The sequence below is a fragment of the Oceanicola sp. S124 genome, assembly GCF_000220565.1.
Taxonomy (GTDB): Bacteria; Pseudomonadota; Alphaproteobacteria; order Rhodobacterales; family Rhodobacteraceae; genus Pseudooceanicola.
In genome coordinates this window covers 1-45,453 of sequence record NZ_AFPM01000208.1, presented here as the reverse complement: position 1 = coordinate 45,453, position 45,453 = coordinate 1, and the positions used below count along the sequence as shown (strand labels likewise).

The 45,453-nt window shown below is 68.0% G+C and carries 42 protein-coding genes and 2 pseudogenes; 31 read left to right on the top strand and 13 right to left on the bottom strand.

Annotation, left to right across the window (positions count from 1 at the left end; translation table 11 throughout):
- Positions 1 to 1,110 (bottom strand): annotated as a pseudogene (locus tag OS124_RS0114595) (sensor histidine kinase); the annotation flags it as partial.
- 68 nt (positions 1,111 to 1,178) lie between these two features.
- On the opposite strand from OS124_RS0114595, the gene OS124_RS0114590 reads away from it, so the two are divergent.
- The gene (locus OS124_RS0114590) at positions 1,179 to 2,363 is read left to right on the top strand and encodes a cytochrome P450 (RefSeq protein ID WP_010140482.1); all 1,185 of its coding nucleotides are present in this window, start codon (positions 1,179 to 1,181) and stop codon (positions 2,361 to 2,363) included.
- Between the two features lie 143 nt (positions 2,364 to 2,506).
- Here OS124_RS0114590 and OS124_RS0114585 read toward each other — a convergent pair whose 3' ends face one another.
- Complete coding sequence (locus OS124_RS0114585; protein ID WP_010140481.1) at positions 2,507 to 2,968, bottom strand: Lrp/AsnC family transcriptional regulator; 462 nt, start codon at positions 2,966 to 2,968, stop codon at positions 2,507 to 2,509.
- Positions 2,969 to 3,161: 193 nt separating this feature from the next.
- On the opposite strand from OS124_RS0114585, the gene OS124_RS0114580 reads away from it, so the two are divergent.
- The 7 genes from OS124_RS0114580 (at position 3,162) to infC (ending at position 8,915) form a co-directional block, all read left to right on the top strand.
- Entirely contained in the window at positions 3,162 to 4,157 is a 996-nt protein-coding gene (locus OS124_RS0114580; RefSeq protein ID WP_010140480.1) for a siroheme synthase, read from the top strand.
- Positions 4,157 to 4,456 carry a DUF2849 domain-containing protein gene (locus OS124_RS0114575; protein WP_010140479.1) on the top strand — a complete coding sequence of 100 codons (300 nt, stop codon included), beginning with the start codon at positions 4,157 to 4,159 and terminating at the stop codon, positions 4,454 to 4,456. The genes OS124_RS0114580 and OS124_RS0114575 overlap by 1 nt, the downstream gene beginning before the upstream one ends.
- Before the next feature lies 1 nt (position 4,457).
- Complete coding sequence (locus tag OS124_RS0114570) at positions 4,458 to 6,125, top strand: nitrite/sulfite reductase (protein WP_010140478.1); 1,668 nt, start codon at positions 4,458 to 4,460, stop codon at positions 6,123 to 6,125.
- Entirely contained in the window at positions 6,115 to 6,879 is a 765-nt protein-coding gene (locus OS124_RS0114565) for a phosphoadenylyl-sulfate reductase (protein ID WP_010140477.1), read from the top strand. The genes OS124_RS0114570 and OS124_RS0114565 overlap by 11 nt, the downstream gene beginning before the upstream one ends.
- Positions 6,876 to 7,259, top strand: a complete 384-nt coding sequence (locus OS124_RS0114560) for a DUF934 domain-containing protein (protein WP_010140476.1) — start codon at positions 6,876 to 6,878, stop codon at positions 7,257 to 7,259. Before OS124_RS0114565 ends, OS124_RS0114560 begins: the two co-directional genes overlap by 4 nt.
- A gap of 71 nt (positions 7,260 to 7,330) precedes the next feature.
- A complete protein-coding gene (locus OS124_RS0114555; protein ID WP_010140475.1) occupies positions 7,331 to 8,182 on the top strand; it encodes a ferredoxin--NADP reductase in 852 nt (283 codons plus the stop codon).
- Between the two features lie 238 nt (positions 8,183 to 8,420).
- Complete coding sequence (gene infC / locus OS124_RS0114550) at positions 8,421 to 8,915, top strand: translation initiation factor IF-3 (protein ID WP_237708120.1); 495 nt, start codon at positions 8,421 to 8,423, stop codon at positions 8,913 to 8,915.
- A gap of 496 nt (positions 8,916 to 9,411) precedes the next feature.
- On the opposite strand, the gene OS124_RS0114545 is transcribed toward infC, so the two are convergent.
- The 6 genes from OS124_RS0114545 to OS124_RS0114520 form a co-directional block, all read right to left on the bottom strand.
- A complete protein-coding gene (locus OS124_RS0114545; protein WP_010140473.1) occupies positions 9,412 to 9,873 on the bottom strand; it encodes a (2Fe-2S)-binding protein in 462 nt (153 codons plus the stop codon).
- Positions 9,874 to 9,960: 87 nt separating this feature from the next.
- Positions 9,961 to 10,959 carry a molybdopterin-binding protein gene (locus tag OS124_RS0114540; protein WP_010140472.1) on the bottom strand — a complete coding sequence of 333 codons (999 nt, stop codon included), beginning with the start codon at positions 10,957 to 10,959 and terminating at the stop codon, positions 9,961 to 9,963.
- Complete coding sequence (locus tag OS124_RS0114535) at positions 10,956 to 11,921, bottom strand: XdhC family protein (protein ID WP_010140471.1); 966 nt, start codon at positions 11,919 to 11,921, stop codon at positions 10,956 to 10,958. Before OS124_RS0114535 ends, OS124_RS0114540 begins: the two co-directional genes overlap by 4 nt.
- A 137-nt stretch (positions 11,922 to 12,058) precedes the next feature.
- Positions 12,059 to 13,945, bottom strand: a complete 1,887-nt coding sequence (locus tag OS124_RS0114530) for an OmpA family protein (RefSeq protein WP_010140470.1) — start codon at positions 13,943 to 13,945, stop codon at positions 12,059 to 12,061.
- A 112-nt stretch (positions 13,946 to 14,057) separates the two neighbouring features.
- A complete protein-coding gene (locus tag OS124_RS0114525; RefSeq protein ID WP_010140469.1) occupies positions 14,058 to 15,296 on the bottom strand; it encodes a vWA domain-containing protein in 1,239 nt (412 codons plus the stop codon).
- Between the two features lie 3 nt (positions 15,297 to 15,299).
- Positions 15,300 to 16,223 (bottom strand): AAA family ATPase, encoded by a 924-nt coding sequence (locus tag OS124_RS0114520; protein WP_010140468.1) that lies wholly within the window; start codon positions 16,221 to 16,223, stop codon positions 15,300 to 15,302.
- Positions 16,224 to 16,474: 251 nt separating this feature from the next.
- On the opposite strand from OS124_RS0114520, the gene OS124_RS0114515 reads away from it, so the two are divergent.
- The 10 genes from OS124_RS0114515 (at position 16,475) to pepT (ending at position 29,014) form a co-directional block, all read left to right on the top strand.
- Positions 16,475 to 17,506 carry a glycosyltransferase family 2 protein gene (locus OS124_RS0114515; protein WP_010140467.1) on the top strand — a complete coding sequence of 344 codons (1,032 nt, stop codon included), beginning with the start codon at positions 16,475 to 16,477 and terminating at the stop codon, positions 17,504 to 17,506.
- A 10-nt stretch (positions 17,507 to 17,516) separates the two neighbouring features.
- A complete protein-coding gene (locus OS124_RS0114510; RefSeq protein ID WP_010140466.1) occupies positions 17,517 to 18,143 on the top strand; it encodes a sulfotransferase in 627 nt (208 codons plus the stop codon).
- The gene (locus OS124_RS0114505; RefSeq protein WP_010140465.1) at positions 18,140 to 20,527 is read left to right on the top strand and encodes a glycosyltransferase family 2 protein; all 2,388 of its coding nucleotides are present in this window, start codon (positions 18,140 to 18,142) and stop codon (positions 20,525 to 20,527) included. Before OS124_RS0114510 ends, OS124_RS0114505 begins: the two co-directional genes overlap by 4 nt.
- Positions 20,527 to 21,585: a glycosyltransferase family 2 protein gene (locus OS124_RS0114500; RefSeq protein WP_010140463.1), complete on the top strand. Its 1,059-nt coding sequence runs from the start codon at positions 20,527 to 20,529 to the stop codon at positions 21,583 to 21,585. Before OS124_RS0114505 ends, OS124_RS0114500 begins: the two co-directional genes overlap by 1 nt.
- A 103-nt stretch (positions 21,586 to 21,688) precedes the next feature.
- On the top strand, positions 21,689 to 22,660 hold the full coding sequence (locus OS124_RS0114495; protein ID WP_010140461.1) for a hypothetical protein: 972 nt from the start codon (positions 21,689 to 21,691) through the stop codon (positions 22,658 to 22,660).
- Between the two features lie 52 nt (positions 22,661 to 22,712).
- Positions 22,713 to 23,765, top strand: coding sequence for a dihydroorotase (gene pyrC, locus OS124_RS0114490; RefSeq protein WP_010140459.1), 1,053 nt, complete (start codon positions 22,713 to 22,715; stop codon positions 23,763 to 23,765).
- Positions 23,766 to 23,879: 114 nt separating this feature from the next.
- The gene (locus OS124_RS0114485) at positions 23,880 to 24,557 is read left to right on the top strand and encodes an orotate phosphoribosyltransferase (protein ID WP_010140457.1); all 678 of its coding nucleotides are present in this window, start codon (positions 23,880 to 23,882) and stop codon (positions 24,555 to 24,557) included.
- A 382-nt stretch (positions 24,558 to 24,939) separates the two neighbouring features.
- Complete coding sequence (locus OS124_RS0114480) at positions 24,940 to 26,448, top strand: replicative DNA helicase (RefSeq protein WP_010140456.1); 1,509 nt, start codon at positions 24,940 to 24,942, stop codon at positions 26,446 to 26,448.
- A gap of 359 nt (positions 26,449 to 26,807) precedes the next feature.
- Complete coding sequence (locus OS124_RS0114475; protein ID WP_010140455.1) at positions 26,808 to 27,659, top strand: DUF1194 domain-containing protein; 852 nt, start codon at positions 26,808 to 26,810, stop codon at positions 27,657 to 27,659.
- Between the two features lie 104 nt (positions 27,660 to 27,763).
- Complete coding sequence (gene pepT / locus OS124_RS0114470; RefSeq protein ID WP_010140454.1) at positions 27,764 to 29,014, top strand: peptidase T; 1,251 nt, start codon at positions 27,764 to 27,766, stop codon at positions 29,012 to 29,014.
- A 26-nt stretch (positions 29,015 to 29,040) separates the two neighbouring features.
- On the opposite strand, the gene OS124_RS0114465 is transcribed toward pepT, so the two are convergent.
- Positions 29,041 to 29,670, bottom strand: a complete 630-nt coding sequence (locus OS124_RS0114465) for a redoxin domain-containing protein (protein WP_010140453.1) — start codon at positions 29,668 to 29,670, stop codon at positions 29,041 to 29,043.
- A 240-nt stretch (positions 29,671 to 29,910) separates the two neighbouring features.
- Between OS124_RS0114465 and alr the strand changes: the two genes are divergently transcribed.
- The 6 genes from alr (at position 29,911) to purF (ending at position 36,361) form a co-directional block, all read left to right on the top strand.
- Positions 29,911 to 30,951 carry an alanine racemase gene (alr, locus tag OS124_RS0114460; protein ID WP_010140452.1) on the top strand — a complete coding sequence of 347 codons (1,041 nt, stop codon included), beginning with the start codon at positions 29,911 to 29,913 and terminating at the stop codon, positions 30,949 to 30,951.
- 1 nt (position 30,952) lies between these two features.
- A complete protein-coding gene (locus OS124_RS0114455; protein ID WP_010140451.1) occupies positions 30,953 to 31,744 on the top strand; it encodes an MlaE family ABC transporter permease in 792 nt (263 codons plus the stop codon).
- A complete protein-coding gene (locus tag OS124_RS0114450) occupies positions 31,741 to 32,487 on the top strand; it encodes an ABC transporter ATP-binding protein (RefSeq protein WP_010140450.1) in 747 nt (248 codons plus the stop codon). Before OS124_RS0114455 ends, OS124_RS0114450 begins: the two co-directional genes overlap by 4 nt.
- A 147-nt stretch (positions 32,488 to 32,634) precedes the next feature.
- Positions 32,635 to 34,002: a DNA repair protein RadA gene (radA, locus tag OS124_RS0114445; protein WP_010140449.1), complete on the top strand. Its 1,368-nt coding sequence runs from the start codon at positions 32,635 to 32,637 to the stop codon at positions 34,000 to 34,002.
- Positions 34,003 to 34,053: 51 nt separating this feature from the next.
- Positions 34,054 to 34,614: a CvpA family protein gene (locus OS124_RS0114440; RefSeq protein ID WP_010140448.1), complete on the top strand. Its 561-nt coding sequence runs from the start codon at positions 34,054 to 34,056 to the stop codon at positions 34,612 to 34,614.
- Between the two features lie 238 nt (positions 34,615 to 34,852).
- The gene (purF, locus tag OS124_RS0114435) at positions 34,853 to 36,361 is read left to right on the top strand and encodes an amidophosphoribosyltransferase (protein ID WP_010140447.1); all 1,509 of its coding nucleotides are present in this window, start codon (positions 34,853 to 34,855) and stop codon (positions 36,359 to 36,361) included.
- Positions 36,362 to 36,555: 194 nt separating this feature from the next.
- Here purF and OS124_RS24770 read toward each other — a convergent pair whose 3' ends face one another.
- Positions 36,556 to 36,822 carry a hypothetical protein gene (locus tag OS124_RS24770; RefSeq protein WP_010140445.1) on the bottom strand — a complete coding sequence of 89 codons (267 nt, stop codon included), beginning with the start codon at positions 36,820 to 36,822 and terminating at the stop codon, positions 36,556 to 36,558.
- A 117-nt stretch (positions 36,823 to 36,939) separates the two neighbouring features.
- Here OS124_RS24770 and OS124_RS0114425 point away from each other — a divergent pair, with 117 nt between their 5' ends.
- From OS124_RS0114425 to dgt, 7 genes are all read left to right on the top strand, one after another.
- On the top strand, positions 36,940 to 37,473 hold the full coding sequence (locus OS124_RS0114425; RefSeq protein ID WP_010140444.1) for a DUF2199 domain-containing protein: 534 nt from the start codon (positions 36,940 to 36,942) through the stop codon (positions 37,471 to 37,473).
- Positions 37,474 to 37,583: 110 nt separating this feature from the next.
- On the top strand, positions 37,584 to 37,829 hold the full coding sequence (locus OS124_RS0114420; RefSeq protein WP_010140443.1) for a hypothetical protein: 246 nt from the start codon (positions 37,584 to 37,586) through the stop codon (positions 37,827 to 37,829).
- 49 nt (positions 37,830 to 37,878) lie between these two features.
- On the top strand, positions 37,879 to 38,532 hold the full coding sequence (locus OS124_RS0114415) for an SDR family NAD(P)-dependent oxidoreductase (protein WP_010140442.1): 654 nt from the start codon (positions 37,879 to 37,881) through the stop codon (positions 38,530 to 38,532).
- Between the two features lie 565 nt (positions 38,533 to 39,097).
- Positions 39,098 to 39,877, top strand: a complete 780-nt coding sequence (surE, locus tag OS124_RS0114410) for a 5'/3'-nucleotidase SurE (protein WP_010140441.1) — start codon at positions 39,098 to 39,100, stop codon at positions 39,875 to 39,877.
- Positions 39,878 to 39,968: 91 nt separating this feature from the next.
- Positions 39,969 to 40,625, top strand: a complete 657-nt coding sequence (locus tag OS124_RS0114405; protein ID WP_029375453.1) for a protein-L-isoaspartate(D-aspartate) O-methyltransferase — start codon at positions 39,969 to 39,971, stop codon at positions 40,623 to 40,625.
- A gap of 99 nt (positions 40,626 to 40,724) precedes the next feature.
- On the top strand, positions 40,725 to 41,933 hold the full coding sequence (locus OS124_RS0114400; protein WP_029375452.1) for a peptidoglycan DD-metalloendopeptidase family protein: 1,209 nt from the start codon (positions 40,725 to 40,727) through the stop codon (positions 41,931 to 41,933).
- A 22-nt stretch (positions 41,934 to 41,955) separates the two neighbouring features.
- Positions 41,956 to 43,302, top strand: coding sequence for a dGTP triphosphohydrolase (dgt, locus tag OS124_RS0114395; RefSeq protein ID WP_010140437.1), 1,347 nt, complete (start codon positions 41,956 to 41,958; stop codon positions 43,300 to 43,302).
- Positions 43,303 to 43,310: 8 nt separating this feature from the next.
- Here dgt and OS124_RS0114390 read toward each other — a convergent pair whose 3' ends face one another.
- From OS124_RS0114390 to OS124_RS27520, 3 genes and pseudogenes are all read right to left on the bottom strand, one after another.
- Positions 43,311 to 44,150, bottom strand: coding sequence for an ATP-binding protein (locus OS124_RS0114390; protein WP_010140436.1), 840 nt, complete (start codon positions 44,148 to 44,150; stop codon positions 43,311 to 43,313).
- Positions 44,151 to 44,168: 18 nt separating this feature from the next.
- Positions 44,169 to 45,098 (bottom strand): twin-arginine translocase subunit TatC, encoded by a 930-nt coding sequence (gene tatC / locus OS124_RS0114385; RefSeq protein WP_010140435.1) that lies wholly within the window; start codon positions 45,096 to 45,098, stop codon positions 44,169 to 44,171.
- Between the two features lie 40 nt (positions 45,099 to 45,138).
- Positions 45,139 to 45,453 (bottom strand): annotated as a pseudogene (locus OS124_RS27520) (hypothetical protein); the annotation flags it as partial.

The window sequence follows — 45,453 nt, the reverse complement described above, 5'->3', positions numbered from 1 at the left end:
CTTGTCCTTCTCGAGAAACAGCGCCCCGTTCTCGGCGAACTGGCGGATCGCCATCAGCGGCTGGTTCAGCTCGTGGCTGAGCCCCGCCGACATCTGCCCGAGCGCCGAGAGCTTGCCCGCCTGCACCAGCTCGTCCTGGGCCCGCTTCAGCTCGGCGGTGCGCTCCTCGACGCGTTGTTCCAGCCGCGCATTGACCTCGGCCAGCGCCTGCCGCCGCGCCCAGAGGAAGACCAGCACCGAGCCCAGCGTCAGCAGCACCAGCCCGACCACCGCGGCCTGCAGCAGCGCGATGCGCCGTCCCGGCGCCAGGTCGATCAGCGCCTCGGCGGTCAGCCCGACCTGCGGCAGGTCGCGGGACAGGTGCAAAGCCCGGCGCGGCAGGTAGGGCCCCCAGTCGATGCGCCAGAGGTCGAAGCCCGCCAGCTGGCGCCGCGACAGCGCCGCCTCGCCCTCGGCCGGGCGCAGACGATTAGCCTGCCAGCGCCATCCGAGCAGCTCGGAGCGGTTCGATATATAGACCTCGCCGGCGCGGTCGGTGAAGAAGACCGCAGGACGGTCGCCGCGCCACTCCTGCTCAAGCCGGTCGACATTGACGCTGACCAGCAGGATGCCCTCGACATCGCCACTCTCGCGAAAGCGCGGGGCGGCGAAGACATAGGCGCGTTGCGGTGCCGCGCCCTCGGCGCCGATCAGCCCGTGGCCGGTGCCGAGCGCCCCGTGCCGCGCCCGCTCGATGGCCTCCAGCGCGAAGGCCGGCAAGTCTCCCTCGATGGGCCGGGCACTGGCCAGAAGCCGTCCCCCCGGCGCCAGGTAGGCCATGTTCAGCACTCCCGTCCGGTCGATGGCCCAGAGCAGAAGCGCCTCGGCCTCGCCCCGCCCCGAAGCGTCGTAGCGTGCCGCGCCCAGCGAGGGATGTTCGATCAGCAGGACGGCCAGGTCCTGGTAGCGCTGCAGCTGCCCGGTCAGCCGGTCGGCGGCCAGCGACAGGTCCGACTCGCCGCGCTGCGCCAGGGCGTTCAGCGACTGCCGGTAGCCTGCCTGGAAGACCGCCACCGAAAGCGCCCCCACCAGGGTCGCCAGTATCGCCAGGATCGCCACCAGACGTGACATCGCGTTCCCTCTCCGGGCCCGCTCACGCAGGCTCTTGTCTTGCGCCCCTCCCCAAGCCAATAGAGGGCATGGCCAAGCTGACGCAATCCCCCACCGATCCCGCCTTCGTCCAGAACCCCTACCCCTTCTACGCGGCAGCCCGCGCAGAGGGCGCCCTGCACGACTGGCTCGACTACGACATGCCCTGTGCCTTCACCTACGAACTGGTGAATGCCCTTCTGCGCGACCGCCGCTTCGGTCGCCAGTGCCCGCCCGAGCTGGCGCCCGAGATCCCGGCCCACCAACGCCCCTTCTACGACATCGAGGACCACTCGATGCTGGAACTGGACGGCGATGTGCACCGCCGGCTGCGCGGCCTCGTGCTGCGCGCCTTCACCTCGCGCCGCATCAAGGCCCTCGGCCCCGAGATCGAGGCCGTCTGCCACCAGTTGATCGACGCCTTCCCCGCCGAGGGCGACTTCGACCTGCTGCCCGCCTATGCGACGCAGATCCCGGTGATCGTGATTTGCCGCCTGCTTGGCGTGCCCGAGGAGATGGGCCCGCAGCTGCTGATCTGGTCCAACGCCATGGTCGGCATGTACCAGGCCCGCCGCGACCGCGCGATGGAAGAGGCCGCTGCTCAGGCCGCCGCCGATTTCGCCGCCTACATCCGTTCCTACGCCGAGGAACGCCGCAAGAGCCCCGCCGACGACCTGATCTCGGAGCTGCTGGCCGCCGAGGAAGAGGGCACCAGGCTGTCGACCGAAGAGCTGGTGACCACCTGCATCCTGCTGCTGAACGCTGGCCACGAGGCAACGGTGCACACCATGGGTAACGGTGTCGTCGCGCTTCTTGAGCACGGCGAGGCCCCGGCCTGGGTCACGCCCGACCGCATCGACGGCACGGTCGAGGAGATCCTGCGGTATGACCCGCCGCTGCACATGTTCACCCGCTACGCCCATGAGCCCTGCGAGGTCGCGGGCCGCCCCTTCGCGCGCGGAGACAGGATCGCCCTGCTGCTCGGTGCGGCCAACCGCGATCCCGAGGTCTGGGAGGACCCAGAGACTTTCGATCCGGCGCGCCCGATCCGCACCAACGCGGCCTTCGGCGCAGGTGCCCACTTCTGCATCGGCGCGCCGTTGGCGCGGCTGGAGCTGCAGGTTGCCCTGCCGATCCTGTTCACGCGCTGCCCTGAGCTGGCCCTGGCCGAGACGCCCAAGTATGCGGATCTCTTCCATTTCCACGGGTTGGAAAAGCTGATGGTGACCCGCTGAGGGGGCTCTGCCCCCCTCTCCTTCGGAGAGTCCCCCGCAGTATTTTCAGCCGTCGGATGGAGCAAGCGATCCTTGTGTCTATCCGACGGCTCCAAATACTGCCGCCGGAGGCTTCGCCCCTGTGAGGGGGCGAAATCACCCTCTCAGAGCGGCAGGGCGGTGGTCGACTTGATCTCTTCCATCGACAGCAGCGCGGTGACGTTGTGCACCTTCACCTCGGAAATCAGCGCCTGGTAGAAGGCGTCATAGGCGCGGGCGTTCTTGACGCGCACCTTCAGGATGTAGTCGATGTCGCCGGCAAGGCGGTGCGCCTCCTGCACCTCGGGACGGTCCTTCAGCGCCTTCAGGAAGGCCTGCTGCCAGTCGGCCTCGTGCTCGCTGGTGCGGATCAGCACGAAGAAGCAGGCGTCGAAGCCGAGGGCCTCGGCATCCAGCAGCGCGACCTGCGCGCCGATCACCCCGGCCTCGCGCATCTTGCGGATGCGGTTCCAGACCGGGGTCTTCGAAGACCCCACCTTTCGGGCGATATCATCCAGCGATTGCGCGGCGTCCTGCTGCAATTGCAAAAGGATTTTCCGGTCGGTCTGGTCGAGGCGGACAGCCATTCGCCTGATCCCTTCTTCTGTGGAACGCGGACCACCGGCGGGCGGCAAACCGGAACCGTTTTTCTTATTTCCCCGCCCCCATGGCGTCGGCACAGGAATATTTCCTATTTTAAGGGCAAGTCAACGTCATGACGGCAGCCCGGCGGCGAAAGTCGCCCGGCGCCGGCCACGCCAGCCCACGGGGATACAGCAGATGCGCCACTTTCCGATCTTCCTCGACATGGACCGCGCCCGCGTCGTCCTTTCGGGCGGCGGTGAGGCAGCGCTGGCGAAGCTGCGGCTGCTGCTGAAGACCAAGGCACGCATCACCCTGCATGCGGCGAGCGTCCTGCCGGAAATCCGCGCCTTTGCCGAGGCAGGCCGGATCACCTGGACCACCGAAGCGCTGAGCCCCGCCGCCCTGGCCGGGGCCGCGCTGGTCTATGCCGCCGACGAGGACGAACTGGCCGATGCCGCGACGGTCGAGGTAGCCAAGGCGGCGAGCGTGCTGTGGAACGTGGTCGACGACCTTGCAGCCTCGGCCTTCATCACGCCGGCCATGGTCGACCGCGCACCGCTGACCGTCGCCATCGGCACCGAGGGCGCCGCCCCCATGCTGGCCCGCGCCGTGAAGCGCCACCTCGAAGAGCACCTGCCCCAGAGCACCGCCGATCTGGCCCGCGCCGCCCGCGACTTCCGCGACCAGGCCGAGGCGCTGCCCCATGGCCTGCCGCGCCGCAACTTCTGGGCCGAGTGGTTCGAGACCGCAGGCCCCGCGGCCCTCTCCGCGGGCCAGCCGCTCGGGGCCGCGCTGCAGGGGCTGCTGGACCGTCACCTCGCTCGGCACGACGCGCCGGGCCGCATCACGCTGACCTTCACCGGCTCGGACGACCCCGACCTGATGACGATGAAGGCCCGGCGGGCGCTGGACCGGGCCGACGTGGTGGTGCATGACGCCGCCATCGCCCCAGCCGTGCTGGAACTGGCCCGCCGCGAGGCGCGCCTTGTCGCGCTGCGCCACCCGACCGAAGTTCCGCCACTTCACCAGTTGCTCATTCTGGAGGCTGACGCCGGCGCCCATGTGGTCTATCTGGGCGCCGAACAGCTGCCGCGCGGTCTGGCCCAGCAGTGTCGCCAGGCCGGTCTGACCGTCGACACCATTCCCGGCCTGCCCGCCTCGCATGCGGCCCAACTGAAGGAAACCGCCTGATGCCCCGTCCCTTCACCCCGAAAGTCATCACCGCAAACGCCCTGCTGGAAGGCGACGTGGTCTATTACACCGCCGACGACCAGTGGACCCGGCACCTGTCCGAAGCCGAGCTGCTGACCGACGAGGCCCATGCCGAGCTGCGCCTGATCGAGGCCTCGGCCCAGCAACACCTCGCTGTCGGCGTCTATCTCGCCGACATGGCCGCGGGCGAGAACGGCCCGGTCCCCACCCACTTCCGCGAGGACTTCCGCCGCACCGGCCCCTCGAACTACGCCCACGGAAAGCAAGCAGAGCTCTGAGATGTACAGCTACAACGATTTCGACGCAGCCTTTCTCGCCGAACGCAACAGCCAGTTCCGCCAACAGGTCGCCCGCCGCATCGACGGTTCGCTGACCGAGGACGAGTTCAAGCCGTTGCGCCTGATGAACGGGCTGTACCTGCAGCTGCACGCCTACATGCTGCGCGTGGCGATCCCCTATGGCACCCTCGGCAGCGCCCAGATGCGCCAGCTGGCCCATGTGGCCGACACTTGGGACAAGGGTTATGGCCATTTCACCACCCGTCAGAACATCCAGTACAACTGGCCCAAGTTGCCGGATGTGCCGGATATTCTCGACAGCCTGGCCGAGGTGCAGCTGCACGCCATCCAGACCTCGGGCAACACGATCCGCAACGTGACTGCCGACCATTTCGCCGGCGCTGCCGCCGACGAGGTCGCCGATCCGCGTCCCGTGGCCGAGCTGCTGCGCCAGTGGTCCACCGACCACCCGGAATTCCAGTTCCTGCCGCGCAAGTTCAAGTTCGCCGTCACCGGCTCGGAAACCGACCGGGCGGTGATCCGTGCCCATGACATCGGCATCCAGCTGGTCGAGAAGGACGGCAAGCGCGGCTATCGCGTGCTGGTCGGCGGCGGCCTGGGCCGCACCCCGGTCATCGGCAAGGTGATCCGCGACTTCCTGCCCAAGGAAGACCTGCTGCCCTACTCCGAGGCCATCGTCAGCACCTACAACGTGCTTGGCCGCCGCGACAACAAGTACAAGGCGCGCATCAAGATCACCGTCAACGAGAACGGCCTGGACACCTACCGCGCGCTGACCGAGAAGCGCTTTGCCGAGCTGAAGCCGCTGTTCAGCGGCGTCGACCAGGAGATGCTGGACGGCATCCGCGCGCATTTCGCCCCGCCCGCCTTCCGCAATGCCCCGACCGACGCCTATGACGCCGCGCGCGAAACCGATCCGGTGTTCCGCGCCTGGGCCGATACCAACCTCAGCGCGCACAAGGCGCCGGGCTATGCCATCGTCTCGATCTCGCTGAAGAAGCACGGACAGACGCCGGGCGACGCGACCTCGGCCCAGATGCGCGCAATCGCCGACCTGGCCGAGCAATACGGCCACGACGATATCCGCATCAGCCACGAGCAGAACGTGATCCTGCCGCATGTCCATGTGTCGGACCTGCCGGCGCTGCACGCCGAGCTGAAAAAGCACGACCTGGCGACCGCCAATATCGGGCTGGTCAGCGACATCATCGCCTGCCCCGGCATGGATTACTGCGCGCTGGCCACGGCCCGCTCGATCCCCGTCGCCCAGGAGATCGCCAAGCGCTTCGACGAACTGAAGCTCGAGCATGAGATCGGCCCGCTGAAGATCAAGATCTCGGGCTGCATCAACGCCTGCGGGCACCACCATGTCGGCCATATCGGCATCCTCGGCCTCGACCGCGCAGGCGTCGAGAACTACCAGATCACCCTCGGTGGGGACGGCAGCGAAGATGCCGCCATCGGCCAGCGCACCGGCCCCGGTTTCGCCTACGACGAGATCACCGGTGCCATCGAGACCATCCTGAAGACCTACCTGGGCCTTCGCGAATCCGAGGAAGAGACCTTCCTCGAAGCTTACCGGCGTGTCGGCCCCGATCCGTTCAAGGCGGCGCTCTACCCGGAGAAAGAGAAAGCGAATGCCGCCTGAAGCAGCCATGGATTTCGGCGCCGCCGAAACCTCGCCCGAACTGGATGCGCGGCTTGCCCGCCTGAACGATCGCTACCGTCACCACGGGGCAACCTCGGTGCTGGAAGCGGCATTGAAGGATCACGACGTGGGCGACCTCGCCATGGTCTCGTCCTTCGGGGCCGAGAGCGTGGCGCTGCTGCACCTCGTCTCGGTGATCGACAACACGGTGCCGGTGCTCTTCATCGACACCCAGATGCTGTTCGCCGAGACGCTGGACTACCAGCAGGAGGTTGCAGAGCGTCTGCACCTGAAGGACGTGCGCATCATCCGCGCCTCGGCATTCGACCTGTCGCGCCAGGACCCGGACGGGACCCTGCACCAGTTCGACACCGATGCCTGCTGCACCCTGCGCAAGACCGTGCCCCTGGAACGCGCCCTGACGGGCTTTGACGGCTGGATCACCGGGCGCAAGCGCTTCCAGTCCAGCACCCGCGCCGCGCTGGAGTTCTTCGAGGCCGACGGCGCCGACCGGATCAAGGTCAACCCGCTGGCCCACTGGCACCCCGAGGACGTGGTGGCCTACATGGACGAGAACCGCCTGCCCCGGCATCCGCTGGTGGCCAAGGGCTATCCCTCCATCGGTTGCGCGCCCTGCACCTCGCCGGTGAAACCCGGCGAAGACCCCCGCGCCGGACGCTGGCGCGGACAGGACAAGGTTGAATGCGGCATCCACATCGTGGATGGCAAGATCGTCAGAGGACCCCAAGCATGACCGTCATCGTCACCGACCAGGGCTTCGCGGCCGAGGACAGCGCCGCATCCCTTCCCGAGGCAGAGGTTCTGACCCTGCCCTCGGACACCAACCCGCATGAGGTCGACTTCGCCGGCGCTTCCATGGTACGGGTCGAATTCCCCTCCTTCGCCGACGGGCGCGGCTTTACCATCGGCCTCGTCCTGCGCCAGCGCGGGTTCACCGGACGGCTGCGCGCCTGCGGCCACGTGATTTCCGACCAATACGCCATGGCCCGCCGCCAGGGCTTCGACGAGGTCGAGATCCCGGATGAGCTTGCCGCCCGCCAGCCAGAGGAACAGTGGAAATTCCGGGCAGACTGGAAGGCCCACGACTATCAGTCGCGCCTGCGCGCCGGCTGACGCCCAGAAACCCCTTTGCAAGCGGCCCCGCCCGCGCTAGAGGATGGATTGAGAAATCCATTAGCACACAAATGACCGAGACCGCCACCGTGACCGAGCAAGCAGCCGCCCCGAAAGCGCCGACCCTGCCTGACGCGCAGAAAGTGACCTTCGTCAAGCACTGGACGGACCGCCTCTTTTCCTTCCGCGTGACCCGTCCCGCCTCGCTGCGCTTCCGCTCGGGCGAATTCGTGATGATCGGCCTGATGGGCGACCCGGACGAGAAGACCGGCCGCCAGAAACCGATCCTGCGCGCCTATTCCATCGCCTCCCCCTCCTGGGACGAAGAGCTGGAGTTCTACTCGATCAAGGTGCCCGATGGCCCGCTGACCTCGAAGCTGCAGAACATCCAGGAAGGCGACGAGATCATCCTGCGCCCCAAACCCGTCGGCACCCTGGTGCATGACGCGCTGCTGCCCGGCAAGCGGCTGTGGTTCTTCGCCACCGGCACCGGCTTTGCCCCCTTCGCCTCGCTGCTGCGCGAACCGCAGACCTACGAGGATTACGACGAGGTGGTGATCACCCACACCTGCCGCACCGTGGGCGAGCTGACCTACGGCGCCGAGCTGATCGAAAGCCTGAAGACCGACGAACTGCTCAACGAGCTGATCGGCGAGGGCTTCTGGAAGAAGATCCGCTACTACCCGACCACCACCCGCGAGGAGAGCCCGAAGATGGGCCGCATCACCGACCTGATGCGCTCGGGCGAGGTCTTTGCCGATCTGGGCATCGAACCGATCAACCCCGAGACCGACCGCGCCATGGTCTGCGGCAACCTGGCCTTCAACATCGACATCAAGGAACTGCTCGAGGGCTACGGCCTCGAAGAGGGCGCCAATTCCGATCCCAAGCAGTATGTCGTCGAAAAGGCCTTCGTGGACTGATCGGCGCCGCCTGCTTGCAGCAGCGCCACGCTTGGGCTAAGCCCTTGGGGAAATTGACGCGGACGGCAGGGAACCTTTGCCGTCCGCTAGCCGTTTTGCCCGGACACCGACCAATTGCCGCTTGAAAAGCGCCCGGACGGCGCTTATTTTGCCGCCTCAATTCGATCAACGATCAAAGGCGAAAACCATAGCTCGCAGACCCCACAACGCGCCGCCGACCCGTGACACCGGCCCCCGCGTGAACGACCGAATCCGTGCCCCCGAGATCCGCCTGATCGGCGCCGAGGGTGAAAACGTTGGCGTGGTCACGCCCTCCCGGGCCCTCGCCATGGCCGAGGAAGCCGGTCTCGACCTCGTCGAGATCTCTCCGAACGCCACGCCCCCGGTCTGCAAGATCATGGACTTCGGCAAGTTCAAGTACGAACAGCAGAAGCGCGAATCCGAAGCCCGGAAGAAGCAGAAGATCATCGAGGTGAAGGAGGTGAAGTTCCGCCCCGGCACCGATGTGCATGACTACGACGTCAAGATGCGCAACGTCATCAAGTTCCTCGAGCACGGCGACAAGGTGAAGGTCACCCTGCGCTTCCGGGGCCGCGAGATGGCGCACCAGAACCTTGGCCGCGAACTGCTCGAACGCGTCGCCGAGGATGTGAAGGAAATCGGCAAGGTCGAGAACATGCCGAAGATGGAAGGCCGCCAGATGGTCATGATGATCGGCCCCGTGTCTCGCTGATCCGCTCCGGCTTCCAGGATTTCAGACGCCCTCCCCTCCGGAGGGCGTTTTCTTTTGGCCCGACCCTCTGCCGGGGCGCTCCTCTCCCCACCTCCACCGCGCAATGGACCAGCTCGCCGGAGATCGCCTTGCGGCGACACTTGGAGGGGGCGGGGCGCTGCCCCTGTCTCCGTTCCGGAGACTCCCCCCGGAGTATTTCTTGCCATCGAATGGATACACTGCAGCGCGACCCCCGAAAGGGCGCGCCCCTGTTTCCATTCGATGGCTGAAAATACTCTCGCCGAAGGCCATCAGCCGCAGGCTGATCCCGGTGAGCACCGGCGCATCCGACCGGCGCGCGGCGCGTTAACCGGGGTTCCCCTGCCGACGGAACACCGACGCGATACCGACAGCCCGTCCCGCCCGGATCTGCTTGGTCAGCCGATGGCCTGAGCCCGGCTCACCGGCCCGGGGCGCAGAAGGTCAACGTCCAGGCGGAACGGTCTCCCGATCCGCTTCAGAGCTGGCCCGAGGCCGCAAGCGCGGCGCGGACGATGTTGTGATAGCCGGTGCAGCGGCAGATGTTGCCCTCGAGGTGGTCGCGGATCTCCTGCTCCGTCGGCTCGGGGTTCACCTCGAGCAGCGCGGTCAGCGACATCACCATGCCCGGCGTGCAGAAGCCGCATTGCAGCCCGTGCTGGTCCTGGAAAGCCTGTTGCAACCGCGTCAGGGCACCCTCCTGCGCCAGCCCCTCGATGGTGGTGACCGAGGCGCCCTCGGCCTCGACCGCGAAGATCGTGCAAGCCTTCACCTGCCGGCCGTCCAGATGCACCATGCAGGCGCCGCACTGGCTGGTGTCACAGCCCACATGGGTGCCGGTCAGGCCAAGCCCCTGGCGCAGGAAGTCGACCAGAAGCATGCGCGGCTCGACCTCGGCCGAGACGGTTTTCCCGTTCACCTCCAGGCTGATACTGTTCATCTGCTGCCTCGCCATGCTGGTTGCTGAAGCACTGAACCATGGCCAGGGCAAGGGAGCAAGCCCGGCGCAGGGGTTAGCTCGCAGGGGCTATTTCGGATCGCGGGGCTGCGGTCGCGAGGGGATTTCCTTCAACAGGCCCCCGACGCCCATGCCGGCGATATCCTCCGAGGTCACCTCCACTCCGCAGAGCAGCCGTTCCAGCACCCAGTCGGCGCCGTTCAGCGCCGGGCTGCGGGCACAGCCGGGCAGTCCGATCACCGGCACCCCCGCCAGCGCGCCGAGGAAAAGCAGGTTCCCGGGATCGACCGGCATGCCGAAGCGGGTCACCTGCCCGCCCGCCAGCCGCAGCGCCGCCGGCCCCACGTCATCGGGATCCGAGGTGGCAGAGCCGGTCAGCAGCAGGATCAGGTCGCTCTGCGCCACGTCCCGCACCGCCGCCAGATCCCGGGACAGGCTGTCCTCGGCATGGGCAACGTTGCTCTCGGCCACCAGCCGCGCACCCAGCCTGTCCAGCCGGTCCGAGATCGCCGCCACACCGCTCTCGTCCGGGGTCGCCCCGGTGAAGGTGCGGATCAACGTCACCCGGGGCCGCTGCACCCCTTGCAGACCAAGCGCGCCGCGCCCCGCCCCGCAGGCCGCCGCCAGCGCCTGTCCCGGCACCGCGTAGGAGATGATCTTGACCGTCGCCACCATGCCGCCATGGCCCATGCGCTGCCACTCGGGCACCGTCGCAACGGTGATCATCGGATGGATCCGGTTCACCGCATGAACCTGTGCCGCATCAATCCGCGCCAGCCCCGCCCCCTCGGCAAAGAGGTTGACCCGGCCCGTACCCGGCCGGCCGATCTTCAGCCCGGAGCCCTTGCGCGCCAGCGCCTGCGCCAGCTCCAGCGCGGCCGCGTCCTCATGCACATCACCGGGATCGAGACGCGCGGCGACGACCTCCGAGAGACCGAAATATCGCAATTTATCAATCGACTCCGCGTCGATCCTCATCCCCTTCCGCAACCGCCCCTCAGGCAGGTCTATGGAATGGGCGAGGATCACGCCAAGCGCCTCATCCAGCGCCAGCGGGCCGAACTTCATGTGCCGCGCCTCAGCGCCTGCACCATCTGGGCGAGGATCGAGACCGCGATCTCTGCCGGGTTCGCGGCCCCGATATCCAGCCCGACGGGGCCATGGATGCGGGCCAGGTCGGCCTCACTGACGCCCGCCTCGCGCATCCGCTCCAGCCGCTTTGCGTGGGTCCGGGTCGAGCCGAGCGCGCCGATGTAGAACGCCCGAGAGCGCAGCCCGGCCAGCAGCGCCGGGTCATCCAGCTTGGGGTCATGGGTCAGCAGGACCAGCGCGGTGCGCAGGTCCATCGGCTGGGCCGCGATGACCTCGTCGGGCCAGTCGTTGATCAGCCGGGTGTCGGGGAACCGCTCGGGCGTGGCGAAGCTGTCGCGCGGGTCGATGACGGTGGCGGCGAAGCCCGCCAGCCGCGCCATGGGCACCAGCGCCTGGGCAATATGCACCGCGCCCACCACCAGCAGCCGCAGCGGCGGAGTCTGCACGGCGATGAACCGTCCCGTCTCGTCAAAGCCCGACCGGTCGAGGCGGAAACGCTCGTCCCGCCCCTCGGTGGTCACCTCCTGCACCACCCCTTCGGGCGAAGAGATCACCGCCACCGCCTGCCGGGCCCGACGCGCCGCGACCAGCGCCTGCAGGTGGTCGGGCGGAAAGGCGCTGCCCACGGGCTGCACCAGGACGCGGATCGTGCCGCCGCAGGCGAGGCCGACGGCGAAGGCATCGCCATCGCTGACGCCGTATTCCAGCAGCCGCGGTGCGCCCTGTTCCAGCGCCTCGAGCGCTTCGGTCACCACCGCGCCCTCGACGCAGCCCCCCGAGACCGAGCCCGCCATCTCTCCGCTGCCCGAGATCACCAGCTGGCTGCCGATGCGCCGGGGCGCCGAGCCCCAGGTCTCGACCACCGTGGCCAGCGCCGCCTTGCGGCCCGACAGGTGCCAGTCCAGGGCCTGTTCGGGAATGTCGTCGAAGTGGTCCATGGCCTCTCCTCCCTCTTGGTCGGAAGTCTAGGGCCTGCCCCGGGCCGGGGGCAAGCGGCATCCCCGAAGCAACGCGCGGGCAGCAAAAAGGGCCACCCCGGGGGGCGGCCCTTCCCTTGCGTCCTGCGCGGGGCGGATCAGCTGCCCTGCAGCAGCTGGGTGATCCGGCGCACCACGGCGCGGCGGTTGGCACGTTCGGCCGAGCCGGTGGCGACCTTCAGGTCGCTTTCACCGTAGCCCTGCACCACCATGTTCTCGGGCGGCACGTCGAAGTACTCGGTCAGGGCCAGGGCCAGGCTTTCGGCACGACGGTCCGAGAGCGCGAGGTTGTAGCTGGCAGAGCCGACGGCATCGGTGTGCCCTTCGACCAGGAAGACCTCCGAGGGGTTTTCCTCGATCATCTGCGACATCAGCTGGCCGAGGGCCGCCAGGTCGCGCGCCTCTTCGGGACGAATCACGGCGCTGCCGGTCTCGAAGTTGACGTTGTCGACGGTGATCTCGGGCACCAGGTTGCGCACGGCGCGGATGTCACGCACCTGACCCAGCGAGAAGGCACGGTTGACGCCGGTCTGGTACTGGCTGAGCGCGCGCTCCAGCTCGGCCACGTCGCGATTGGACACCTCCAGCTCGCGCTGGCGCGGCGCTTCGGGCAGATCCTGGACACGCACCGCCTCGATCTGGCGGGTATCGTCGAACAGGCGCACCTCGGTGCCGTCGGCCAGGATCCGCGTGCGGCGCAGCACGGTGCCATCGGCGGCGCGGATGGTCACCACGCGGCTGCCGTCGTCACGGGTCACGGTCGAGCGCGTCGAGCCATCCGAGAAGGTCTCGGTCCGCACGTCGCTGCCGGGGCGGCGCAGCAGTTCGTCATCGTTCTTAAGCACCACGTAGCGGCCATCGCGTTCGACCACGACACGGTCGCCCGAGTTGCTGACCACGCGGTCACCGTTGTTCATGATCTTGCCGACCGCATAGGCGCCAAGACCCACCAGGGCCGCCTTGCCGAGGGCGTCGAGCAGCTGGTCTCGGTCGCTTTTCTCGGCGCGTTCCTCGGACTGCGTCTCGGCCTGGGCCCGCCGGGCTTCCTCGTTGACCTTGTTCTCGAATTCCTCGCCGGAAGAGCGGCTGGACTGTTCCGTCACCTCCTGCTCGTCGACTGCCTCGGCCTCGGCGCCTTCCTGGGCGGCGGCGGCGGATTGCAGCTGCTGCTGACGCGCGGCCTGTTCTTCGGCAGCACGTTCGTCCTCGAGGCGCTGTTGCTCGGCGCGCTCTTCCTCGGTTTGCTCAGGCGCGGGGTTGGCCTCCAGTTCGGCGGCCGGGGTGACCTCCTCGGCGGGGGCATCCTCGGCAGTGTCCTCTGCGGCCTCTCCTTCAGCGGGGGCCTCTTCGGCGGTCTCGGCTTCAAGCTGGCGGCGCAGCTCTTCCTCGGTGTCCGACGTACCTTCTTCCGCAGGCGCCTCAGGGGCGGCTTCCGCTTCGGCTTCCTGAGCAGGCGCCTGTTCCGCGTCCTCCACGGCCTCTTCTGCAGCGGGCGCCTCGTCTGCCGACTCCGCCTCAAGCTGGCGGCGCAGCTCTTCCTCAGCCTCCGAGGCAGTTTCCTCTGCCGGAGCCTCGGGCTCGGCAGCTTCGGCTTCAGACGCGGCCTCCGGCTCTGCGGCCGGCTCCTCGCTGGCTTCGGGCACGGTATCCTCTACAGGCGCCTCTGCTTCAGGGGCTGCTTCCTCGGCAGGCGCTTGCGCTTCGGGAGCCGCCTCTTCCACAGGGGCCGCCTCCTCCGCCGGGGCCTCAGCCTCGGGCGCGACCTCTTCCGCCGGGGCCTCTTCGGCAGCCGGGGCCTCTTCGCCCAGACCCTGCTCCAGCGCGCCGGCCAGGCATTCCGCCAGGGCGTCGCCGGTCAGTTCGCCACAGGCTTCGGGCGCTTGCGGCGCATCGGGGGTGGCATCTTGGGCCACGAGGCCGGCGGGCATGGCCAGCGAGAGGCTGAGCGCCAGCGCGGTGCCATTTCTGAGAAGTCGCATGGTCATTGGGTAGGTCCTTTCCTCTGGCCCGTCGCGGGCTTTGCAGGCACAACACCCAACCCCCGCCCCCGGTTCAATCGCAATTTGTGACAGCCCCGGATAACGCTGCACAATGGACCTACAAGGCTTTGATCAAGCGTGATTTTTCGCCCACCTCCGCGGGCGAGGACAGGGCCGTCGACAGCGCCTCGAGCGAGGCGAGAGAGTGGCCGCCGAGCAGGCAGTCGACATGAGGCAGCATGGCTGCCACACCGCCCGCGCGCGGCGCGAAGCCATCGTAGCGCAGCAGCGGGTTGAGCCAGATCAGACGCCGCGCCAGCAGGCGCAGGCGTTCGGTCTCGCGCCCGAGGGCGGCGGGGTCGCCGCTGCGGTCCAGACCGTCGGTGATCAGCAGCACCTGCGCGCCGCGCGCCAGCACCCGGCGGGCCCAGTCACGGTTGAAGGCGTGCAGGCTGTCGGCGATGCGGGTCCCGCCCTCCCAGTCCTGCGCACCGGCAGCGGCGGCCGCCAGCGCGGCATCCACGTCGCGCAGCCGCAGGTGGCGGGTGACATTGGTCAGCCGGGTGCCGAAGGTGAAGGCATGAACCTGCGCCCAGCCCTGCCCTTCGCGATGCGCCACCGCATGCAGGAAATGCAGCAGCATCCGGCTATAGGCGCTCATGGAGCCCGAGATATCGCAGAGCACCACCAGATCCGGCCAGCGCGTCGCCGGACGGCTGCGCTGCAGGCGCCCCGGCTCGCCGCCGCGCCGCGCCATCTCGCGCAGCAGGCGGCGGCGGTCGATGCCCGGACCATGCGGCGACAGGCGGTGGCGCCGGGTCACCAGCTTCGGTGCGGGCAGCGCCATGCGGGCCAGCATGCGCCGCGCCTCGGCGGTCTCGGCATTGCTCATCTGCTCGAAGTCGAGGTGGCGCAGGCGTTCCTCCTGCGAGGCGGTCTCGCGGGCGTCGATCTGCAATTCGACCTCTTCGCCCTCGGGCTGGGCGACGGGCTGCGGCCCCGTCAGCGCCTCGGCGGCGCGGCGTTCGGCGGGCTGCGGCGGCGGTTCCTCGGCCAGCCCCCGGACCGAGGGCAGCAGCATCGCCATCATGTGCTCCATGTAGCGCGGATCGCGCCAGAACAGCCGGAAGACCTGGGCAAAGAGGCGGCTTTCCTCGGGGCGCGAGACGAAACAGGCGTGCAGCACCCAGTAGAAATCGCGCCGCTCCGCCACACCTGCCAGCGCCATGGCCTGCACCGCCCCGGCGATCCGCCCCGGCCCTATCGGCAGCCCGGCGCGGCGCAGGGCGCGGGCGAAATGGGCGATGTTCTCGGCCAGTTTCGGCGCCTCGGGCAGCGGCAGGGGCAGGCTCTCCATCCCCTAGCCGCCCGGCAGCGCGGCGCGCGCCTCCTCCAGCAGGCGCTTCGCCTCGGAGCCTTCCAGCCGCGCGATATCGTCCTGGTACTTCAGGATCGCGCCAAGGGTGTCCGAGATCACCTCGGGGCTGAGCGAGATCACGTCAAGCGCCAGCAGGCATTTGGCCCAGTCGATGGTCTCGGCCATGCCCGGCGTCTTGAACAGATCCTCGGTACGCAGCCGCTGCACGAAGGCCACCACCTCGCGCGACAGCGCCGCGCTGGCCTCGGGGACGCGGGTGCGCAGGATCTGCAATTCGCGCTCGAAGGCCGGGTAGTCGACCCAATGGTAAAGGCAACGCCGCTTCAGCGCATCGTGGATTTCCCGCGTGCGGTTCGAGGTCAGGATGACGATGGGCGGCTCGGGCGCGCGGATCGTGCCGATCTCGGGGATGGTCACCTGAAAGTCCGAGAGCACCTCCAGCAGGAAGGCCTCGAAAGGCGCGTCGGTGCGGTCCAGCTCGTCGATGAGCAGCACCGGAGGGCCTTCGGGCGCCGGGCGCAGGGCCTGAAGCAAGGGGCGCTCGACCAGGTAGTCGGGGCCGAACAGCTCGGCTTGGAGGGCAGAGCGATCCGCGCCACCGGACGCCTCGGCGGTGCGGATGGCGATCATCTGGGCCGGAAAGTTCCAGTCGCAAAGCGCCTGGGCGCTGTCCAGCCCCTCGTAGCATTGCAGCCGGATCAGCCGCCGCCCCAACGCCCGCGACAGGGCCAGGGCGATTTCGGTCTTGCCGGTGCCGGGCGCCCCCTCAAGGAACAGCGGCCGCCCCAGCCGCAGCGCCAGGAAGGTCACGGTCGCCAGCGCCCGCCCCGGCAGGTAGCCCTGCCCGGCCAGCAGCGTTTCGACTGCGTCGATATCCTCGGGCAATGCGCCCCTGGTGTCCTGCATGGCGGACGTCTCCTCCCCTGCGCCCATGGGGCTAGGGTGCATCCGGCGCGCCGCAGGTCAAGCCCCCCGGTGCGGGCGAGGTGCGATGCGCGATTGACGCCCGATTGACCCAAGGGCGCGAAATTGCGATCTTTCCGCCGAACAAATGCCGGAAACGGCAGGCAGGTGACGGGGCAGGACCCGGACCCGCAGGGACGATTTGCAATGACCAGAGACATGACCCGCAGCGCCAGCCCGGCGACAGGTGCCTGATGCGCATCACCGCCGTGACCTGCGTCAAGAACGAGGGCCCCTTCCTGCTGGAGTGGATCGCCTACAACCGGGCGATCGGGGTCACCGACTTCCTGTTCTATTCCAACGATTGCAGCGACGGCACCGACCGGCTGCTGGACCGGCTGCGGGCCCATGGCGTTGTGCGCCACCGTCCGAACCCCGCCGAGGGGCGCAACTACCAGATGGAAGCGCTGAAGGATGCCGCCACCAAGCGCCCCGTCGTCAAGAATGCCGACTGGGTCTGGATCGCCGATGTCGACGAGTTCCTGAACATCCATGTCGGCGATCACACGATCCCGGCGCTGATCGCGGCCTGCGGTGATCCGCAGGCGATCTCGGTCAGCTTCCAGTTCTTCGGCAATGAAGGCATCGAGGCCTTCGAGGACCGCCCGGTGATCGGCCAGTTCACCCGTTGCCACAACCCCGACATCTGGTGCGGAGAGACCTCTATCGAGGTCAAGACGCTGGTCCGCAAGGACTTTCCCCTACGCTACTACGGCGCGCACCGGCCCTTCCTGCCCGGCAAGATCACCGAGGAAGAGCACCCGACCTGGACCGATGGCGGCGGCCGCCCGGTGCCGCCGAAGTTCCTCGTGGCCGACAACCCGCGCCGCATCCGCAAGTTCCCCGCCCAGGGCGCCCGCGCCTTCGCGACGCTGAACCACTACGCCCTGCGCTCACTCGACAGCTACCTGGTGAAGAACGACCGCGGCGACGTGAACCGCGAGCATCGCACCTTCGATGACACCTACTGGCGGGAACGCGCGGATGTGGCCTGGGAGGATCGCTCGATCCTGCGGATGATGCCCGCGCTGGAGGCCGAGATGGCACGCCTCAGGGCCCTGCCCGGCGTGGCCGAGCTGCATGACGAGGCCGTGCGCCTGCACTGCGCGCGCCGTGATGAGCTGCTGGAAACCGACGCGTATCGCGCCATGCGGGACCAGCTGCGCGAGGCCTCGACCCTGCCGCCGCTGGAAGAGGCGCTGCTGCAAGAGCTGGGGCTGGCCTGAGATGCACCGGATGCGCGTGATCAACCTCGGCCTGCCGAAATCGGGCACCACCAGTTTCGCCGAGGCGATGGCGAAGGCCGGCCTGAACGTCGCCGACCACCGGATCCGCAAGGGCCAGACCGCGAGGCCTGCCCTGGTGCGCAATTTCGTCGGGCAGGTGCTGTACCGGGGCTTTTACAACAGCGGCGATCCACTTGAAGAGCTTGACGAATTCGACGCCGTGGCCGAGGCCTCCTTTCTTCATGCGGGCCGTCAGGCCTGGCCGCAAATGGATCATGCGCTGCTGATGGCGATCCGGGCGCAGCATCCGCAGGTGAAGTTCACCGCCACCCGCCGCGATGCGGGCAAGCTGGCGAATTCGATGATGCGCTGGACCAACATGGCCGCCCGGCTGGAAGGCAACGCCCTGCCCGGCCTGCCTGTCGGCTTCGGCGGAACCGAGGCGCATCTGGCGCGCTGGATCGACGGCCATTACGCGCATCTCGCGAAGCTCTTCGAGGGGGATCCGAACTACCTTGAACTGGACGTGGCCGCCCCCGAGGCGCAGCAGCGCTTGCAGGCGTTCCTCGGGCTCGAGCTGCCCTGGTGGGGCCGCGCCAATGAAAACACCGCCCGCCCGGAAGAGGATGAGGCATGAAGATCATCCTGCATATCGGCACCGAGGCGACCGGCTCGGACGCGCTGCAAGAGACGCTGAACGTCAAGCGCAACCAGCTGCTGTCCAAGACCGGCATCCTATACCCGGTCACCCCCGGCAAGAAGAGCCACGCACGCCTCTACATGGCCGCCACCGACCCCGAACAGGTCGACCCTTTGCGCTTCAACCGGGGCTATATCACCCCGGACCGGCAGGCGGCGCTGCAGACCACGCTGATCACCGACCTCGAGCGTGAGATAGAGGTGGCAAAGCCCCACACCATGCTGCTGTCCGCCGGGCAACTGGCCACCGGGCTGACCCGCACCAGCGAGCTGGAGCGCCTGCGCGACCTGCTCAGCCCGCTGTCCACGGATATCTCGCTGCTGATGCATGTGGGGCCGCAGACCGACGTGATGCTGCGCGCCTACATGCTGCAATTGCACGAGGGCCGCGCCCGCACGCTGGAGGCCGAGCAGGACATCCCACAGGATGCCGACTGGCGCGACGCCTGCCTGGCGAGGATGCCCGAGGCCGATCCCCTGCGCGGCCGTTTCCCCACCACCGAGGCGCCGCTGTTCTGGCTGGATTACGAGGCCCTGCAGGCCCATTGGGAAGGCACCTTCGGCCCCGGCAGCCTCACCTTCCGTCCCTACGACCGCGACCGCTTCTATTCCGAGGCGGTCATCGACGAGATCCGCGAGATGCTGGGTGTCTCGGAGACCCTGGGCCGGGGCGAGACAAAGCTGCTGCGCAAGGTCATGTCGCAGCCGACGCTGGCCCGCACCCGGCAGATGAACGCGCTGTTGCAGGCCTATCTTGACCAGTTCACCGCCATCGTACCGCGCAAGCTTTGGTCGACCTTCCTGGGGGAGGTCGCCATCGAGGGTCCCGCCGCCGATCCCGCCAGCCTCGCCGCGATCTGCGCCCGCTTCGCCCCCGGCAACGCCCGGCTGGTTGAGCATCACCCGGCGCTGGATGCCACCTCGCTCGCCCTGCCCGAACCGCAGGGGGCGTGGGAGGAACCGGACCCTCTCTTTGGCTACCGCCCCTCGCAGTACTTCATGGCGATGCGCTGGCGCATCGACCGCGCCACCCGGGCCGAGCGCGAGGGCAAGATCGAAGAGGCTCAGGCCCTGACCGGAGAGATCGACGCGCCGACGACCTCGAAAGCGATGCATATCGACCTTGCACCAGAGACCCGCGCCGTGCTGCCGCCAGAGGCGATCAAACGTCTGGATGCGCTCTCGGGGACCGCCTTCCTGTCCACCGCCTTCCTGCCGCGCAACGACCTTGGCCGCGACGATGCGCTGGCCGAGGGCGCGCCCTATGCCCCCGCCCCGCCGCGCGTGCTGCCCGAAGGTTCCTCTGGCCGCGTCGTCGTCGGCTGCATGAAGAACGAGGCGCCCTACATCCTGGAATGGGTCGCCTATCACCGCGCCATCGGTTTCGACACTTTCCTGATCTACTCCAACGGCTGCACTGACGGCACCGATGCCATCCTCGACCGGATGGCCGAGCTGGGCCTCGTCCAGCACCGCAACAACGACAACTGGGAAGGCGGCTCTCCACAGCAATACGCGCTGGAACGCGCGCTGGAAGAGCCGGTGATGCGGGATGCCGAGTGGATCTCGCATTTCGACGTGGATGAGTTCATCAACATCCGCACCGGCAACGGCACGCTGGACGATTTCTTCGCCGCCTGCCCCGAGGCCACGAACATCGCGATGACCTGGCGGCTGTTCGGCCACAACGGCGTGACGCGGCTGGAAGACGAGATGGTCATCGGCCAGTTCGACCACGCGGCGCCGAAGTACTGCCCCAAGCCCCATACCAACTGGGGTTTCAAGACGCTCTACCGCAATATCGGCGCCTATACGAAACTGTCCTGTCACCGCCCCAACAAGGTGGTGGGCGAGAAGGCCGAGGCGGTGACATGGGTCAATGGCTCAGGGCGCAAGGTCACGCGCGACCTGCTGCGGAACGGCTGGCGCAACAACACCGACAACATCGGCTACGACCTGCTGCAGCTGAACCACTACGCCCTGCGCTCGGCCGAAAGCTACCTGATCAAGCGCCAGCGCGGCCGGGCGCTGCACGTCGATCAGTCCATCGGCCTGTCCTACTGGGTGCGCATGGACTGGAGCGACAACCCCGACCGCTCGATCCAGCGCAACATTCCCCGGGTGCGCGCCGAGATGGACCGCATCCTGCAGGACGACAAGCTGCGCGCCCTGCACGAGGCCGGTTTCGCCTGGCACAAGGCCAAGGCCGAAGAGCTGCACGGCATGGCGGAATTCGAGGACCTCTACCAGCAGGCCCTCAACCTGAAACTGACCGAGCTGGAGCGCGTGGCCCTGTCGATGGCCATCGACGACGGTCTCTGATGCGGGTGCTGGCCATCCTCTGCGTGCGCAACGAGGCCGCCTTCCTGCTGGAATGGCTGGCCCATCACCGCGCCATAGGCTTCACCGATTTCCTCGTCTTCTCGAACGATTGCCAGGATGGCACCGACGCGATGCTGGACCGGCTGGCCGGGATGGGCGAGGTCACCCACATCCGCAACGATGGCCCCTATGACACGCGCGGCATCCAGTTCACCGCGCTGAAGCAATGCGAGAAGCTGGAGATCGTGCGGCAGGCCGACTGGATCCTGCCCTTCGATATCGACGAATTCGTCAATATCCATGCGGGCGAAGGCCGGGTCGGCGATCTGCTGACCGCCCTGCCCGAGGCCACGGCGATCACCCTGACCTGGCGGCTCTTCGGCAATGGCGGGGTGGTGCACTACGAGGACAGGCCGGTCACCCAGACCTTCCTGCGGGCCGCGCCTGCGGTGCTCTACTGGCCCTGGCGGGCGGCGATGTTCAAGACGCTCTACCGCAATGACGGCACCTACCGGAAGGTCGGGGTGCATCGCCCGCGCGCGCCGGTGAAGGAGCGGCTGGAGAGCGCGCGCTGGTTCGGCTCGGACGGGCGGGAGCTGCCCAAGAAGTTCCGCACCGAGCGGATCTTCTCGACCTTCGGCCAGCCGAACTACGGGCTTGCGCAGCTGAACCACTACGCGCTCGGCGCGATGGAAAGCTATGTGCTGAAGGCCGACCGGGGGCGCGCGGTGCATGCGGACCAGATGCTGGACCTCGACTACTGGGTCGAGCGCAACTTCGCCAGCGACGAGGACGGCTCGATCCTGCGCCGGGCGCCGGGGATGCAGGCGGAACTGGCGCGGCTGAAGGGCGATGCGCAGCTTGCCACCCTGCATGAGGCGGCGGTGAACTGGCGCCACGCGCGCTTCCGCGAGCTGATGCTGCTGGAACCCTTCCGGGCCCTGATGGGCCGCCTGCTGCTGACGCCGCCGACGCGTCCCCTGCCCCCCGAGGCCGCGCGCTTCCTGCAGCGTTTCGCGCTGAAGGCGCGCAGCGAGGCCGCGACCTCGCCAGACTGATCCGTCGCCCCTTGCCGAAGTGCCCGCCCGCACCAAATTTTCGCCCGAATCCGCCACTAGTCTTTGTCCAGAACCCCGCCGCAGGCGCGGGACGGGAGTATCCATGTCCGAGCAGATCACCGCCGCCCTGCCCCATGACCTGACGGCCTCTCTCGAGGGGCTGGGCAAGAGCGAGTGGCTGGCCCGTGTCTCGGGCATCGCGCGGGCGCGCGGCGCCTTCCGCAGCCTCGACCCGGCCCATTTCGCCGCCTACATCGAAGGCAATACCACGCTGCTGGTCACCTTCGAGACCCAGGCCGGCATCCAGGGCCTGACCGAGGAAGGGCAACCGATGGGCTGGCGCATGGTGCGCGAAGAGGGCTGGTCGCATCTCTGCCTGGTCTCGGACGGCGACACATGGTTCCGCAGTGCCGGGGTCTATGACTATATCGACGAGCTGATCGACGACGGCTTCTTCGAGCAGTTCGACCGGGTGCTGTTCTTCGGCGCCGGGCCCTGTGCCTATGCCGCCTGCGCCTATTCCGTGGCCGCGCCGGGCGCTCTGGTGCTGGCGATCCAGCCGCAGGCGACGCTGAACCCGACGCTGACCGAATGGGACGAGCGGTTCCGCGAGCATCGCCGCCTCGATTTCACCTCGCGCTATGGCTATGCGCCGGACATGCTGGATGCCTGCGCCCAGGCCTGGGTGCTCTATGATCCGGTCGAGCGGCTGGATGCGATGCATGCTGCGCTCTTTGCCCGGCCCAATGTCACCCTGTTCCGCCTGCGCCACCTCGGCGCGGCGCTGCAGGGGTCACTGCTGCGCATGGGGATGCTGCACACCCTGCTGCGGCTGGCCGGCGAAGGGCGTCTGGATGCCAGGGTCTTCGCCACGCTCTACCGCCGCCGTCGCCGTTATCCGCCCTACCTGCGCAATCTGCTGAGCGCGCTGGAAGTCGATGAGCGCGAGCCGCTGATCCAGGCGCTGTGCCGCAACGTGACCGCGCGCATGAATCTGCCGCGATTCCGCCGCCGGCTGCGCGAAAGCGCGCCTGACGGGGCACATCTGCGCCGCGCGATGGACGAGCTGGACTAGCCGCCCCGCAACCCTCTGGCGTGGCGGGCGCGCATGTCGTAAAGCCTGCCTCATGACCCAGAGCCTCACCATCCGCCGCCCCGACGACTGGCATCTGCACCTGCGCGACGGCGCGATGCTGGAAGCCGTCCTGCCCGAAACCGCCCGCCATTTCGGCCGCGCCATCATCATGCCGAACCTGGTGCCCCCCGTGGTCACCGGCGAGCAGGCTGGGCAGTACCGCGACCGCATCCTGAGGGCGCTGCCCGAGGGCATGAGTTTCGAGCCGCTGATGACGCTCTACCTGACCGAGAACACCGACCCCGAGGACGTGGCCGCCGCAGCCGCCTCGGGCCTCGTCAAGGCGGTGAAGCTCTACCCGGCCGGCGCGACGACCAACTCGGCCTCGGGCGTGACGGATTTCCGCAAGGTGGTGCCGGTGCTGGAACGCATGGCCGAGATCGGCCTGCCCCTTTGCACCCATGGCGAGGTGACCACCCCCGAGGTCGATATCTTCGACCGCGAGGCGGTTTTCATTGACACCGTGCTGGACCCGCTGCGGAAGGAAATCCCCGAGCTGCGCGTGGTGATGGAGCATATCACCACCTCAGAGGCCGCCGACTACGTGCGCGGCGCCGAGGCAGGCCTGGGTGCGACGATCACCACGCATCATCTGGTGATCAACCGCAACCACATCCTCGTCGGGGGCATCAAGCCGCATTACTACTGCCTGCCCGTCGCCAAGCGCGCCACGCATCAGCAGGCGCTGCGCAAGGCGGCAACCTCGGGCGATCCGCGCTTCTTCCTCGGCACCGACAGCGCACCCCACGTGGACCCGGCCAAGGAATGCGGCTGCGGCTGTGCGGGCTGCTTCACCGCCACCAACACCATGGCGATCCTGGCCCATGTCTTCGAAGAGGAAGGCGCGCTGGACAAGCTCGAGGGCTTCACCTCGCTCAACGGCCCGGCCTTCTATCGCCTCGCCCCCAACTCCGGCACCCTGACGCTGGAGCGCGCGCCCAAGGACTACCCGACGAAGATCGAGACCGGGGCCGGTGGTCCGGTCACCGTCTTCGACCCCGGTTTCACCCCCGCCTGGCACGTGGCTTCGGTCAGCGCGGTTTGATTGCACGGGCCTGCTGATTGGCAGGCCATTTCAGGACGCCCGAGGGCGCCCCGAGCCTCCGGCGGCAGTATTTTCAGCCATCGGATATGTAGAGATGATCAAGAGGACCCGACGATGATCCCCAGCTCCTACCCTTCGAAGGAAGAAATCGCCCGGCTGACCGCGGGGATGCTTCTGGATATCAAGGCCGTCGATTTCAACACCGAGACGCCCTTCACCCTGGCCTCGGGCCTGCCCTCGCCCTCCTACGTCGATTGCCGCAAGCTGATCTCCTTCCCGCGCATCCGTTCGACGCTGATGGATTTCATGACCTGCACCGTGATGCGCAACGCAGGCCTCGAGGCCTTCGACAATATCGCCGGGGGCGAGACCGCGGGCATCCCCTTCTCGGCCCTGGTGGCCGAGCGCATGGCGCTGCCGATGACCTATGTGCGCAAGAAGCCCAAGGGTTACGGGCGCAACGCCCGCATCGAGGGCGTGATGACCGAGGGCCAGCGGGTGCTGCTGGTCGAGGACCTGACCACCGACGGCGGCTCGAAGCTGTCCTTCGTCGATGCGATCCGCGAGACCGGGGCCTCGTGCAACCACACCGCCGTGGTCTTCTTCTACGACATCTTCGAGGGCACCCGCGAAAGCCTGGCCGAGCATGGCGTCAGCCTGCATTACCTCTGCACCTGGTGGGACGTGCTGGCCGAGGCCCGTGCCCGGGGCGCCTTCGACGCCGCGACGCTGGATGAAGTGGAAAACTTCCTGAAAGCGCCGCGCGCCTGGCAGGAGGCCCGCAAGGGCTGACCCGACTCGCCGCAGGGCCGAAACGGTTCGACGGGCGCCCAGCCGGGCGCCCGTTCGCGTTTCGCCCCGCCCCGGGTGCCCGCCCTGGGCGCACCCCGCCTTCCCGGCAGGCAGAAACTTGCACGCCCGGGAAAGCGAAATCAACTTATCTGGATATAGACCGGGCGGCCGACCACAGGATATGGTATCAAGAGGCCATACACAGCTTATCCACAGGGTTATACAGTTTGCTGTTCCCCGGCATTCGCGGCTAAGACCTCTGCCCACGGGGGACGATCCGGCACCAAGACCCGGACGGCCGAGGCAGGTCCGTCCCGCGGCAACAGCGCCGGTTGCCGCGGGATCGCAGACACCCCAGGGACACAGGATATCGGAAACGGGCATGAACGAGATCACCACCTTCAACGCATCCGGCACGAACGCCGACACCTCCGGCGGCGAAGACGGCGAACTGGGCAAGGTCATGCCGCACTCGGTCGAGGCCGAGCAGCAGTTGCTGGGCGCGATCCTGACCAACAACGATGTCTACGACCGCATCGCCTCGATCATCAACTCGGCGCATTTCTATGATCCGGTCCATGCGCGCATCTACGAGGTCGCCGCGGCGCGGATCGCCAAGAACAACCTCGCCTCGCCGGTCACGCTGAAGGCCTTCCTGGCCGACGACGAGGGGCTGAAGGAACTGGGCGGCGCCTCGTACCTGGTGAAGCTGGCCGGCGCGGCGGTGTCTTCCTACGCGGTGCGCGATTACGCCCAGATGATCTATGACCTGGCGATCCGGCGCGAGCTGATCCGCCTGGGGCGCGACATCTCGGACGGGGCGGCCCGCGTCGATGTCGACAACGACCCGAAGGAACAGATCGTCCAGGCCGAACAGAAGCTCTACAAGCTGTCCGAACAGGGCTCGTCCGAGTCGGGCTTCGTGTCCTTCCTGAAGGCCGTCACCGATGCGGTGAACGTCGCCAATGCCGCCTACCAGCGCGAGGGCGGCCTGGCGGGCGTGTCCACCGGGCTGATCGACATGGACCGCAAGCTGGGCGGCCTGCACCCCTCTGACCTTCTGATCCTCGCCGGGCGCCCCTCGATGGGCAAGACCTCTCTGGCGACCAACATCGCCTTCAACGTCGCCAAGGCCTACAAGCGTGGCATGCGCCATGACGGCACCGAAGGCGCCATCGAAGGCGGCGTCGTCGGCTTCTACTCGCTCGAGATGAGCGCCGAGCAGCTGGCTGCCCGTATCCTGTCGGAGGCCGCCGAAGTGCCCTCGGAACAGATCCGCAAGGGCGACATGACCGAAGAGGAATTCCGCCGCTTCGTCGAGGCCGCCAAGTCGCTGGAGGCCTGCCCGCTTTACATCGACGACACCCCCGCCCTGCCGATCGCCCAGCTGGCGGCGCGGGCGCGGCGCCTGAAGCGGACCCATGGGCTGGACCTGCTGATCATCGACTATCTGCAGCTCTGCCGCGGCACCGCCGACAACCGGGTGCAGGAGATCGCCGAGATCTCGATGGGCATGAAGGCCATCGCCAAGGAGCTGAACATCCCCGTCATCGCCCTGTCCCAGCTGAGCCGGACCGTGGAAAGCCGGGACGACAAGCGCCCGCAGCTGTCGGACCTTCGCGAATCGGGCTCGATCGAACAGGATGCCGACGTGGTGATGTTCGTGTTCCGCGAGGAATACTACGTCGAACGGGAGAAGCCCTCGGACGACCGGCTGGACGAAATGGCCGCCTGGCAGGAGCGCATGGAGCGTCTGCACGGCAAGGCAGAGGTGATCATCGGCAAGCAGCGTCACGGTCCCATCGGCACGGTGGAACTGTCCTTCGAGGGTCGCTTCACCCGCTTCGGCAATCTCGTCAAACCCTGGCAGCAGGATCACCACGACCACTAGGCCGCGCCCCCCTCAAGCCACTGAATTCAGATCGGAAGATCTGCCACGCCCCGGGTGCCTGCCACGCCCGGGGCGTCGGCCATCCGGCAGGATGGAGCGCCTCGAACAGGCCGCATGACAGGTGGCAGCCGCGACACACCGTGCAGTCGCAGCATTCCGTAATTACTTGACAAGTCAATTCATACGCATACGATTATGTCTGCGATATATGGACAATTTGCGACAGTCCGCAGGAGGAAAGCTCGCGTTAAGGTAAATTGGCTAGTTTTCTGTGCATCTGTCGCGGTCGTGACCGCCCACGCTTTCTGCATCGCAGCAAAGCACTGGACAGATCCGCCGAAACAACCGGACAGTTTGTCATGCGCCTGTTACAAGTTCTTCCTTTCCTGGTTCTTCCCCTCGGTCTTCCGGCCGCCGTCGCGGCGCAGGGGACCGATCTCTTCGCCTATGATCCAACCCTCGTCGAAGTCGATGTCGAGCTTGCGCTGATGGTCGATGTCTCGCGCTCGATGACCCCGCATGAGCTGGACATCCAGCGGCGCGGCTATGCGGCGGCGCTGACCTCGGACGCGGTGCTGTCGGTGATCGGCGACGGCTTCCTCGGGCGCATTGCCATCACCTACGTCGAATGGGCCGGGCCCGGATCGCACCGGGTGGTGGTCGACTGGACCACCATCGGCTCGGCCGATGAGGCCGCCGTGGTCGCCTCGGCGCTGATGGAAAGCCAGCCTTTCGGGATGCAGCGCACCTCGATCTCTTCGGCGCTGGACTACGCGGCGACCACGATCGAGGGCAACCGCTACCAGGGGATGCGCCGGGTGGTCGACATTTCGGGCGACGGGCCGAACAACTCGGGCGCGCCTGTGGTGCCGGCCCGCGACCGGCTGCTGGCGCGCGGCATCACCATCAACGGGCTGCCGCTGATGACGGATGAGGGCGTCGGCTCTCAATGGACGCTGGAATCGCTGGACAGCTACTATCGCGACTGCGTGATCGGGGGTCAGGGCGCCTTCGTCATTCCCGTGCGCAGCTGGGACGAATTCGCCGATGCCGTGCGCCGCAAGATCGTGCTGGAAATTGCGGCGATCCAGCCCCGCATCATGCAGGCCTCGGACGCGGTGATCGTCCCCGTTGCCGGGGTGACGCCGCAGTCCGACTGCCTCGCCGGGGAAAAGACCTGGGAACGGTTCCGCCAGCACTGGGATCCCTGAACACTGCCCCCCCTGAACACTGGGATCCCTGAGCCCTGCCGGGGCGGCACGGGTTGACTCTTGCCCCGCCCCCCGGCCTTCTCGGCGCAAAACGAGGAGTCCCCATGTCCAGCCCCTTCATGTCCAGCCCCTTCGCCGCCGAACTCGAGGACCGCCTGGTCCGCTACGCCGCCATCGACAGCCAGAGCGACGCGCTCTCTCCCACGTCGCCCAGCACCGCGATCCAGCTGGACATGATGCGCCTGCTGGAAGCCGAGCTTCGCGACATCGGCGCCGCCGACGTCACCCTGACCGAATACGGCGCCGTGCTGGCGACGATCCCCGGCACGACCGACGGCCCGACCCTCGGTTTCCTGGCCCATGTCGACACCGCGCCGCAGTTCAATGCCACCGGCGTCAAGCCGCGCGTCATCAAGGGCTACAACGGCGGCGACATCACCTTTCCCGACGATCCCGCGCTGGTGCTCTCGCCTGCGGAATTCCCCTACCTGGCGGACAAGCAGGGCCATGACCTGATCACCGCCTCGGGGACCACGCTGCTTGGCGCCGACGACAAGGCAGGCGTGGCGATCATCATGACCGCCATGCGGCACCTGCTTGCAAACCCTGAGATCCCGCACGGTCCGATCCGCATCGCCTTCACCCCGGACGAGGAGATCGGCCGCGGCGTCGATGCCCGGCTGCCGGCGGACCTCGGCGCGGACTTCGCCTATACCTTCGACGGCGGCAAGCTGGGCGAGATCGAGTACGAGACCTTCTCGGCCGATATCGCCCATGTCACCGTCACCGGCGTCTCGATCCACCCCGGCTTCGCCAAGGACAAGCTGGTCAACGCCATTCACCTGGCCTCGAAGATCGTCGAGATGATGCCCCAGGCCACCATGACACCCGAAACCACCGGCGGCCGCGACGGATTTGTCCATGCCACCGACATGACCGGCGGGTCTTCCGAGATGAAGCTGACCTTCATCATCCGCGACTTCGAGCGCGACGGCCTTTCCGCCAAGGGCGCGATGCTGGAACAGGTCTGTGCCGCCGTCGCCGCGACCGAGCCGCGGGCGAAGATCACCTGCAAGATCACCCCGCAGTACCGCAACATGCGCTACTGGCTGGAAAACGACATGACCCCGGTCGAGCTGGCCCGCGACGCCAGCCGGGCCATCGGCCTTGATCCCGTCTCGGTCCCGATCCGTGGCGGCACCGACGGCTCGCGCCTGACCGAGATGGGGGTACCCTGCCCCAACCTCTTCACCGGCATGCAGAACATTCATGGCCCGCTGGAGTGGATCTCGGTGCAGGACATGGCCGTGGCCACCGACCTCTGCCTGCAGATCGCGCAGAAGGCGGCGAAGTAGGTCCCCAGGGGGCGCCGATCCCCGGATTATCCGTGGCGCCCCCTGAGCAGGTTCTCCTGGTAGTGATCGCGCGCCGCATCGAGAGTGCGCAGCAACTCTTCGATCGAACGCGAGATATAGAGCGGATACTCGAAGTTCATGCTGACCCGCAGGCGCGGGTCGATGATGAGCGTCTTGCGGATGGTCGAATTCTCGTCCTGCAGCGGGTGGATCATGCCGAAGGTACTGGTCAGGATGCCCTCCGGGTCCGACAGGATCGGCAGCGTGACCTGGTGGCCGCTGCGGCGCGACACCTCCTGGCGCCAGCTGTGCAGCTCGGCGACCGTGTTGCGGGCGATGCCGATGACCTTCACCCCTTCCTGGCACAGCTCCTGCTGCACCCCTGACAGCTCGGCAAGTTCGACGGTGCAGGTTTCGGAGAAGGCCGCCGCAATGCTGAAGAAGATCGTCCAGTGGCCGCTGGTATAGGGGTGGAAGGTGATCCGCCCGTCGGTTGAGTCCCCCGAGAAGTTCGGGAAGTACTCTCCGATGCGGGGCGACCACCGGGCGGCGTCGGTGTAATCCGAGGGCACTTCGACCCAGGTCGAGGGCAACTCCCTGTGCACCCGCCGCGGGCGGACGACCGGCGCGGCCGGCTTTCGGAACTTGCTCAGCATCTTTGCTCTGTCACCTCGACCACCTTCTGACACACATCCACGACCAAGGTCGTAGACAGCCGAAAGGGCCGAAATGCGGACAAATTGCGGTGCTTTGACGGTCAGGTCCGCCATCTTCCTGCCGCAACTTCCGCGCAGCGGCCAGGGCCGCAAATGGGGACACCCGCGAAGGGCGGCCTGCCGCCGCACGCGCCGCAAAAGACCCTTGCGCCTTGCCGCGACAGGGCGCAGAAACCTGCCATGACCACCTCTCGCCTCTCCATCGACCTCGACGCGCTGAAAGCCAACTGGCGGGCGCTTGATGCAAAATCCGCCGCCTCGGTGGAATCCGGCGCCGTGGTGAAGGCCAATGGCTACGGTCTCGGGGCGCCGCGCGTGGCACAGGCCCTGGCCGAGGCGGGCGCCCGGCGCTTCTTCGTCGCGGCCGCCGAGGAAGGCCTGGCCGTGCGCCAGGCGCTTGGACCCGGCGTGCAGATCTGCGTCTTTTCCGGCCATGGCAAGGGCGATGCAGCGCTGCTTGAACAGGCCGACCTGGTGCCGATGCTGAATTCGGTCGAGCAGTTCCGCCGCCACCGCCAGGCCCTGCCCGGCGCCGCCTTCGGCGTGCAGCTCGACAGCGGCATGAACCGCCTGGGCCTCGAGCCCGCCGACTGGGCCGCCCTGCGCGACGAGGCGCTGGCCGCCGGTCCCGAGCTGGTGATGTCCCATCTCGCCTGCGCGGACGAGCCCGACCACCCGATGAACCGCCAGCAGCTGGCCGCCTTCCGCGACATGGTCGCCGGCCTTTCTGTGCCCTGCTCGCTCTCGGCCACCGGCGGCATCCTGCTGGGGCCCGACTATCACTTCCAGGTCACCCGGCCGGGCTGCGGCATGTACGGCGGCCTGCCCTTCGCCGAGGCCCGCCCCGTCGCCTACCTGGACCTGCCGGTGATCCAGACCCGCCAGGTCGCGGCGGGCGAATCCGTCGGTTACGGCAATACCTGGGTGGCCGAGCGCGTCTCGGTCATCGCCACGGTTGCGGCGGGCTATGCCGACGGGCTGCACCGCCTGATGGGTCCGAAGACCATGACCTATGCCGGAGAGACCGCCTGCCCCATCGTCGGGCGCATCTCGATGGACCTGATCACCGTCGATGTCACCGGGCTGCCCGAGGTGCCCGACTACCTCGCCCTGCTGAACGAGATCCAGACCGTCGACGACCTCGCCGCCAATGCCGAGACCATCGGCTACGAGATCCTCACCTCGCTCGGCGCCCGCTACGCGCGGCACTACCGGGGCTGAGATGGCGCAGCCGCTTCCCCTGCGCGGCCTCGCCGCGCTCGGCGCCATGGCGCTGGCGGTGCTGGCCTCTGTCGGACGGGTGACGCGCTTCGCGCTCTCGACCTTCCGCCACATGGTGACGCCGCCCTTCTACGGGCGTGAGTTTCTCGTCGCCCTCGGCAATGTCGGATGGCTGTCGCTGCCCGTCGTCGGCCTGACGGCCTTCTTCACCGGCGGCGCGCTGGCGCTGCAGATCTATGCCGGCGGCGCGCGTTTCGACGCCCAGGCGGTGGTGCCGCAAATCGTGGCGCTTGGCATGGTGCGCGAACTGGGGCCGGTGCTGGTCGGGCTGATGATCGCCGCCCGCGTGACCTCCTCCATCGCCGCCGAGATCGCCACCATGAAGGTGACCGAGCAGATCGACGCCCTGGTCACCCTCTCGACCCATCCGATGAAATACCTGACCGTGCCGCGCGTGCTGGCCGGGATCGTCGCGGTGCCGCTGCTGGTCGGGCTTGGCGACATCGTCGGCATCTTCGGCGGCTTCACCGTCGGGGTGAAGTCCCTCGGCTTCAACCCTTCCGTCTACATCCGCAACACCTGGGATTTCCTCGAACCGCTCGACGTGATCTCCTCGATGGTCAAGGGACTGGTCTTCGGCTTCATCGCCACCCTGATGGGCTGCTACGCGGGCATGGGCTCGGGGCGCGGGGCGCAGGGCGTGGGCCGGGCCACCAAGTCTTCGGTCGAGCGCGCCTCGGTGCTGATCCTGGCCGCCAACTTCCTGCTGACGGGGGTCTTCTTCTCGCTATGATCTCGATTTCCGGCCTGCAGAAGAGCTTCGGTTCCAACCGCGTGCTGGCGGGCGTCGACCTCGAGGTCGGGCGCGGCCGCTCGATGGTGGTGATCGGCGGGTCGGGCACCGGCAAGTCGGTGCTGCTGAAATGCGTGCTCGGGCTGGTGACGCCCGACGCCGGTCGCATCCTGGTCGACGGGGTCGATGCCACGGCGGGAGATCGCGACGCCTTCCTGGCGCGCTTCGGGATGCTGTTCCAGGGCGCGGCGCTGTTCGACAGCCTGCCGGTCTGGCAGAACGTCTCGTTCCGCCTGCTGCGCGGCGCGCTGAAACGCCCCCGCGCCGAGGCGCGCGAGATCGCCATCGAGAAGCTGCGCCGCGTCGGCCTGTCGCCCGATGTCGCCGACCGCTTCCCGGGCGAGCTGTCGGGCGGGATGCAGAAGCGCGTCGGCCTCGCCCGCGCCATCGCCGCCGATCCGCAGATCATCTTCTTCGACGAGCCGACCACCGGCCTCGACCCGATCATGTCCGGGGTGATCAACGACCTGATCCGCGAGATCGTGACCGAGATGGGCGCCACCGCCCTGACCATCACCCATGACATGACCTCGGTGCGCGCCATCGCCGACGAGGTCGCCATGCTGCACGGTGGCACGGTCCGCTGGACCGGCCCGGTGGCGCAGATGGATGCCTCGGGCGATGCGCATGTCGACCAGTTCATCCATGGCCGCGCCGAGGGGCCGATCGCCGCGCTGCGCTGACCCGCGCGGCGCGTCCGCCCCGTGGCGACGCGAAAGTGTTGCTGAAATGTTCTCATTTCATCACACACCGGCACCTTGGGGCCCCGTCCCCGCCGACCGGCACCGCAATCGCTTGCCCCCTCAGCGCGGCTCGGGCAGAACGGCGGCATGGCCAAACCCATCACCACCTTCTCCTGCGCCGAATGCGGCGCCACCTCGTCGAAGTGGTCCGGCCGCTGCGAAGCCTGCGGCGCCTGGAATTCGATCTCCGAGGACATCCCCCTGTCCGCCGGCCCCTCGGGCAAGACCCTGGGCACGGCGCGCGGCAAGCGCGTCGCCCTCAGCGACCTTTCGGCCAAGGAGGCCCCGCCGCCGCGCACCTCGTCCGGCCTGGATGAGCTGGACCGCGTGCTGGGTGGCGGCCTCGTGCCCGCTTCGGCGATCCTGGTGGGCGGCGATCCGGGCATCGGCAAGTCGACCCTGCTGCTGCAGGCGGCCGCCGCCTTCGCCGGCAAGGGCCTGAAGACCTTCTACATTTCCGGCGAGGAAGCCTCGGCCCAGGTGCGCATGCGCGCCGCGCGCCTCGGGTTGCAGAACGCCCCCGTCCAGCTTGGCGCCGATACCTCGCTGCGCGACATCCTGACGACGCTCGACGAGGAACGCCCCGACCTCGTGATCATCGATTCGATCCAGACCATGTGGTCCGACATCGTCGACAGCGCCCCCGGCTCGGTCTCCCAGGTGCGCGCCGCCGCGCATGAGCTGACGACCTTCGCCAAGCGGCGCGGCGCCGCCGTGATCCTGGTCGGCCATGTCACCAAGGAGGGCCAGATCGCCGGCCCCCGGGTGGTCGAGCACATGGTCGATACCGTGCTCTATTTCGAGGGCGAGCGCGGCCACCAGTTCCGCATCCTGCGCGCGGTGAAGAACCGCTTCGGCCCGGCGGATGAAATCGGCGTCTTCGAAATGACCGGCGCAGGCCTCTCCGAGGTCTCGAACCCCTCGGCCCTCTTCATGGGCGAGCGGGGCCGCCCCACCCCCGGCTCTGCGGTTTTCGCCGGCATCGAGGGCACCCGCCCCGTGCTGGTCGAGATCCAGGCCCTGGTCGCCCCCTCGCCCCATTCCCAGGCCCGGCGCGCGACCGTCGGCTGGGACGGCTCGCGGCTGGCGACCATCCTTGCGGTGCTCGAGGCGCGCTGCGGCATCCCCTTCGCCGGGCTCGACGTGTACCTGAATGTCGCCGGTGGCATGAAGGTCAGCGAACCTGCCGCCGACCTCGCCGTCGCCGCCGCCCTGCTTTCCGCAAGGGAAGATTCCGCCCTGCCCCCGGATTGCGTTGTTTTCGGAGAGATTTCGCTCTCTGGCGCGCTGCGCCCGGTGGGCCAGACGGAAAACAGGTTGAAAGAGGCGGCGAAACTTGGTTTCTCATCCGCGATCGCCCCCGAAGGCGGCAAGCCCGGCGGAAACGAGGGGCTGCGGTTGATGCGCATGGCGGATCTGACCAGCTTCGTGGGCGAGGTTTTCGGCGCCGGTTGAGGCGTATAACCAGGGTCTGTCCGGCCCGGAAGGACTGCGGAGACGGCGCGCATGGAAGGTTTCACTCTGATCGACGGGATCGTCGCGGCCGTTGTGCTGCTGTCGGCCATCCTGGCCTATTCCCGGGGCTTCGTGCGCGAATGCCTGGCGATCGTCGGCTGGATCGTGGCGGCCGTGGTGGCCTTCATCTTCGCCCCCGACATCCAGCCGCTGGTCAAGGAGATCCCCGTGCTGGGCGAATACCTGGCCGACAGCTGCGAGCTTTCGGTGATCGCCTCCTTCGGGGTGCTCTTCGCCGTGGCGCTGGCCCTGGCCTCGCTGTTCACCCCGGCCTTCGCCTCTTTCGTGCAGCGCTCGGTCCTGGGCGGCATCGACCAGGCGGCAGGCTTCCTGTTCGGCGTGGCCCGCGGCGTGCTGCTGATCGCCGTGGCCTTCTTCGTCTACAAAACCATGCTGACCAGCCAGTCGGTGCCCATGGTGGACAACTCGCGCTCGGCCGCGGTCTTTGCCAAGCTGACCACCAAGATCGAGAACGAGGACCCCGAGCGCGCCCTCGGCTGGATCACCGAGAAATACGAAGAGCTGGCATCGACCTGCGCCATCGAGGCGTAAGACCGACGCAGCCCACGATTGACCGACAAGGCGCCGGCGGATCCCGCCCGGCGCCTTTTTCATGCACGCACCCGCCCCGCTCCGGGCGTCCCGGGATCACGATTGCCGCAGTGACACATATCTGTCACGCTGCGCACGTGACACTGGCGCCCAAGGGACGTAAGAGGGGCGCGACGGAATGACCGGATTCGGAGCATCCCCCTTGCAGCCCAAGCATCTTGCCCAGGACGTCCCCCAGATGACCAAGGCCTCCTCAGCCGCCACGCCCCCCGCCCCCCTCTCGCAGCAGAAGCGGTTCCTCGCGCACCCCTTCGATGACGACAAGCTGAAGGAGGAATGCGGGATCTTCGGCGTCATCGGCGTGACCGATGCCTCGAACTTCGTCGCCCTCGGCCTGCACGCGCTGCAACATCGCGGCCAGGAGGCCGGCGGCATCGTCTGCCATGATCCCGACGTCGGCTTCAACTCGGCCCGACGCTTCGGCTATGTGCGCGACAACTTCACCTCGCAGGATGTGATGCAGACCCTGCCCGGGCCGCTCGCCATCGGCCATGTGCGCTATTCCACCGCCGGCAAGAAGGCCGCGGTGATCCGCGATGTGCAGCCCTTCTTCGGCGAATTCTCCCGTGGCGGCGCGGCGATTGCCCATAATGGCAACATCACCAATGCCGACGCCCTGCGCCGCGAGCTGATCGAGCGGGGCTCGATCTTCCAGAGCTCCAGCGACAGCGAATGCATCATCCACCTGATGGCCCGATCGCTGCAAAAGGACATCCCCTCGCGAATGGAAGATGCCCTGCGCCGGGTCGAGGGCGCCTTCTCGGTCATCGCCATGACCCGCACCAAGCTGATCGGCGTCCGTGATCCGCTGGGCGTGCGCCCGCTGGTGCTGGGCAAGGTCGCCGACGGGTACTGCCTGTCCTCCGAGACCTGTGCCCTGGACATCATCGGCGCCGAGCTGGTGCGCGAGATCGAGCCGGGCGAAATGGTCATCATCACCGAAGACGGCAAGCTGGAAAGCCGCCAGCCCTTCCGGCCCCAGCCCTCGAAGTTCTGCATCTTCGAACATGTCTATTTCTCGCGCCCCGATTCGATCATCGGCGGCCGCTCGGTCTACGAGACCCGCCGCCAGATCGGTGTCGAGCTGGCCAAGGAAAGCCCTGTCGAGGCCGACCTGGTCTGCCCGGTGCCCGACAGCGGCACCCCGGCGGCCATCGGCTACAGCCAGGAAAGCGGCATCCCCTATGCCATGGGGATCATCCGCAACCAGTACATGGGCCGGACCTTCATCGAGCCGACCGAGCAGATCCGCAACATGGGCGTGCGCCTGAAGCTGAACGTCAACCGGGCGCTGATCCGTGGCAAGCGGGTGATTCTGGTCGATGACTCGGTGGTGCGCGGCACGACCTCGCGCAAGATCAAGGAGATGATCCTGGATGCCGGCGCGGCCGAGGTCCACTTCCGCATCGCCTCTCCGCCGACGGCCTGGCCCTGCTTCTACGGCGTCGACACGCCCGAGCGCGAGAAGCTGCTGGCCGCGACCATGTCCGAAGATGAAATGCGCGACCACCTCAAGGTCGACAGCCTCAAGTTCATCTCTCTGGACGGCCTCTACCGCGCAGCCGGCGAGGCCTCGGGCCGCGACAACAGCTGCCCGCAGTATTGCGACGCCTGCTTCTCGGGCGAATACCCCGTGGCCCCCTCGGACCAGATCGAGAAGGGCTTCCAGCTGAAAGCAGCGGAATAAGCTTCGGGACATCCCATCAGAAAGGCAGCCCCCGGGCTGCCTTTTTCGTTGTCCCGGAGCTGGCCAACGGTGGCCAGGAAGGTGGTCAGGAAGGTAGATTGCCATCCACCCTACTCTCACCGCTGCCGTCCGCGTAGGGTGGATGCCAATCCACCTTCCTGAACAGACAGAGAAGCACGCGCTCGCCAGCCCGGCTAGTCCAGCGCCTCGGGATGCCGCGAGGGCGTTCCGTTGAAGGTCCCCGGCTTCAGCGGGCATCCGGCGTGCCCCTTCCGATGCTCGAAATGCGCCCGCTGCCCCGTGGTGCCTGCCTTGTGGGCGCGGAATTGCCCATGGCATTGCGGACAGCGCAGCGTCGGCCTTGGGTCCATCCCCAGGATCTCGTCGATGGAGCGAAGCTCCCAGGTCGTCACGCCGTCGCGGTCAAACCGGGCTTCGCAGAAATCTCTCTCGTCTGTCATGGAGTGACCTTAGGCGGGCCACCGCCCTGATGTACAGCGCCCCGACAGCGCCCGCATCCGCCTCGCCCTCTCCGGCCATCCCTGCTAGACCAAGGCAAAACCGAAAGGACCCGGCCCATGACCCTCCTCGCCCTCGACGCCCGCTGGCGCCGCCTCCAGGACAAGTTCGGTGGCGTTTTCGACATCGGTTTCGACATGCCCTCGGCCTGGCCCCATGCCGCGCCGAGCGAAGAGGCGCCCGAGGTCCGCGCCGGCGAGGACCGCCTTGCCCCCGAGCTCTGCCGCCTCGGCGAAAGCCGCTTCCTCCACGCCATCCTGCCGCTGCCGATCCGCGGCGCCGAGGAGGTGCTCTACCTCGCCCCCTGGGTCGAGGTGCCCCCCGCCACCTTCTACGCCTATCTCGACCATATCTCCGAAGGTGCCCCCTTCGCCCCCGGCGCGGCGACGCTGGCCAATGACCTGCCCCTCTTCCCCGGCAGCCTCGGCGCGCCGGTCACCCTCGAGCCCGGCGGCGAGGGCGCCCGGCCGCTGATCCTCGCCAGCGAGGGCGCCCTGGCCGAGGCCCAGGACGAGGGGCTCTCGCTGGAACAGCTGATCGACCTCTACGAGGCGGCGGGACAGGATATCCGGCAAGCTCTTGCCAGTGACTGAAGCGCCCCGGGCGGCAAGGCGCCGAGGGACGTGACGTCCCCGGCCGCCCCCCTTCCGCCGCCCCGCGTTCCGTGACAGGGGAAGCTCCGCAACCACGACGGAGCTATCCCATGGCCAATGATCCGGCCGCCCTCGCCACCCAGGAAGAGGCCCTGCCGATGCGCGAACTGGCGCTTCTCGGCACGCTGACAGGCCCCGCCGGCCCCGAGGCCCTGCTGCGCCTGCCCGGCGGAGGCATCACCCGCGCCCGCCCCGGCGACAAGCTGGAGGGCGTGCAGATCACCGCCATCACCAATGGCGAGCTGCTGCTGCTGGCCCGCGGACGCAGCTTCAGAATGACGCTGCCGGGAAGCTGAGCACCCTCTTGACCGCCCCCGGCAAAAGCCGCACACCCGGATCATGAGCATGACAGAAATCTCCCCGCCCGTCGCCCTGGTCACTGGCGCCTCCCGTGGCCTCGGCGCCGCCCTGGCGCTGGAACTGGCGAAGACCCACCATGTCGTCGCCGTGGCCCGCACGGTGGGCGCGCTGGAGGAACTGGACGACCGCATCAAGGCCCAGGGCGGTGCCGCCACGCTGGCGCCGATGGACATCTGCCTGGCCCCGGCCATGGCCCAGCTCTGCCGCTCGATCCATGACCGCTGGGGCAGTGTCGCGCTCTGGGCCCATACGGCCGTCCATGCCGCGCCGCTGACGCCCGCGGCCCATCTCGACTCCAAGGATTGGTCCAAGTCGGTGGACACCAACGTGACCGCCATGGGCCACCTCGTCCCCTATGTCGCGCCGCTTCTCGGCAGCACCGGCCAGGCGCTGTTCTTCGAGGACGCCCCCGCACCGGGCGCCAAGTTCTTCGGCGCCTACGGGGCGACCAAGGCGGCGCAGATCGCCCTGGCCCGTTCCTTCGCCGCCGAGACCGAGAAGACCGGCCCCCGCGTCCATGTCCTCTCTCCCCGACCGATGCCGACAGCCACCCGCGCCCGTTTCCACCCGGGCGAGGATCGCATGAAACTCGCCGATCCCATGGCAGAGGCACAGCGCCTGCTTTCGGGCCTTCTCTGAGCGACGGCCCCCGACCTTCGGGACCACTTTGGCGCCTGCCTGTCCTCGCGGGCGGTATGCTGAAATCTGCCATGCCTCCGGCGGGAGTATTTTCAGCCTGGTGATGATGCGGGACAGGGCCCGGAGAGGCGCCCTCCTTCTCCACTGAGGGCTTGCCACGCTCCTGACGCAAAAGGAGGAGGCCTCTCCGGGCCCCTCTTCCTTGATCATCACCAGGCGAGAAATACCTCCGGGGGACTCCGCGCAGCGGAGGGGGGCAGAGCCCCCTGCGCCGGCCGCCATCTGGACCTCCGATGAAGAGAATTGTTCCACAGGGCCGCCGCGTCTTGCGTCGGGGCACCGCAAGTCCCGGATAGACTGCCCCCCAGCCACCACCGTCGGCTGCACCTGCTTTCGAACACACGCGCAGGATGCCTCCCCTGGCTGCCCGCTCCCCTGCCCGGCGGCTGGAAACATCGGCTGGACCAGGCCCCCAACCTCTCTTGCCCGGGCGCCAATCGCTTGCCCCCTCCGCGCCCCTCCCCTATGCAGGGCGAAATCGACATTCCGGGGCAAGGGCAGGCACATGCGCATTCTGATCACCAATGACGACGGCATCAACGCACCGGGTCTGCAGACCCTCGAGGCCATCGCCACCGAGCTTGCCGGCCCCGGGGGCGAGGTCTGGACCGTGGCGCCTGCCTTCGAGCAATCCGGCGTCGGCCACTGCATTTCCTATGCCCACCCCACGATGATCTCGCAGATGGGCGAGCGCCGCTTCGCCGCGGAAGGATCGCCTGCCGACTGCGTGCTGGCCGGTGTCCATGACGTGCTGGCGGGCCAGCAGATCGACCTGGTGCTTTCCGGCGTGAACCGGGGCAACAACTCGGGCGAGAACGCGGTCTACTCGGGCACTCTCGGTGGTGCCATGGAGGGCGCCCTGCAGGGGCTGACCGCCATCGCCCTGTCGCAGTACTTCGGCCCCGGCAACGTGGCACTCGACGATCCCTTCGAGGCCGCTGCCGCCCATGGCGCAGACGTGGTGCGCCGCCTGCTGGCCCGGCACAAGCCCGTGTCCACTGGCTATGCCACCTTCTACAACGTCAACTTCCCCGCCACCGCGGCTGCCGAGGTCAAGGGCATCCAGGTGGTGCCGCAGGGGCTGCGGCCCGATACCTCCTTCTCGGTCAGCGCCCAGACCTCGCCCTCGGGGCGGCGTTTCCTCTGGGCCCAGGGCGGCAACCAGCATGGGCAGGTGCCCGAGGGCTGCGACATCGCCGCGAACCAGGCCGGCTATGTCTCGGTGACGCCGATGCGGGCGGATCTGACCGCCCATGACCTTCTGGACACGCTTCAGGGCCTGTAATTCCTTCGGGGGCGTCACAAGCCTTTCCATGCGGCCCGGTTTGGGCAATCGTGCCGCAACGGCCCAGGGGGCCATGAAGGACTTTGCCCGCATGAACCAGGACGAACTCGACATCGCGGAACGCAAGATGCAATTCCTCTTCGCGCTGCGCTCGCGCGGGGTGACCGACAAGCGCGTCCTCGAGGCCATGGAGAAGATCGACCGCGGAGCCTTCATCCGCGGCCTCTTCGCCGACCGCGCCTACGAGGACATGCCGCTGCCGATCTCCTGCGGGCAGACCATTTCCCAACCCTCCGTCGTGGGGCTGATGACCCAGGCGCTGGACGTGCAGCCACGTGACAAGGTGCTCGAGGTCGGGACCGGCTCGGGCTACCAGGCGGCTGTGCTCTCTCAGCTCGCGCGGCGGGTCTATACCGTCGACCGCCACCCTCGCCTCGTGCGCGAGGCCAAGGCCGTGCTCGACTCCATGGGGCTGGTCAACGTGACCACCTTTGCCGCCGACGGCTCCTTCGGGCTGCCCGAGCAGGCGCCCTTTGATCGCATTCTCGTGACCGCAGCGGCGGAAGACCCGCCCGGGCCGCTCTTGGCTCAGCTCAAGACGGGGGGTATCATGGTCCTGCCCGTCGGCCAGTCGGACACGGTTCAGAGCCTGATCCGCGTGCGCAAGACCGAGACCGGGCTGGACTACGACGAATTGCGCCCGGTGCGCTTCGTGCCGCTGGTCGAGGGGATGGGCAAGGACGGCTGATCTCCGCCGACAGGCTGGTACTGGCCGCCACTTTGAGATACCCGGCACGAGACCGGAGAGGGAAAGCCCCAGAGAGGGCCGCGGATGAGGATCGAACAGATGACCGGACAGAGACGCAACCCTTCCCGCCTGCTGGCGGCCACCTGCCTTGTGGCCCTGGTGGCCGGATGCACTTTCGACAGCGACCTGCGCGGCGGGCTTGATGCCTTCTCGACGGCGGATGCGGCGCGCAGCGCCTCGGCCCCCCGGCCCCAACCCGACAATCGCGGCATCATCTCCTATCCCAACTACCAGGTCGCCGTGGCCCGGCGTGACGACCGCGTCGCCAATGTGGCGCAGCGGGTCGGCACCGACCCGGCGGCCCTTGCGCGCTACAACGGCCTCGAGGTCGACTCGCTCCTGCGCGAAGGCGAGGTGCTGGCCCTGCCCTCGCGGGTGGCGGAACCCTCGCCCGCCACGGGGGCCGCGGGCACCGGCCCGATCCTGGCGCCGGGCCAGGTCGACATCACCACCATGGCCGGCTCGGCCATCGACCGTGCCGCGGGCAACCAGGTGGCCGTGGCCACCCTGCCCCCCGCCGCGCCCGGCGAACCCAGCCGCCAGGTCGGCAATGAGCCGGTGCGCCACCAGGTGCAACGCGGCGAAACCGCCTATACCATCGCCCGGGCCTACGGCGTCTCGGTCCGCGCCCTGTCGGACTGGAACGGCCTGGACAGCCAGTTCACCATCCGCGAGGGCCAGTTCCTGCTGATCCCCCTGGTGGCCGAGAACGGCCAGGTCAGCGCCGCACCCGCCCCGACCGAGCCCCCCGGGGCGGGATCGGCCACGCCCGTGCCGCCCTCGGCCTCGCAGCCGCTGCCACAGGAGCAGCCCCTGTCCCAGGCCGAGGCCCAGGCGCAGGCCAACGAGGCCAAGCAGGAGCTGGCGCCCGATCTCTCCTCGGAACAGGCCCAGGTCTCGACCCGCTTCGACTACCCGCTGCGCGGGCGGATCATCCGCGAGTACGAGAAGGGTCGCAGCGACGGCATCGACCTGGCAGCCGATCCCGGCACCGCGGTGAAGGCCGCCGGCGCTGGCTCGGTCGCGGCGATCATCGAGGATACCGACAGCCGCGCCGTCATCGTCATCAAGCATGACGACAGCCTGCTGACGCTCTATTCCAACGTCTCGGCGATCACCGTGGCCAAGGGCGACGCCGTCAGCCGCGGCCAGAAGATCGCCCAGGTGCCCGGCGGCAACGATGCCTACCTGCACTTCGAGGTGCGCCGCGGTCTGGAGACGGTCAACCCGATGGACTTCCTGCCCTGAGCGGCACCGGAGAACGCGCCGCATGACCGACTGGACCCGCCTGCTGTCAAGCGAGCGCCTTGGCGATGCCAGCTATCGTGGCGCCGCCAGCCGTTCGGTCTTCGTGCAGGATCACGACCGCATCGTCTTCTCCGCCCCCTTCCGGCGCCTGGCCAACAAGACGCAGGTGCATCCGCTCTATGATCACGACCATATCCACCACCGGCTGATCCATTCGATCGAGGTCGGATCCGTCGGCCGCTCGCTGGCGATGCGGATCGGCCAGTGGCTGGTCGACCAGGGTGAGCTGCCCCCCGGCGACGATTATGCGCTGGCCAATGTGGTGCAGGCAGCCTGTGTCGCCCATGACATCGGCAACCCGCCCTTCGGCCATTCCGGCGAGGAATCCATCGGCGACTGGTTCGCCGGGCGCTTCGACCTCGGGCGCGGGCTGGCCGCCGACCTGGACCCAGCCCTGCAGAGCCAGTTCACCGCCTTCGAGGGCAATGCCCAGGGCTTCCGCATCCTGACCCGGCTTGAGATGTACCGCAATCGCGGCGGCATGCGGCTGTCCAAGGCCGTGCTGGGGGCCTTCACCAAGTATCCCGTCACTGCCCGCACCCGCGACAGCCTGTCCGACGCGCAGCGCGCCGGGCGGCGCGGCCTGAAGAAGTTCGGCCTGTTTTCCAGCGAGGAGAGCTACTTCGCAGAGGTCGCCGAGGCGCTTGGCCTGCGCGCCGAAGGGCTGCCCCAGGCCCGCCACTGGCACCGTCATCCGCTGGTGCTGGTGGTCGAGGCGGCCGATGACATCTGCTACAACATCGTCGACCTCGAAGACGCCTTCACCTCGGGCGACCTCGACTACGACACCGTCCGGGCGCCGCTCGAAGCGCTGATCGACAGCAGCGGCAAGGACAGTTCCCACCAGACCCGGGCCGAACATATCGCCACCCTGCGCGCCGTGGCCATCGGGCGCGCCATCAGCGCCTGCGTCGAGGCTTTCGAGCAGAACTACGATGCCATCCTGAACGGCACCTTCCCGGGGGCGCTGATCGAGGCCTCGGACCGCGCGCAGCAATTCGAGAAGATCGAGGATCTGGCCCGCAGCCGCATCTTCACCTCGCCCCGCAAGACCGAGCTGGAAGTCTCGGGACGTCGCGTGGTGCAGAACGTGCTGGACGGGGTGCTTCCGGTTTACGAGGACCTGGCGGCAAAGGGCTGGGATGCCGGGCGCCTCTCCGGCCCGACCGAGCAACTGCGCCGCGCCATCTCGCTGGACCTGCGCGATGTCACCGACGCCGAATCCGCGCTGCACGGGCTGGCCGATTTCACCTCGGGGATGACCGACCGCTATGCCCTGCGCATCGCGCGGATGCTTTCGGGCACCTGAGCCGAGGCTCAGCCCAAGGTCACGCCCTGCCGCCCGGCGAGATCGACGAAGAACTGCCATGCCACGCGCCCCGAGCGCGCGCCGCGCGTCGCCTGCCATTCGATGGCCTCGGCGCGCAGGACCTCGGGATCGACGCGCAGCCCATGGGCCGCGCAATAGCCGTCGATCATCGCCAGGTACTCGTCCTGATTGCAGGGGTGGAAGCCCAGCCACAGCCCGAAACGGTCCGACAGCGAGACCTTCTCTTCGACCGCCTCGCTGGGATTGATCGCCGAAGAGCGCTCGTTCTCGATCATGTCGCGGGGCATCAGGTGGCGGCGGTTCGAGGTGGCATAGAACAGCACGTTCTCGGGACGGCCGGCGATGCCGCCATCCAGCACCGCCTTCAGGCTCTTGTAGTGCTGATCATCATGGCTGAACGAGAGGTCGTCGCAGAACAGCAGGAAGCGGCAGTCGCTGCCCGCCAGAAGTTCCAGCAGGCGCGAGACCGAGGGCAGGTCCTCGCGTTGCAGCTCGACGATCTTCAGCGGCAGGCCCTGGCGCAGCACCTCGGCATGCACGGATTTCACCAGCGACGACTTGCCCATGCCCCGCGCGCCCCAGAGCAGGGCGTTGTTGGCCCCGTGGCCCCGGGCGAACTGCAGCGTATTGGCCAGCAGCGTATCGCGCGAGCGGTCGACCCCGACCAGCAGCGAGAGATCGACACGGGCCACCCGGGTGACCGGCACGAGCCGCTCGGGCGCGGTATGCCAGACGAAGGCCTCGGCACTGTCGAAATCGGGCGCCTCCAGAGGGGCGGGCGCCATGCGCTCCAGCGCCTCGGCGATCCGGGTCAGCTCGTCGCTCATCACGTGCCCTTCCTCGGCTTACTTGTCCTTGTCGGCGTCGGGATCTGCCTCGGGGGCGGCCACATCACTGGCGGCGCCGTCGATATCCTCGTCCCAGAGGCCCTCGGCCTTCAGCCGTGCCTCGCGGGACTTCTCGACCCGGCGGACCATGAAGATGGAGATCTCGTAGAGACCGTAGACCACCGTGAACAGCACCACCTGGGTCACCACGTCGGGCGGGGTGACCAGGGCGGCAAGGATCAGGATGCCGACGATGGCATATTTGCGGACGTTCTTCAGGCCCTCGGCGCTGACCAGCCCGGCCTTGCCCATCAGGGTCAGCAGAACCGGCAGCTGGAAGCACAGGCCGAAGGCGACGATCATCTTCAGCGTGATGTCGAGGCTTTCGTTGACCTTGCCGTTGAAGACGATGTCGATGCCGCTGCTCTCGACCGCCTCGCCGACGCTGTCGGCCCCCTGGGCCAGGGCAGCCACGAGGCTGGGCACATCAGCAAAGCCCAGGAAGAAGGCCATGGCCATCGGCACGACGACGAAATGGGCGAAGGCCGCGCCCAGCAGGAACAGCAAGGGAGAGGCGACGAGGAAGGGAAGGAAGGCCGACTTCTCGTTCTTGTAGAGGCCCGGCGCCACGAACCGCCACATCTGGTAGCCGATCACCGGGAAGGACACGACGAGGCCACCGACCATCGAGATCCGCACCAGGGTGAAGAAATACTCTTGCGGGGCGGTGTACTGCATCACCGGGTTCGGGTTGCCGAGCGCCCGCATGGTGTGTTCGATCGGGATCAGCAGAAAGTCCAGCAGCGGCCCGCCGACCGAGAAACAGGCCACCATGGCCACGGTGAAGGCGAGGACGCAGCGGATCAGCCGCGTGCGCAGCTCGGCCAGGTGCTCGATGAGGGGGGCAGAGCTGTCCTCCAGCTCGTCCGTCTCGATCTGCTCAGCCATGGGGGGTGTTCCTTGTAAGGTCTGGCGACACGTCCGGCCCTCAGCCCTTGCGCAGCGGGCGGCGCGGGTTGCTGCCGGCGCGCTGGCTGCCACGCGGCGCCGGGCGGCGGGCGGCACCGGCGGCGCGCTGGCCGGCGGTCTGTCGCAGGCCCTGCGGCTGCGGGGCCTGGGCAACCGGGGCGGCCTCGGGTGTCGCGGCAGGTTTGCTTTTCGGCAGTTCGGGAACGGGCAGCGGGCTGGCCTTGGCAGCAGCCTCGCCGTCCAGGCGCTTCTGGGCTGCCTTGGCGGTGGCTTCCTGGATCTTCTTCGAGGCCTCGGCGCGTTCCTCGGACAGCTTGGCGGTGTTGCTGCCGGC

What these genes read in the sequence shown, in the direction of transcription:
- OS124_RS0114525 (WP_010140469.1), bottom strand. Translation starts at nt 15,296, where the DNA reads ATGGAGAGCCTGCCCCTGCCGCTGCCCGAGGCGCCGAAACTGGCCGAG.
- OS124_RS0114585 (WP_010140481.1), bottom strand. Translation starts at nt 2,968, where the DNA reads ATGGCTGTCCGCCTCGACCAGACCGACCGGAAAATCCTTTTGCAATTG.
- pyrC (WP_010140459.1), top strand. Translation starts at nt 22,713, where the DNA reads ATGACCCAGAGCCTCACCATCCGCCGCCCCGACGACTGGCATCTGCAC.
- OS124_RS0114405 (WP_029375453.1), top strand. Translation starts at nt 39,969, where the DNA reads ATGAACCAGGACGAACTCGACATCGCGGAACGCAAGATGCAATTCCTC.
- OS124_RS0114415 (WP_010140442.1), top strand. Translation starts at nt 37,879, where the DNA reads ATGACAGAAATCTCCCCGCCCGTCGCCCTGGTCACTGGCGCCTCCCGT.
- purF (WP_010140447.1), top strand. Translation starts at nt 34,853, where the DNA reads ATGACCAAGGCCTCCTCAGCCGCCACGCCCCCCGCCCCCCTCTCGCAG.
- OS124_RS0114450 (WP_010140450.1), top strand. Translation starts at nt 31,741, where the DNA reads ATGATCTCGATTTCCGGCCTGCAGAAGAGCTTCGGTTCCAACCGCGTG.
- OS124_RS0114540 (WP_010140472.1), bottom strand. Translation starts at nt 10,959, where the DNA reads ATGAAGTTCGGCCCGCTGGCGCTGGATGAGGCGCTTGGCGTGATCCTC.
- OS124_RS0114505 (WP_010140465.1), top strand. Translation starts at nt 18,140, where the DNA reads ATGAAGATCATCCTGCATATCGGCACCGAGGCGACCGGCTCGGACGCG.
- OS124_RS0114515 (WP_010140467.1), top strand. Translation starts at nt 16,475, where the DNA reads ATGCGCATCACCGCCGTGACCTGCGTCAAGAACGAGGGCCCCTTCCTG.
- OS124_RS0114500 (WP_010140463.1), top strand. Translation starts at nt 20,527, where the DNA reads ATGCGGGTGCTGGCCATCCTCTGCGTGCGCAACGAGGCCGCCTTCCTG.
- OS124_RS0114455 (WP_010140451.1), top strand. Translation starts at nt 30,953, where the DNA reads ATGGCGCAGCCGCTTCCCCTGCGCGGCCTCGCCGCGCTCGGCGCCATG.
- OS124_RS0114440 (WP_010140448.1), top strand. Translation starts at nt 34,054, where the DNA reads ATGGAAGGTTTCACTCTGATCGACGGGATCGTCGCGGCCGTTGTGCTG.
- OS124_RS0114530 (WP_010140470.1), bottom strand. Translation starts at nt 13,945, where the DNA reads ATGACCATGCGACTTCTCAGAAATGGCACCGCGCTGGCGCTCAGCCTC.
- OS124_RS0114480 (WP_010140456.1), top strand. Translation starts at nt 24,940, where the DNA reads ATGAACGAGATCACCACCTTCAACGCATCCGGCACGAACGCCGACACC.
- OS124_RS0114565 (WP_010140477.1), top strand. Translation starts at nt 6,115, where the DNA reads ATGCCGCCTGAAGCAGCCATGGATTTCGGCGCCGCCGAAACCTCGCCC.
- OS124_RS0114590 (WP_010140482.1), top strand. Translation starts at nt 1,179, where the DNA reads ATGGCCAAGCTGACGCAATCCCCCACCGATCCCGCCTTCGTCCAGAAC.
- tatC (WP_010140435.1), bottom strand. Translation starts at nt 45,098, where the DNA reads ATGGCTGAGCAGATCGAGACGGACGAGCTGGAGGACAGCTCTGCCCCC.
- OS124_RS0114465 (WP_010140453.1), bottom strand. Translation starts at nt 29,670, where the DNA reads ATGCTGAGCAAGTTCCGAAAGCCGGCCGCGCCGGTCGTCCGCCCGCGG.
- OS124_RS0114545 (WP_010140473.1), bottom strand. Translation starts at nt 9,873, where the DNA reads ATGAACAGTATCAGCCTGGAGGTGAACGGGAAAACCGTCTCGGCCGAG.
- surE (WP_010140441.1), top strand. Translation starts at nt 39,098, where the DNA reads ATGCGCATTCTGATCACCAATGACGACGGCATCAACGCACCGGGTCTG.
- OS124_RS0114475 (WP_010140455.1), top strand. Translation starts at nt 26,808, where the DNA reads ATGCGCCTGTTACAAGTTCTTCCTTTCCTGGTTCTTCCCCTCGGTCTT.
- radA (WP_010140449.1), top strand. Translation starts at nt 32,635, where the DNA reads ATGGCCAAACCCATCACCACCTTCTCCTGCGCCGAATGCGGCGCCACC.
- OS124_RS0114400 (WP_029375452.1), top strand. Translation starts at nt 40,725, where the DNA reads ATGACCGGACAGAGACGCAACCCTTCCCGCCTGCTGGCGGCCACCTGC.
- OS124_RS0114485 (WP_010140457.1), top strand. Translation starts at nt 23,880, where the DNA reads ATGATCCCCAGCTCCTACCCTTCGAAGGAAGAAATCGCCCGGCTGACC.
- OS124_RS0114580 (WP_010140480.1), top strand. Translation starts at nt 3,162, where the DNA reads ATGCGCCACTTTCCGATCTTCCTCGACATGGACCGCGCCCGCGTCGTC.
- OS124_RS0114510 (WP_010140466.1), top strand. Translation starts at nt 17,517, where the DNA reads ATGCGCGTGATCAACCTCGGCCTGCCGAAATCGGGCACCACCAGTTTC.
- OS124_RS0114425 (WP_010140444.1), top strand. Translation starts at nt 36,940, where the DNA reads ATGACCCTCCTCGCCCTCGACGCCCGCTGGCGCCGCCTCCAGGACAAG.
- OS124_RS0114560 (WP_010140476.1), top strand. Translation starts at nt 6,876, where the DNA reads ATGACCGTCATCGTCACCGACCAGGGCTTCGCGGCCGAGGACAGCGCC.
- OS124_RS0114575 (WP_010140479.1), top strand. Translation starts at nt 4,157, where the DNA reads ATGCCCCGTCCCTTCACCCCGAAAGTCATCACCGCAAACGCCCTGCTG.
- alr (WP_010140452.1), top strand. Translation starts at nt 29,911, where the DNA reads ATGACCACCTCTCGCCTCTCCATCGACCTCGACGCGCTGAAAGCCAAC.
- OS124_RS0114535 (WP_010140471.1), bottom strand. Translation starts at nt 11,921, where the DNA reads ATGGACCACTTCGACGACATTCCCGAACAGGCCCTGGACTGGCACCTG.
- OS124_RS0114520 (WP_010140468.1), bottom strand. Translation starts at nt 16,223, where the DNA reads ATGCAGGACACCAGGGGCGCATTGCCCGAGGATATCGACGCAGTCGAA.
- OS124_RS0114495 (WP_010140461.1), top strand. Translation starts at nt 21,689, where the DNA reads ATGTCCGAGCAGATCACCGCCGCCCTGCCCCATGACCTGACGGCCTCT.
- OS124_RS0114390 (WP_010140436.1), bottom strand. Translation starts at nt 44,150, where the DNA reads ATGAGCGACGAGCTGACCCGGATCGCCGAGGCGCTGGAGCGCATGGCG.
- OS124_RS0114555 (WP_010140475.1), top strand. Translation starts at nt 7,331, where the DNA reads ATGACCGAGACCGCCACCGTGACCGAGCAAGCAGCCGCCCCGAAAGCG.
- pepT (WP_010140454.1), top strand. Translation starts at nt 27,764, where the DNA reads ATGTCCAGCCCCTTCATGTCCAGCCCCTTCGCCGCCGAACTCGAGGAC.
- OS124_RS0114420 (WP_010140443.1), top strand. Translation starts at nt 37,584, where the DNA reads ATGGCCAATGATCCGGCCGCCCTCGCCACCCAGGAAGAGGCCCTGCCG.
- OS124_RS24770 (WP_010140445.1), bottom strand. Translation starts at nt 36,822, where the DNA reads ATGACAGACGAGAGAGATTTCTGCGAAGCCCGGTTTGACCGCGACGGC.
- OS124_RS0114570 (WP_010140478.1), top strand. Translation starts at nt 4,458, where the DNA reads ATGTACAGCTACAACGATTTCGACGCAGCCTTTCTCGCCGAACGCAAC.
- dgt (WP_010140437.1), top strand. Translation starts at nt 41,956, where the DNA reads ATGACCGACTGGACCCGCCTGCTGTCAAGCGAGCGCCTTGGCGATGCC.